This is a genomic window from Arthrobacter sp. efr-133-R2A-120 (genome assembly GCF_030209835.1).
Lineage (GTDB): Bacteria > Actinomycetota > Actinomycetes > Actinomycetales > Micrococcaceae > Arthrobacter.
Genome location: NZ_JARVRF010000013.1, coordinates 1 through 57,671, shown reverse-complemented (window position 1 = coordinate 57,671; position 57,671 = coordinate 1). Strand labels below are relative to the sequence as shown.

49 protein-coding genes (1 of these 49 running past the window's edge) are annotated in these 57,671 nt (G+C 63.8%); 24 read left to right on the top strand and 25 right to left on the bottom strand.

Annotated features, from left to right (window positions below):
- Nucleotides 1-480: the 5' portion of a magnesium transporter CorA family protein gene (locus QRN52_RS08535; protein ID WP_284752301.1), read on the bottom strand. The gene continues 492 nt to the left of window position 1, outside the view; only the first 480 of its 972 coding nucleotides appear in the window; the start codon lies at nucleotides 478-480; its stop codon lies off the left edge, out of view.
- Nucleotides 481-626: 146 nt separating this feature from the next.
- Between QRN52_RS08535 and QRN52_RS08530 the strand changes: the two genes are divergently transcribed.
- Nucleotides 627-803, top strand: coding sequence for a CsbD family protein (locus QRN52_RS08530; RefSeq protein WP_059389945.1), 177 nt, complete (start codon nucleotides 627-629; stop codon nucleotides 801-803).
- A gap of 176 nt (nucleotides 804-979) precedes the next feature.
- Entirely contained in the window at nucleotides 980-5,800 is a 4,821-nt protein-coding gene (locus tag QRN52_RS08525; RefSeq protein ID WP_284752300.1) for an NAD-glutamate dehydrogenase, read from the top strand.
- A 218-nt stretch (nucleotides 5,801-6,018) separates the two neighbouring features.
- On the opposite strand, the gene QRN52_RS08520 is transcribed toward QRN52_RS08525, so the two are convergent.
- Entirely contained in the window at nucleotides 6,019-6,399 is a 381-nt protein-coding gene (locus QRN52_RS08520; RefSeq protein ID WP_284752299.1) for a hypothetical protein, read from the bottom strand.
- Nucleotides 6,400-6,411: 12 nt separating this feature from the next.
- Here QRN52_RS08520 and QRN52_RS08515 point away from each other — a divergent pair, with 12 nt between their 5' ends.
- Nucleotides 6,412-8,580, top strand: a complete 2,169-nt coding sequence (locus QRN52_RS08515; protein WP_284752298.1) for a bifunctional polysaccharide deacetylase/glycosyltransferase family 2 protein — start codon at nucleotides 6,412-6,414, stop codon at nucleotides 8,578-8,580.
- A 28-nt stretch (nucleotides 8,581-8,608) separates the two neighbouring features.
- Here the strand turns inward: QRN52_RS08515 and QRN52_RS08510 are convergent, their stop codons facing one another.
- Nucleotides 8,609-10,201, bottom strand: coding sequence for an AMP-binding protein (locus QRN52_RS08510; RefSeq protein ID WP_284752297.1), 1,593 nt, complete (start codon nucleotides 10,199-10,201; stop codon nucleotides 8,609-8,611).
- A gap of 114 nt (nucleotides 10,202-10,315) precedes the next feature.
- A complete protein-coding gene (locus QRN52_RS08505; RefSeq protein ID WP_284752296.1) occupies nucleotides 10,316-11,332 on the bottom strand; it encodes a LacI family DNA-binding transcriptional regulator in 1,017 nt (338 codons plus the stop codon).
- A 199-nt stretch (nucleotides 11,333-11,531) separates the two neighbouring features.
- On the opposite strand from QRN52_RS08505, the gene QRN52_RS08500 reads away from it, so the two are divergent.
- Genes QRN52_RS08500 through QRN52_RS08465 form a run of 8 tightly spaced genes read left to right on the top strand, consistent with a single transcriptional unit; the run spans nucleotide 11,532 to nucleotide 20,438 of the window.
- A complete protein-coding gene (locus QRN52_RS08500; protein ID WP_284752295.1) occupies nucleotides 11,532-12,911 on the top strand; it encodes an FAD-binding protein in 1,380 nt (459 codons plus the stop codon).
- A complete protein-coding gene (locus QRN52_RS08495; protein ID WP_284752294.1) occupies nucleotides 12,908-13,912 on the top strand; it encodes a zinc-dependent alcohol dehydrogenase in 1,005 nt (334 codons plus the stop codon). Before QRN52_RS08500 ends, QRN52_RS08495 begins: the two co-directional genes overlap by 4 nt.
- Nucleotides 13,913-13,965: 53 nt before the next feature.
- Entirely contained in the window at nucleotides 13,966-15,333 is a 1,368-nt protein-coding gene (locus QRN52_RS08490; RefSeq protein ID WP_284752293.1) for an MFS transporter, read from the top strand.
- Between the two features lie 2 nt (nucleotides 15,334-15,335).
- Entirely contained in the window at nucleotides 15,336-16,466 is a 1,131-nt protein-coding gene (locus tag QRN52_RS08485) for a Gfo/Idh/MocA family protein (protein ID WP_284752292.1), read from the top strand.
- Complete coding sequence (locus tag QRN52_RS08480) at nucleotides 16,463-17,335, top strand: sugar phosphate isomerase/epimerase family protein (protein WP_284752291.1); 873 nt, start codon at nucleotides 16,463-16,465, stop codon at nucleotides 17,333-17,335. Before QRN52_RS08485 ends, QRN52_RS08480 begins: the two co-directional genes overlap by 4 nt.
- On the top strand, nucleotides 17,332-18,492 hold the full coding sequence (locus QRN52_RS08475) for a dihydrodipicolinate synthase family protein (protein WP_284752290.1): 1,161 nt from the start codon (nucleotides 17,332-17,334) through the stop codon (nucleotides 18,490-18,492). The genes QRN52_RS08480 and QRN52_RS08475 overlap by 4 nt, the downstream gene beginning before the upstream one ends.
- A gap of 3 nt (nucleotides 18,493-18,495) precedes the next feature.
- Entirely contained in the window at nucleotides 18,496-19,281 is a 786-nt protein-coding gene (locus tag QRN52_RS08470; RefSeq protein ID WP_284752289.1) for an SDR family NAD(P)-dependent oxidoreductase, read from the top strand.
- The gene (locus QRN52_RS08465) at nucleotides 19,278-20,438 is read left to right on the top strand and encodes a glycerate kinase (protein ID WP_284752288.1); all 1,161 of its coding nucleotides are present in this window, start codon (nucleotides 19,278-19,280) and stop codon (nucleotides 20,436-20,438) included. The genes QRN52_RS08470 and QRN52_RS08465 overlap by 4 nt, the downstream gene beginning before the upstream one ends.
- Here the strand turns inward: QRN52_RS08465 and QRN52_RS08460 are convergent.
- From QRN52_RS08460 to QRN52_RS08450, 3 genes are all read right to left on the bottom strand, one after another.
- A complete protein-coding gene (locus QRN52_RS08460; RefSeq protein ID WP_284752287.1) occupies nucleotides 20,435-20,794 on the bottom strand; it encodes a YegP family protein in 360 nt (119 codons plus the stop codon). The two genes, QRN52_RS08465 and QRN52_RS08460, sit on opposite strands and share 4 nt — an antisense overlap.
- Before the next feature lie 197 nt (nucleotides 20,795-20,991).
- Nucleotides 20,992-21,855, bottom strand: coding sequence for an HNH endonuclease (locus tag QRN52_RS08455; protein ID WP_284752286.1), 864 nt, complete (start codon nucleotides 21,853-21,855; stop codon nucleotides 20,992-20,994).
- 28 nt (nucleotides 21,856-21,883) lie between these two features.
- Nucleotides 21,884-22,348 carry a GatB/YqeY domain-containing protein gene (locus QRN52_RS08450; protein WP_284752285.1) on the bottom strand — a complete coding sequence of 155 codons (465 nt, stop codon included), beginning with the start codon at nucleotides 22,346-22,348 and terminating at the stop codon, nucleotides 21,884-21,886.
- 170 nt (nucleotides 22,349-22,518) lie between these two features.
- Here QRN52_RS08450 and QRN52_RS08445 point away from each other — a divergent pair, with 170 nt between their 5' ends.
- A complete protein-coding gene (locus QRN52_RS08445; RefSeq protein ID WP_284752284.1) occupies nucleotides 22,519-25,014 on the top strand; it encodes an ATP-dependent Clp protease ATP-binding subunit in 2,496 nt (831 codons plus the stop codon).
- 44 nt (nucleotides 25,015-25,058) lie between these two features.
- Here the strand turns inward: QRN52_RS08445 and QRN52_RS08440 are convergent, their stop codons facing one another.
- The 4 genes from QRN52_RS08440 to QRN52_RS08425 form a co-directional block, all read right to left on the bottom strand.
- Nucleotides 25,059-25,925 carry an SDR family oxidoreductase gene (locus QRN52_RS08440; RefSeq protein ID WP_284752283.1) on the bottom strand — a complete coding sequence of 289 codons (867 nt, stop codon included), beginning with the start codon at nucleotides 25,923-25,925 and terminating at the stop codon, nucleotides 25,059-25,061.
- 27 nt (nucleotides 25,926-25,952) lie between these two features.
- A complete protein-coding gene (locus tag QRN52_RS08435; RefSeq protein ID WP_284752282.1) occupies nucleotides 25,953-26,378 on the bottom strand; it encodes an SRPBCC family protein in 426 nt (141 codons plus the stop codon).
- Between the two features lie 144 nt (nucleotides 26,379-26,522).
- Nucleotides 26,523-28,637, bottom strand: coding sequence for an ABC transporter permease subunit (locus tag QRN52_RS08430; RefSeq protein WP_284752281.1), 2,115 nt, complete (start codon nucleotides 28,635-28,637; stop codon nucleotides 26,523-26,525).
- Between the two features lie 8 nt (nucleotides 28,638-28,645).
- On the bottom strand, nucleotides 28,646-29,869 hold the full coding sequence (locus QRN52_RS08425) for a sugar ABC transporter substrate-binding protein (RefSeq protein WP_284752280.1): 1,224 nt from the start codon (nucleotides 29,867-29,869) through the stop codon (nucleotides 28,646-28,648).
- 413 nt (nucleotides 29,870-30,282) lie between these two features.
- Here QRN52_RS08425 and QRN52_RS08420 point away from each other — a divergent pair, with 413 nt between their 5' ends.
- Nucleotides 30,283-30,645 carry an SPW repeat protein gene (locus tag QRN52_RS08420; RefSeq protein ID WP_059389950.1) on the top strand — a complete coding sequence of 121 codons (363 nt, stop codon included), beginning with the start codon at nucleotides 30,283-30,285 and terminating at the stop codon, nucleotides 30,643-30,645.
- Between the two features lie 123 nt (nucleotides 30,646-30,768).
- Here QRN52_RS08420 and QRN52_RS08415 read toward each other — a convergent pair whose 3' ends face one another.
- Together QRN52_RS08415 and QRN52_RS08410 are read right to left on the bottom strand one after the other, a co-directional pair.
- Complete coding sequence (locus QRN52_RS08415) at nucleotides 30,769-31,767, bottom strand: zinc-dependent alcohol dehydrogenase family protein (protein WP_284752279.1); 999 nt, start codon at nucleotides 31,765-31,767, stop codon at nucleotides 30,769-30,771.
- Between the two features lie 115 nt (nucleotides 31,768-31,882).
- Complete coding sequence (locus tag QRN52_RS08410) at nucleotides 31,883-32,938, bottom strand: zinc-dependent alcohol dehydrogenase family protein (RefSeq protein ID WP_284752278.1); 1,056 nt, start codon at nucleotides 32,936-32,938, stop codon at nucleotides 31,883-31,885.
- Between the two features lie 142 nt (nucleotides 32,939-33,080).
- On the opposite strand from QRN52_RS08410, the gene QRN52_RS08405 reads away from it, so the two are divergent.
- The 6 genes from QRN52_RS08405 to QRN52_RS08380 all read left to right on the top strand — a co-directional run bounded on the left by QRN52_RS08405 (nucleotide 33,081) and on the right by QRN52_RS08380 (nucleotide 39,598).
- Nucleotides 33,081-34,091, top strand: coding sequence for a LacI family DNA-binding transcriptional regulator (locus QRN52_RS08405; protein ID WP_284752277.1), 1,011 nt, complete (start codon nucleotides 33,081-33,083; stop codon nucleotides 34,089-34,091).
- Nucleotides 34,092-34,194: 103 nt separating this feature from the next.
- Nucleotides 34,195-35,925 (top strand): ribulokinase, encoded by a 1,731-nt coding sequence (gene araB, locus QRN52_RS08400; protein ID WP_284752276.1) that lies wholly within the window; start codon nucleotides 34,195-34,197, stop codon nucleotides 35,923-35,925.
- Nucleotides 35,922-36,629 carry an L-ribulose-5-phosphate 4-epimerase gene (locus QRN52_RS08395; protein WP_284752275.1) on the top strand — a complete coding sequence of 236 codons (708 nt, stop codon included), beginning with the start codon at nucleotides 35,922-35,924 and terminating at the stop codon, nucleotides 36,627-36,629. Before araB ends, QRN52_RS08395 begins: the two co-directional genes overlap by 4 nt.
- 36 nt (nucleotides 36,630-36,665) lie before the next feature.
- Nucleotides 36,666-38,186, top strand: coding sequence for an L-arabinose isomerase (araA, locus tag QRN52_RS08390; protein WP_284752274.1), 1,521 nt, complete (start codon nucleotides 36,666-36,668; stop codon nucleotides 38,184-38,186).
- On the top strand, nucleotides 38,183-39,085 hold the full coding sequence (locus QRN52_RS08385) for an aldose 1-epimerase family protein (protein WP_284752273.1): 903 nt from the start codon (nucleotides 38,183-38,185) through the stop codon (nucleotides 39,083-39,085). Before araA ends, QRN52_RS08385 begins: the two co-directional genes overlap by 4 nt.
- Before the next feature lie 294 nt (nucleotides 39,086-39,379).
- Complete coding sequence (locus QRN52_RS08380) at nucleotides 39,380-39,598, top strand: hypothetical protein (protein ID WP_284752272.1); 219 nt, start codon at nucleotides 39,380-39,382, stop codon at nucleotides 39,596-39,598.
- Nucleotides 39,599-39,684: 86 nt separating this feature from the next.
- Here the strand turns inward: QRN52_RS08380 and QRN52_RS08375 are convergent, their stop codons facing one another.
- The 6 genes from QRN52_RS08375 to QRN52_RS08350 form a co-directional block, all read right to left on the bottom strand.
- Complete coding sequence (locus tag QRN52_RS08375) at nucleotides 39,685-39,879, bottom strand: hypothetical protein (protein WP_284752271.1); 195 nt, start codon at nucleotides 39,877-39,879, stop codon at nucleotides 39,685-39,687.
- Between the two features lie 122 nt (nucleotides 39,880-40,001).
- Nucleotides 40,002-41,513 (bottom strand): arabinosylfuranosidase ArfA, encoded by a 1,512-nt coding sequence (gene arfA / locus QRN52_RS08370; RefSeq protein ID WP_284752270.1) that lies wholly within the window; start codon nucleotides 41,511-41,513, stop codon nucleotides 40,002-40,004.
- Between the two features lie 49 nt (nucleotides 41,514-41,562).
- Nucleotides 41,563-42,462, bottom strand: coding sequence for a carbohydrate ABC transporter permease (locus tag QRN52_RS08365; RefSeq protein ID WP_284752269.1), 900 nt, complete (start codon nucleotides 42,460-42,462; stop codon nucleotides 41,563-41,565).
- Complete coding sequence (locus QRN52_RS08360) at nucleotides 42,459-43,445, bottom strand: carbohydrate ABC transporter permease (RefSeq protein ID WP_284752268.1); 987 nt, start codon at nucleotides 43,443-43,445, stop codon at nucleotides 42,459-42,461. Before QRN52_RS08360 ends, QRN52_RS08365 begins: the two co-directional genes overlap by 4 nt.
- Before the next feature lie 76 nt (nucleotides 43,446-43,521).
- On the bottom strand, nucleotides 43,522-44,874 hold the full coding sequence (locus QRN52_RS08355) for an ABC transporter substrate-binding protein (RefSeq protein ID WP_284752267.1): 1,353 nt from the start codon (nucleotides 44,872-44,874) through the stop codon (nucleotides 43,522-43,524).
- Between the two features lie 199 nt (nucleotides 44,875-45,073).
- Entirely contained in the window at nucleotides 45,074-46,105 is a 1,032-nt protein-coding gene (locus tag QRN52_RS08350; RefSeq protein ID WP_284752266.1) for a LacI family DNA-binding transcriptional regulator, read from the bottom strand.
- 181 nt (nucleotides 46,106-46,286) lie between these two features.
- On the opposite strand from QRN52_RS08350, the gene QRN52_RS08345 reads away from it, so the two are divergent.
- Nucleotides 46,287-46,667, top strand: a complete 381-nt coding sequence (locus tag QRN52_RS08345) for a low affinity iron permease family protein (RefSeq protein ID WP_284752265.1) — start codon at nucleotides 46,287-46,289, stop codon at nucleotides 46,665-46,667.
- Between the two features lie 30 nt (nucleotides 46,668-46,697).
- Here QRN52_RS08345 and QRN52_RS08340 read toward each other — a convergent pair whose 3' ends face one another.
- Nucleotides 46,698-46,922 (bottom strand): hypothetical protein, encoded by a 225-nt coding sequence (locus QRN52_RS08340; RefSeq protein WP_284752264.1) that lies wholly within the window; start codon nucleotides 46,920-46,922, stop codon nucleotides 46,698-46,700.
- Between the two features lie 338 nt (nucleotides 46,923-47,260).
- Between QRN52_RS08340 and QRN52_RS08335 the strand changes: the two genes are divergently transcribed.
- Both QRN52_RS08335 and QRN52_RS08330 read left to right on the top strand, forming a co-directional pair.
- Nucleotides 47,261-47,683, top strand: coding sequence for an META domain-containing protein (locus QRN52_RS08335; protein ID WP_284752263.1), 423 nt, complete (start codon nucleotides 47,261-47,263; stop codon nucleotides 47,681-47,683).
- Between the two features lie 56 nt (nucleotides 47,684-47,739).
- Nucleotides 47,740-48,921, top strand: coding sequence for a low temperature requirement protein A (locus QRN52_RS08330; RefSeq protein ID WP_284752262.1), 1,182 nt, complete (start codon nucleotides 47,740-47,742; stop codon nucleotides 48,919-48,921).
- 53 nt (nucleotides 48,922-48,974) lie between these two features.
- Here QRN52_RS08330 and QRN52_RS08325 read toward each other — a convergent pair whose 3' ends face one another.
- Genes QRN52_RS08325 through QRN52_RS08310 form a run of 4 tightly spaced genes read right to left on the bottom strand, consistent with a single transcriptional unit; the run spans nucleotide 48,975 to nucleotide 54,419 of the window.
- Nucleotides 48,975-50,384, bottom strand: a complete 1,410-nt coding sequence (locus QRN52_RS08325) for an aldehyde dehydrogenase family protein (RefSeq protein ID WP_284752369.1) — start codon at nucleotides 50,382-50,384, stop codon at nucleotides 48,975-48,977.
- Nucleotides 50,385-50,436: 52 nt separating this feature from the next.
- The gene (locus QRN52_RS08320) at nucleotides 50,437-50,964 is read right to left on the bottom strand and encodes a hypothetical protein (RefSeq protein WP_284752261.1); all 528 of its coding nucleotides are present in this window, start codon (nucleotides 50,962-50,964) and stop codon (nucleotides 50,437-50,439) included.
- A 27-nt stretch (nucleotides 50,965-50,991) separates the two neighbouring features.
- Complete coding sequence (locus QRN52_RS08315; protein WP_284752260.1) at nucleotides 50,992-52,506, bottom strand: APC family permease; 1,515 nt, start codon at nucleotides 52,504-52,506, stop codon at nucleotides 50,992-50,994.
- Nucleotides 52,503-54,419 carry a primary-amine oxidase gene (locus tag QRN52_RS08310; RefSeq protein WP_284752368.1) on the bottom strand — a complete coding sequence of 639 codons (1,917 nt, stop codon included), beginning with the start codon at nucleotides 54,417-54,419 and terminating at the stop codon, nucleotides 52,503-52,505. Before QRN52_RS08310 ends, QRN52_RS08315 begins: the two co-directional genes overlap by 4 nt.
- A gap of 134 nt (nucleotides 54,420-54,553) precedes the next feature.
- On the opposite strand from QRN52_RS08310, the gene QRN52_RS08305 reads away from it, so the two are divergent.
- A complete protein-coding gene (locus tag QRN52_RS08305; protein ID WP_284752259.1) occupies nucleotides 54,554-55,189 on the top strand; it encodes a TetR/AcrR family transcriptional regulator in 636 nt (211 codons plus the stop codon).
- Here the strand turns inward: QRN52_RS08305 and QRN52_RS08300 are convergent.
- Nucleotides 55,186-56,202 carry a LacI family DNA-binding transcriptional regulator gene (locus tag QRN52_RS08300; RefSeq protein WP_284752258.1) on the bottom strand — a complete coding sequence of 339 codons (1,017 nt, stop codon included), beginning with the start codon at nucleotides 56,200-56,202 and terminating at the stop codon, nucleotides 55,186-55,188. The genes QRN52_RS08305 and QRN52_RS08300 overlap by 4 nt on opposite strands.
- A gap of 212 nt (nucleotides 56,203-56,414) precedes the next feature.
- On the opposite strand from QRN52_RS08300, the gene rhaI reads away from it, so the two are divergent.
- A complete protein-coding gene (gene rhaI / locus QRN52_RS08295) occupies nucleotides 56,415-57,581 on the top strand; it encodes an L-rhamnose isomerase (RefSeq protein WP_284752257.1) in 1,167 nt (388 codons plus the stop codon).
- The last annotated feature ends 90 nt before the right edge of the window (nucleotides 57,582-57,671 follow it).

The following is a 57,671-nucleotide window of genomic DNA, read 5'->3' as shown; positions in this document are numbered from 1 at the left end:
GCCATCGAGTTCCTGGACGGCGTCGAAGTGCCCGTCGACGATCATGTCCAGCAGGCCCCAGAAGAGGAAAGGCACGCCGTGTTGGGCGAGGTCGGTTTCCGCGTCCCAGTGCGCCGTCAGCTTGTCGGTGTCGAACCCGGTCCCGTGCACTGTCACGAGGGCGTTGTGGGTCACGAACGCCGAGATTTCGACGACGGCCAGTTCGCCGGTGCCTGGCCGCAACGCCGCTTGGTAGGCCGAGAGGAACAGATGGTTCGGGTACCGGTCCAGTTTGGGCCGCTGGAAGTCGTGGACGGCGTCCTCGACGGCGAGGCGGTGGAGCCCGTACACGGTTTCGACGCCGAGCAGGTCATCCGCCGTCGGGTCCGTGTAGTCGATCCACAGCACCACGTCATCCTGGCGGGCCAGGGCTTCGATTTCGTGGGCCCGGACATCGTCGCGTTCGAGTTTGCCTTCGCGGTATAGCCGTATGAACACCATCCGCCCCATGGTACGGGACCCTAATCCGTGCTTCCTGAGTGGCAAGGCTTCCCTGCCGGGACGTGTCTTTGCCGCGCTTCCGTCCCTACAATTTAAGTGCGGCCGCGCGGTGTCCTGCCGCGGGCCGCCGACTAAGGAGAGCCATCATGGGTTGGGGTGAGAGGATCCATCACGCTGCCGGGAAATTCCACGGCAAGGCCACGGAAGCGGCCGGCGAGGCCACCGGCAATGACCGGCTGAAGGCTGAGGGCAAGTCCCGTCAGGTCAGGGCCGATCTGAAGCTGGCAGGCGAAAAGATCAAAGGCGCCTTCAGGAAGCACTAGTCCTCCGACGCCGACAGCAGGGCGCGGGCCGTGCGGCCCGCGCCCGCGTCATGTCCCGATACTTTGTTCGAGCATCTGGACGGGGTCATTACGGCCAGCCATGATGAAGGGAGGCGCGGAGGGCTGGATCGTCAACCCCAGTTTGCGAGTGGCACCCGCAGTGGAGGCGCGGTGACATGACACGCGAATCGGTGCCGGCGGAGCAGGCGAAGTCAGTAGCTTCCCTTGAGCCCAGCGAAGCTTTCGTGGCCGAATACTTTGCCCAGGTGCCCCCGGAGGATCTGCGAAGCTACAGTCCCGAGACACTCCGTGCGCGGGCCGCGCACCATCTGAAAGTGGCGTCGTCGCGCGCGCCCGGGCGGGCCGCCGTCGGGATCCTGACGGAATTGGATGCCAGCGTCGTCGCGGTGGTGACAGAGGACATCCCGTACCTGGTCCACTCCGTCACGGCGGAGCTTACGCGCGACGACACGTCGATCAACCTCCTTGTTCATCCAGGCTTTCGGGTGCTTCGCGACCCGGTGTCCCACGAGCTATTGGACGTCCGCCTAGGAACGTCCGAGGGCGCGACCCCTCCGGAGGCCGGGGAACCCGAGCTCTGGATTGCCGCGGAGATCGGCAGGCTGGCCGATGCTGCGGCCGTGAGTCAACTGACGGAAAACCTGCAGAGGGTGCTGGACGATGTCCGGGTTGCCGCCGATGACGCGGCCGCCCTCCGTGGCAAGGTTGCCGAAGCGGTTGCCTCCGTGGACGGATTCCCGCGCGGTATGGTGCCGCCACCGGAACAGCTCAAAGAACTGCTCCTCTGGCTCGACGACGGAAACTTCCTGTTTCTCGGGTACACCGAAGATGAACTCACGACGGCGGGCGGCCAGGAACTGCTTTCGGAGCGGCAAGGTTCCGCGCTGGGTCTGCTGCGGCGGCCACGGGGGGACGCCTCCGGAAGCGCTGGGGCACGCGCACCCGGTATCCCAGGGTCCCGGGCCCTCGCCCTTTCCACCTCGGAGGTGCGATCCACCGTCCTGAGGCGCTCGTACCTGGACGAAGTTCGTCTGCAAATGTTCGATGCGGCCGGCCGGGCCACCGGCGAACGACGCTTCTTGGGGTTGTTCACGCCCGGCGCCACGCACCAATCGGTCCGCCGGATTCCGGTAATCCGCGAGAAAGTCCAGGCAGTCAGCGAAAGACTGGGGTTTACGCCCCGATCGCTCCAAACCAGGGACCTGATGGCTATCCTGGAGACTTTTCCGCGGGACGAACTGTTCCATGTTGAAGCGGATGAGCTCGCGCGCCTGGCGGGCGAAATTCTTCGTGCCGAGGTGCTGCAGCGGATCCGTGTGTTCCTTCGACCTGACAGCCATGGACGGTTCGTGTCCGCGCTCGTCTTCTTCCCGCGCCACCGTTACAGCACCGCTGTCCGGCTGTTGATGGAGGAAGAACTCAGGCGGGCGTTCAAGGCGGACGCAGTCGATTTCGAGGTCCGTCTGAGCGAGTCGCCCATGGCCCGGGTGTTCTTCCGGATCCATGTAGGTGCCACGCCCGACGCCGCCGCGTCCAGGGCCGCCGTCGTCGACCCTTCCCAACTCGAGCGGCGCCTGATAGCCGCTACCCGCTCATGGTCGGACGGGCTCGAGGACGCGGTCCGGGACCGCTTCCCGGCGGCGGAGGCCGCAAGGCTCGCCGGGCTCTGGTCTGATGCCTTTCCCCCGGGTTATCGCGCGGTCTACGAGGCGGAGGCCGCGCTCGGGGACATCGTCAACTTCGAGACCTTCGACCTGGACGGAGCAGGGGGCAGGCCATACGGGGATCCGCTGCTCACGGTATACGCCAGGAAGGGTGCGCCGGGCACGCTCGTCGAGGACGCCCGGATCCGCCTCTACCTGACAAGGCCCAGGAGCCTGACGCAGATCCTGCCCTTCTTGCACAACTTCGGGCTCGAAGTGCTGGACCAGCGGCCTTTCGAGCTTCGGCGGGGTGGCCAGGAGCTGTTTCTTTACGACCTCGGCGTGAAGTTTCCTGGCGGCGTCGACCCCGAGGGAACCAGCGGACTGCTCGCGGATGCCTTCACGGCCGCCATGCGGGGGGACATCGAATCCGACCGGATCGACGCACTCGTCATCCGGGAACGGCTTGCGTGGCGGCAGGCCGCAATCCTGAGAAGTTACGCGAAATACCTCCAGCAGCTGGGGACCACCAACTCGTACGGATTCATCGCGGACACGCTGATCAGCAACGTCCGGGCAACACGCGCGCTCCTGGCACTGTTCCAAGCGAAGTTCGATCCGGGACTGGACGAGTCCGACCGCGGCAGGAACATTGCTGATGCCAAAAAGGAGTTGCTGGCCGCGATCGACGACGTCCCGGTCCTCGACGCTGACCGTCTGCTGCGCACGTTCATGAACCTCGTCGAAGCCACAACGCGGACCAACTACTTCCTGGACAAGGCCCACTTGAGCTTCAAACTCAATCCCGCCGCGATTGCCGGTGCCCCGTTTCCGCGGCCGAAGTACGAGATCTGGGTGTACTCGCCGCGGGTGGAAGGCGTTCACCTGCGCTTCGGAACCCTGGCACGCGGGGGTTTGCGGTGGTCTGACCGAAGCGAGGATTTCCGGACCGAGGTCCTGGGACTGGTCAAGGCACAAAACGTGAAGAACTCCGTCATTGTGCCCACAGGAGCAAAAGGAGGTTTCTATCCCAAGCGGCTACCCGACCCGGCACTGGACCGGGAGGCATGGCTCGCTGAGGGCCTGGAGTGCTACCGGATCTTCGTCAAGGGCATGCTGGACATCGCTGACAATCTGCTCGCCTCATCCAAGGGAGAGTCGGTGGTGCCCCCGGCCGGCGTGGTGCGCCATGACGGCGATGACTATTACTTGGTGGTTGCAGCTGACAAGGGAACAGCGTCATTTTCAGACGCAGCCAATTCCGTGGCCCGGGAATACGGCTTTTGGCTCGGCGACGCGTTCGCGTCCGGGGGATCCGTGGGATATGACCACAAGCAGATGGGCATCACGGCCCGCGGTGCATGGGAATCCGCGAAACACCATTTCAGCGAGCTCGGCATGGATTCACAGAGCGAAGACTTCACTGTGGCCGGCATCGGAGACATGAGCGGGGACGTGTTCGGAAACGCGATGCTGCTCTCGCCGCACATCCGTCTGGTGGCGGCTTTCGACCATCGGGACATCTTCCTTGATCCGAGTCCTGACGCGGCAACGTCCTTCGAAGAACGCAGGCGTCTCTTCGGTCTTCCCCGTTCGTCCTGGGCCGACTACGATCCTTCGCTGATCAGCGAAGGCGGGGGTGTCCATTCCCGCCGGGCCAAAGCCATCGGGATCACGGAGCAGGTCCGGACTGCCCTCGGCCTGGAGCCGGGGACGGCTTCGCTGCCTCCCCACGCGCTGATGCAGGCCATTCTCCGGGCGCCCGTGGACCTGCTCTACAACGGGGGAATCGGAACATACGTCAAAGCCTCCACCGAGGACCACACCGACGTCGGCGACAAAGCCAACGACGCCATCAGGGTCAACGGCAACGAGCTGAGGACCCGGATCGTGGCCGAGGGCGGGAACCTGGGGTTCACGCAGCGCGGCCGGATTGAGGCGGCACTCGCCGGTGTCCTCCTCAACACCGATGCGATAGACAATTCGGCCGGCGTGGACTGTTCGGACCACGAGGTCAACATCAAGATCTTCGTTGACCGGATGATTGCGGCAGGGAAAATGGGGTCTGGGGAACGTGCGGGCTTCCTGCATTCCCTGACCGATGAAGTGAGCCGCCTGGTCCTGGCAAACAACACGGACCAGAACGTCCTCCTTTTCAACGACCGGCACTTGGCGCCGGAGCTGAGTCCTGGTTTTGAACGGATCATGGACTGGCTGGAGGACGCGGCGGACTTGGACCGCGGCCTGGAGGCTCTGCCGGGCACGGAACAACTCCAGGACAGGCTGCGGGCAGGCACTGGACTGACCTCGCCGGAGCTGTCGGTGCTAGCCGCCTACGCGAAGATTGAGCTGGCGAGGGAGCTGACCGCCAGCGACCTCGCCGACGATCCCTGGTTCAAGCGGGTCCTCCGTGGCTACTTTCCACGCCAGTTGTCCGAGCGCTTTGATGCTGAACTGGACTCCCACCCGCTGCGTCGGCAGATCATCTGCACGGTGGTGGCCAACGACATGATCAATCTTGGAGGGATCACGTTCGCCTTCCGAGCCATCGAGGAGACTACGGCAACTGCGGCGGCCGTGGCCAGGGCTTTCGTGGTGGTCCGCGAGGCTTATGAGCTGCAGCGGTTCGTGGACAGGATCGCAAGCCTGCCTCCCGGGTTTCCCAGCGAACACGCCGCTGTGGCCCTTCCACTGCGCAGGCTCCTCGACCGGGCAACCCGGTGGTACGTGACACACGATCATCGGGACCAAGCCATCGCGGAAGCCCTGAGGAGGATCGGGCCGACCCTGGACCTGCTACGGACCCGGACCACGGAATTTCTGCGCGGCTCGGACCTTGACCGCGCCGAGCAACGGCTGGCGCATTGGAACGACGTCGGGATGCCGGGTGATCTGGGGCGGCGCGCCTCCGATTTGCTCGAGAGCTTCTCCCTCCTGGACATCTCGCTGGTGGCGGAGCAAGTGGATGAACCCCTCACCACCGTCGCCGACATGTACCACACGGTCATTCATTGGATCGGTGTGGGAACGCTGTTGCTGCGCATCACTGACCTGCCGCGGCAAAGCCGGTGGGAAGCCCTGGCTCGTGCAGCCCTGCGCGACGACGCCTATTCCGCCGTCGTCGACATCACCATTTCCGTCATGCGGACGACCCGGGCGAGCGGGGCCTCCGGCGCCTCTGCCGTGGACCGCATCGTGGAGTGGGAGAGTGGACGCCAGGAGCAGCTGGGAAGGATCAAGGACACCTTTGTGGAGGTCACCAAACCCGGGCAAGTAGACCTCGCGTCGATCTCCGTGGCCCTGAAACTCCTGCGAACGCTGGCGAAGCGCTAGCCGTTTTGAACCTTGAACCCGGGGGATCGTCGCACAAGACGCTTTTTGGGCTACGGGATGCGAATCCTCTAAGGTTGGTGCCCGATGGCAGCTTTTAATGAAACGTCCGATCAGCCTGGATCCGCGTCGCCGCGTGGGCCTGTCTTCGTCGACGCCTCAGGCCGGCGCCTGCGGAGGCTCAAGCTTATTGGGCTCGGAGCCCTTGTGCTCGCAGGAGGCTATGTCGTCCTCCTGCTGGTTGCGTTCATGGGAGGGCCCAATGTTGCGGCGCCGTTCCTGCCCCTGCCGGCCGCAGTGAAGCCCTTGGCGCCACCGGCCACTCCGGCAGCCCGTGGTCTTCCGTCATCCCCATCGACTCCGCCTTCCAACGCGGACGGGCTCCCGACCGGCGGGGGCCGATTGCCTGCGCCTTCGACGCCGGCCGCTTTCGGTGTTCCGGTGACTTCTCCTTCGCCCGCTGCTGTGGCACGACCGATCAACGGTGCGGCCGCGCAACATGCTGCCTCGTTTGCGCCGGTTGCGTCCTCTGCGCCGGGCTCGTCGCCGACGGGTCCGGGCAAGAGCGGGACAGCTCCGGGCCAGGCTACGCGACCGTCCACGCCGACGCACCCGTGAGTGCGCGCCGCCTGAGCAAGCGCACTGCTCCGGTCAGTGTCAGGGCGCACTGGTTCATCCTTCTGGCCGTCCTGTTGGCACTGGGTGTCGCACTCGTCGTGCAGGGGTACATGCATCACCTCGCCGGGATCGCCGATGACTCGGTGCCCGGGGGTGGCTCCGCGAGTACCGTCCCGGACGCGGTCTCGCACGGTGGGCCGGTGGTTGATTCCCGTGGCGGCTCCGTTCGTACCGTCGGTCCGCCGGACCGCACGCTCGCGCTGACGTTCGACGACGGTCCGGACCCGGTCTGGACTCCCCGGATCCTTGACGTCCTCCGCAAGCACCATGTCCATGCCACGTTTTTCGTGGTGGGTTCAGCTGCCATCGACAATCCCGACCTCGTACGCCGCATCCTTGCAGACGGCAACGAGATCGGGGTGCACACGTTGACACATGCGGACTTTGGGAGCGCCCCGGCTTGGCGCCAGCAGCTTGAGGTCCAGGGCGACCAGCAAGTGATTGCCGGCATCACGGGCCGTGCCTCGACGCTCCTGCGTCCGCCGTACAGCTCCGAGAACGACGCCGTCCGGGACGGGACGTGGGCGGCGATGCGCACCGCTGCGGACCGGGGTTATCTCACGGTGCTCTCCACCCAGGACAGTGAGGACTGGCAGCGGCCCGGAGTCGCCGCCATCGAGAAGAACCTCACCCCTTCAGGCCCGCAGGGCCAGGTGCTCCTCATGCACGACGGCGGCGGAGACAGGGAGCAGACGGTCACGGCGCTCGACTCCGTCCTCACCAAGGTCGCGGATCAAGGCTTCCGGGTCACGACGGCGGGCGACGCCGTCGGGATCGCAAGCATGCGCGATGCCTCGGTGGGAGAGCAGATCAGCGGAAACGCGTTGGTGTGGGGAATACGGCTCAGCGATTTCTTCATCGCCGCCATCTCCTGGGCGCTCGTTGCGGCCGGAGTCGTGACAGTGGTCCGGGCCGTGCTCGTGGTGGTGTGCGGAGCGCGCCACCGGAAAGCGGCGCGCCGGTCCCTTGCGACCGGCCGCAGCCGACGCCGGGTGGACGTGCCGGTCCGGCCCGAGGTCACGGAGCCGGTCAGCGTCATCGTCCCCGCGTACAACGAGGCCGCCGGCATCGAAGCCGCAGTCCGGTCTATCGCCGAATCAAGCCATCCGGTGGAGATCATTGTGGTTGACGACGGGTCGACCGATGACACCGCGGACATCGTCGAAAAGCTCGGCTTGCCGGGTGTTACGTTGATCCGGAAAGCGAACGGCGGCAAACCCTCCGCGTTGAATGCCGGGCTTGCAGCTGCCGGCCACGATCTCGTGGTGATGGTCGACGGTGATACCGTCTTCGAACCGGAAACGGTTCACGCCCTCATTCAGCCCTTCGCCGACCCTCGAGTGGGCGCAATTTCAGGGAACACCAAGGTTGCCAACCGTGGAGGGATCCTCGGAGCCTGGCAGCACATCGAATACGTCGTCGGCTTCAACCTGGACCGCAGGTTGTTCGACATCGCCGAGTGCATGCCGACCGTTCCCGGGGCTATTGGTGCCTTCCGCCGCGATGCCCTGTTCCGGGTTGGCGGAGTCAGCGACGACACGCTTGCTGAAGACACGGACCTGACCATGGCACTGTGCCGCGATGGCTGGCGGGTCGTGTACCAGGACGATGCGAGGGCCTGGACCGAAGCTCCCGCGAGCCTTGGCGCGCTTTGGAAACAGCGATACCGCTGGTGCTATGGCACGCTTCAGGCCATGTGGAAGCACCGGGGCGCGGTGGTGCAGGGCGGGCAGGCTGGAAAGCTCGGCCGGCGCGGGCTCGGCTATCTGCTCGTCCTCCAGGTGCTGCTGCCGCTGTTCGCTCCAGTAGTGGACGTCTTCGCCATCTACGGCCTGGTCTTCCTTGATCCGGTCCGGATCGCCGCGCTCTGGCTTGTCTTCCTCCTGGTGCAATTCCTCATGGCGGCCTATGCGTTCCGGCTCGACAATGAGTCGCTTCGTCCACTGTGGACCCTTCCGCTTCAGCAGTTCGTCTATCGGCAACTCATGTATCTCGTCGTCATCCAGTCGGTAGTCACGGCCTTGGCCGGCGTGCACCTGCGGTGGCACCGAATGGAGAGGTATGGAAGCCTGCGTGTGCCACCGGCTTCGCAGGGCCAAGCATAGCCACAGAGAGTGCCGGCGCGGGCTGTCCCTAACCCTTAGCGCGCAGCTCCCGCCGAAGGATCTTCCCCGACGCCGACTTGGGAATCGCCTCGACGAACTCCACCGATCGCACCCGTTTGAACGGCGCCACACGCCCGGCGACGAACTCCATGACATCGCCGTCCCCGAGCTCGGCCCCTGCCTGCCGGACGACGAATGCCTTTGGCACCTCTTCGCCGTCGTCCGCGTGGATGCCGATGACGGCGGCGTCCGCAATCCGTGGGTGGGTAAGCAGGAGCGCTTCAAGCTCGGCAGGCGCGATCTGGTAGCCCTTGTACTTGATCAGCTCCTTGAGTCGATCGACGATCGTCACGACGCCGTCGGCCGTGACGGTCGCGATATCGCCGGTGCGGAGGAAGCCATCCGGATCGATCGTCGCCGCTGTAGCGTCGGGCCGGTTCAGGTAGCCGAGCATGACCTGCGGGCCGCGGACTAGCAGCTGTCCGCGGGCGCTCGGTCCTTCGGCCGGGACTTCGATTTCTTCGTCCGTGGCGGGGTCGAGGAGCTTGCACTCCGTGTTCGGCACGGTGTAGCCCACTGAGTCGAGCGGGACATGCTCGGCGCCGTCGCGCGGGATGGCGTGGGATACGGGGCTCAGCTCGGTCATTCCATAGCCCTGGAGCATCGTGCACCCGAGGCGGTTCGCAACAGCGTGCCCCAGTTCGCCGTCAAGGGGCGCTGCTCCCGAAAGCACGGCGCGGACGGACGAGAGGTCGTATTGGTCCACCAGCGGATGCTTCGCCAGTGCGACGGCGATGGGCGGAGCGATGAAGAGGTACGTGCAGCGATGGTCCTGCGTGATGCGGAGGAACTCGGCGAGGTCGAACTTCGGCATCGTGACGAGCCGGGCCCGCTCTCCGAGGGCGAGATTGAGCAGCACGGTCAGGCCGTAGATGTGGAAGAAGGGCAAGACGGCAAGCAGCACGTCGTCGGGAGTCACCCGGAAGAAGGCACTGGATTGCGCGACGTTCGCCACGAGGTTGTACTGGCTCAACAGGACGCCCTTCGGTGTGCCGCTCGTGCCCGAGGAGTAGGGCACGACGGCGGCGGCGTGCGGATCGACGCTCAGCGTCGGCGCGGGAAGGCCGGCGTCGATGATGTCCGCGAGCGAGGGATGGCCCGCGGCCGAGGCGAGGTCGCCGCCGTCGAGCACCACGAGGCGCTCCGCCGGAATGCCGGCGGCCTGGGCGGCGGCCTCCGCGCGCTCCAGGAAGGGCGAGACGGTGAAGAGCCAGGAGGCGCCGGCGTCGCTGAGCTGGCTGCCGACTTCATCGGCGGTATACAGCGCGTTGATCGTGGTGACGACGGCGCCCGCGCGGAGGACCCCGTGGAAGACGACCGCGAACGCCGGCACGTTGGGGCAGAAGAGGCCCACGGTGATCCCTGGGCCGGCCCCGTGGCTCGCGAGCCAGCCTGCGGTGGCGTCGATTCGGCTGACGAGTTGCCGGTAGCTCATTTCCACGCCGGACGTGCCGTCCACGAGTGCGGTCCGGTCAAGGTCCTCGCCGCCCAGCCCACCGAATAGATACTCATAGATCGTGACTTCGGGGATCTCGACATCAGCGTACGGGCTGGTGAACATTGCGGCTCCTTCAGCGCACGACGGCGGGAGTCGCCGTCGTGCGTCCATTACACCCGGCGGCGCGAGGCCGGGACAAGGGGCGCCGCGGCGGGATGCCCTTCAGCGGACGCCCGTTTAGTCGGATTGTCCGCGCGGGGCAGAGGTGGATCCGATATGCAGCTCAAAGCTCGGGGGAGCCGGCACGTCTGATGAGCCACCTGCCGTGGCGATGTAACGGGCGGCAAGTCCGCCGAGCTCCACCAGGGGGAGCGTCATTGTCGTGAGGCCGAAGACTGCACCACCACGCGTACCACCTATGCCGGCGACGGACACGTCTTCGGGGATCTTGTACCCTGCGGTCCAAAGATGCGCGAGAACGCCGACGGCCACTTCATCGTTGGTGCAGACGATCGCGTCCGGAAGTTGAGTCGATGCGGTCAGTTCCTCGGCGGCGCGCTTTCCCGATTCCTGGCTCATGCCGGTCAAGCCGAGGACTTGTGCGGGGGCCTGCGCTTCGAACATTGCATCGCGGTAGCCGACAATTCGCTGCTCGGCCGCGGAGAGTCCGGGAATTCCTCCGATGAAGGCAATTTTTCGGTGCCCAAGCGAAAGCATGTACTGGGTAAGTTCGTACGCCGTCGCGGCGTTGTCGATGACGATCTTCGTGGAATCAAACCCCCGGGGAGCGAGCGCCACTACCCGCGTACCGGCCCTTACGGCGAGGTTGACTTCGCGGGCGAGTTGCGCGGTTCCGGGTGAGCCCTCGATGTCGCTGCCGCAAAACACGATCCCGGAGACTTGATGTTCACGCAGGACGCGGAATTTTGTCCGCTCCTGCTCCGGGTCGCGGTTGGCATTGGCCAAAATAGTGACATATCCGAACTTGGCCGCTTCGATCTCGATCCCGCGGGTCATCTCTGCGAAGTATGGATCGAGGATGTCGCTGGCAATGACGCCGATGATTTTGCTGCGCTGTTGCTTCAGCGCCTGGGCCGTGGCGCTCGGCGTGTAGCCCAGAGTGTCCGCTGCAGCCCGCACACTGGCCCGCACATCCTGGGACACCGGGTGCTTCTCCGCCGAGCCGTTGAGCACGCGTGAAGCGGTGGCTACCGAGACGGACGCCAGTTCGGCTATCTCTCGCAACGTGGCCATGTCCAGACTCCTTTGATGTGATCGACGCTCCAGCCTAACCGCAACCGAAGCTGACGATTCCCAATGTCTTCCGGCGCCCGTCTTGACAGGAGGTCCGGGTGGAACTAGCGTAACGGAAAACGTTATCCATTGCTAGAGCAAGAATCTTGCCGCCAACGGTAAACGTTATCCGCAGTAGACAAACTCAAAGGAGAGACAAATGACAGACATTACGGAGCCTTTTGACCTGATCGTCGTCGGTGCGGGGGCGGCAGGTTTGGCAACCGCAAACCGGGCAGTGGACCTTGGGGGACGCGTTCTCCTGCTTGAGAAGGGCGCGGCTGCGGGAGGGTCTGCCGCGCTTTCAGCGGGCATTCTCTGGACGGCACCGAATGTTGATGTCCTTCGCCGCATCCAGCCCGACGGCGATCCGGTCCTGGGGCCATTGGTGGTGGAAGGTTACGAGCAGGCCGTGAAGGATGTGCGTGCCGCCGGTGTCAGCGTCAGCGAAGAATGGCGCGATCACCTCGAATGGGGTCGCGCCTGCAAGGTTGACATCCTTGACCTGTTCGCCAAGTGGACCGCGAAAATCAATGCCAGCGGCGGCGGTCTTCTCACCGGAGTCAGCGACGTCGAACTCATCATCGACGGCGGCAAGGTTGCAGGCGTGACGTTCACCCACGAGGGAGAAGAAAAGAGCGCACTTGGTGCGGCAACAGTACTTGCAACAGGTGGGTTCCAGGGTGACCCCGAGCTCAAGCAGAAGTTCATTGGCAACGGTGCCGACGACATAGCTGTTCGCAGCAACCCGCACTCAGTCGGTGATGGATTTCGCCTCGGAACCGCGGCCGGGGGAGCGGCGAGCCGCCATCTGTCCGGCTTCTACGGCCACACCCTGCCGAGTCCGCTGCCGGTCTCGCCAGAGGTGTTCCTCCGCCTTACCTTGTATTTCTCCGCCTACGGCGTTTTGGTCAACAGGCGCGGCCTGCGATTCACCGATGAGTCGCTCGGCGACGAAGTCTCCAACCAATTCCTTGTCCGGGAGCCGGGGCAGCGCGGCGTCCTGATCTGGGATGACCAGGTCCAGCAGAATCGCGCTCTCGCTGTCCCGTATCCCAGCGGCATGGCGCTTGACCGTCATGGCGAAGCGAAGAAGCTCGGCGCCCGGACCGCGGAAACGGACACCCTGGAGGAACTCGTCGAGGTCGTTGCCAGTTGGGGTGTCGACCGCGCCGCCCTGGCCGCCACCTTGGAAAGCTACCAGCGAGCCTCCGACGGCGAGTCCGTGGCGCTCGACGCCCCGCTGCCTGCGAACCCGAGTGCGCTCAAGAAGGGTCCCTTCAGGGCAATCGAGGTGCAGCCATGCATCACGATTCCGTTCGGCGGACTGCGTGTGGACGGTGATAGCCGGGTCCTGGACCGGGACAACCTTCCCATCCCCGGACTGTTCGCTGCCGGGGCCGACGCCGGGGGAGCCCAGGACCTCCGGTACGTCGGTGGCATCGTCTTCGGATTCGTTTTCGGCCGACGCGCCGCAGACGCCGCCGTTGCCCACATTGTGCGCGGTCACGGGGCCGACGAACTGGTTTCTGCGCCATGAGCGCCCCGACGTTGGCCCGCCGGGTTGCCTGGACGGGCGCGGAACGGCTCGTCGTTGAGCCACGGCCCGCGCCGACTCCGCCGGGTCCGGACGAGATAGTGATTCGCGTCGAGAGCGTTGGTGTGTGCGGCACGGACGCTGCGATATGGCGCGGGCATAACAACCGCGTCCGGATCGGAACCACACTCGGGCACGAATTCGGGGGCACCGTTGTGGAGGTCGGCCCGAACGTGACGATCCGGACCGTCGGCCAGCAAGTGGCAGTCGATCCCAACCGCGTCTGTGGCGAATGCCGGGAATGCGCAACAGGTTCGCGTGGACTGTGCCGCCGGCGCGAACTCATGGGCCTCGACGTCGACGGCGGTCTGCAAAGCTACGTGACGGTTGACGCCGTCAACACCGTCGCTGTCCCGGGGGCCGCAGATCCACGGGCCCTCGCGCTTATTGAGCCCATCGCCGTCGGAGTGCGCGCTTGCGCCCGCGCGAATGTCTCACCCGGCGCGCGCCTGGTGATCGTCGGCGGCGGGGCGATCGGCATGGCGTCCGCACTCCAGGCCCGCAGCCTTGGCGCGAAAAGCGTCACCGTCATCGAACCCGACGCCGTTCGCCGCGCGACGATCACGGATCACGGGGTCATCGCCATTGCCCCGGGGGAAGGAGCCGCGGAGCGCTGGGATGTCGCCATTGACACCGTGGGAAGCGGCACCAGCGTCAGCGCCGTGATGGAGCTGCTGGAACCGGGCTCGACGATCTGCGTGGCGGGACTCGCCAAAGGAGGGGCCCTTCCACCAACGGAAGACCTCGTCCGGCGGGAACTCACCCTCACCGGAACCTTCTGCTACACCTCGGAAGACCTCTCGACGGCGGCTGCCTTGGTCGCCCGCCATGGCCTGGCAGCAATCCCCAACGACATTGTCCAGGGCCTCAACGACGCCCCGGCAGCGATCGAAGCATTTGCACAAGGCCGCCTCGGCCGTGGCAAGACCCTCATCATCCCCTAGCCGGAGTCCCCAAGGGGTATCAGGCAACTGAATCTGCAATGAAGGAGAAGTCAGTGAACACATCCCTACACACCACGGCGGTCCACCCGCCGCGGGTCAAGAACAGCCCCACGCGCGCTGCCATCGCAAGCATGGCCGGCGGCACGCTGGAATATTACGACAACTACATTTACGCCTTGGCTGCCGCCCTCGTCTTCGGCAAAGTCTTCTTCCCGGAAGCGGGCGGCGTTGCGACTCTGGCAGCCCTGGCCACTTTCGCCGTTTCCTACGTGGCCCGGCCGATCGGCGCGATTCTGCTGGGACACTTCGGGGACCGGATCGGACGCAAGAAGGTCCTCGTCTTCATTCTCATCCTCATGGGAACATGCACGTTCCTCGTTGGTTGCCTACCCGGATACTCCCAGATCGGAGTTTGGGCGGCAGTCCTCCTGGTGACTCTTCGCATCCTCCAAGGCATTTCCGTCGGCGGCGAGACTGCCGCGGCCACAGTACTCACCATCGAGGTATCGCCGGAAGGGCGCCGGGGCTTCTTCACGAGTTGGGCCCCCAACGGGATCGTCGGAGGCTTCGTCCTGGCCACCCTCATCTTCGTACCGATCTCCGCACTGCCCAAAGACCAGCTGCTCAGTTGGGGCTGGCGCATTCCGTTCCTCCTCAGCGCCCTCGTCACAGTCGCCGGTCTCATCATCCGTGCGAAGCTCACCGAGCCGGAAGCATTCCTTGAAGCCAAGGAGGAGCACGCCTTGGTGAAGGTACCGGTGGTCGAAGTGTTCCACTCGCATTGGGGTGCCATCGTCCGGGTCACCTTCTGCTCGCTTGCGTTCGCGATTGACACCGTCATCAAGGTCTTTGCGCTCTCATTGGCGACGTCTGTCTATGCTGTCCCGAGCAGCACCATGCTGTGGGTCCTCATCGTCAGCCACGTGTGCGCCCTCGTGACCCAGCCTTTGTTCGCTGCCCTCTCTGACCGGATCGGGCGGAAACCGGTATTCATAGCAGGCAACATCGGATCCGCGGCCATGATCTTCGCGTACTTCGCCTCCATCCAATCCGGCAACGTGCCACTGCTCTTCGTGGCGGGATTCCTTTCGGTTTCCTTCGCCTACGCGGCCATCAACGCCACCTACCCGTCGTTCTTCGCGGAAATGTTCAACCTGAAGGTCCGCCAGACCGGCATGGCCCTCGGCTTGCAGATCGGCCTCATCGCAGCCGGGTTCGCGCCGACCATTTACACCGCGCTGACGGCCGGCCACCCGCGCGACTGGATGCCGGTCGCCACGATCTCCGCCGTCATCGCCCTCATGGCCGCAGCCAGCGCCCTCACCGCAAAGGAAACCTTCAAAGTGCCCCTGGAACAACTGGGAGCCCCGATTTCCACCGCCCGCGTGCGTCCTTCCACGCCGAATCCCTCAGGAGAGTAGCAATGAACCACCCCTTCCGCGTAGGAATCGTCGGCTGCGGCAACATCGCCGACAACCACTTCCAGTCCTACTCCGCGTTGCCCGACGTCGAAATCGTCGGAGTCTGCGATGTCGCCGTCGAACGCGCACAAATGTTCGCGGCCGAACGTGGCATCGCGCACGCTGTCCCCTCGGTGAGGGAACTCATAGCGCTGGGAATCGACGCCCTCAGCGTCTGCACACCGCACCCGACGCACGAGGCCGTCGTGGCCGAAGCCGCGTCCGCAGGAGTGCACGTTCTGTGCGAAAAGCCAATTGCCACCGACACCGGCGCCGCTGAACGAATGGTCAGCGCCGCCGAAGAGGGCGGCATCACCCTGGGGGTGGTGTTCCAGCGCCGCTTTTGGCCCGGCGCCCGGGCCCTCCGGACAGCCATCGACGACGGTCGCCTCGGCACACCGATGCTTGGACACGGCCAAGTACTCCTGCACCGCGGCATCGACTACTACGACGCGGCCGCTTGGCGCGGCACCTGGGCTGCAGACGGCGGCGGAGTGCTCATGACCCAGGCAATCCACAACATCGACCTCCTTCAGTGGTTCATGGGGGACCCCGTGGAGGTCAGCGCCAAGGCCGGTTCCTTCGTCCTCGGCGACACCATCGAAGTCGAAGACACCGCGGCTGCGCTCATCACCTTTGCCTCCGGAGCCATAGCGACACTCAGCGCTACGGTCGCCGCCAGCCCGAACCTTGGCACGCGCATCGTCGTCACTGGAAGCAACGGTGCGACGGTGCAGGTCACGGAATACCCGGAAGGCTCCGACGCGGTGAACGACCTGTGGGCAATACCCGGCGAGGAACGGGCCGGGACGGTATTCCCGGATGGTTTGAGCGGCGATATCCCTGTGGCGGAAGTCAACGCACGGCTCCTGCCCTTGCACAGAGTCCAAGTGGCCGACTTCGTCGATGCCATTCGCTCCGGACGGCAACCAGCCGTCACCGGACGTGAAGCCATGAAGTCGCTCCAAATCGTCGCCGCCGTCTATGAATCGGCTCGTACAGGGCTACCGGTTCAAATCCGCTCCGCGTCTGTGGAATCGCGCCACTTCACCCATCTGTCGCACTCATTGGCCGAAGCGGGGAAATCCCGATGATGCACGTCCGCAGCGAAACGGTGGAACTTAGCCTGAACCAGGCCACCACCCGCCCCTATCCATTGACTGAGACAGCCGAAGCGGCAATGCAAGCGGGCATCCGGCACATCGGTTTGTGGATCGAACCGGTGGAGGAGATCGGAATCGCCCGCGCCCGGCGGGTGCTCGCCGACACAGGTTTGTCGGTCAGCTCCGTTTGCAGGGCTGGATTCCTCGCGGACAAAGAAGGCGCCGATCTACGGGCGGCGCTCGAAGGAGTCAAGCGGGCCTTGGAGCTGTCCCGCGAGGTCGGCAGTCCAATGCTGACGCTTATCGCCGGCGGTCTCCCGGCACACGACCGCAGCATTCAGCACGCTGAAGTCCGGCTCCGGGCCGCCATCGAAGAAGTGGAGCCGTACGCCCGCGACGCCGGCGTGAGACTCGCGCTCGAACCTCTGCATCCACTGTTCGTCGGCACGCGGAGCATTGTGACAACCATCGCCCAGGCGCTGCGGGTCACCGCCGACTTTCCCGCCGACACTGTCGGGCTACTCATAGATGCCTATGCCACGTCCTGGGACAGCCGCTTCCATGACGATGTGCTGGCCGCGGGTCCGCGGATCGCGGGCTACCAAGTCAGCGACTTCGCACTGCCCCTTCCTGTCCCGGAGAACATGAACGGCCGCCTCTTTCCAGGGGACGGCGAAATCGATCTAGCAGCCCTCACCGCTTCGATCCGCCACGCCGGCTACAGCGGACCCATCGAAGTCGAAATTTTCAACGAAGACATCTGGAAGCTACCCCTCGAGACGATCATCAAGCGCACCGTCTCCAGCTTCAACCGCTATGTCGGCGAACCCCTCAACGAATCGGAGCGTCAACCAGCATGAAGACCCTGACCACCATTCAGCTACCCGCCGCCTCCGGCCGGCATCGGACCCTGGAACTAGCCCAGCCGGCCACGCTGGAAACACTGACTGCGCCGCCCACATCACGTGTTGCTTACGCGGCCGGGCACGTCGTCGCCGACCCGCTACGGTCCGGCGCGGGATCTCCGGCCGCCATCGACTGGGATGCCACTCTCCAGCTCCGGCATTCCCTCTGGAACCTTGGACTTGGTGTCGCGGAGAGCATGGATACCGCCCAGCGCGGAATGGGGCTCGGACCGGCAATAGCGCTCGAACTCGCACGGCGCACACTTGCCGAAGCCAAAAGCGTTGGCGGCTCGGTCGTCGTCGGAATCGCCACCGACCAACTGGACGCCGCACCTCATTCACTCGAAGAAATCACCGACGCCTACATCGAGCAGCTGGGCGAAATCGAGGCAGTCGGGGGCAGTGTCGTCATGATGGCAAGCCGTCATCTGGCCCGCACCGCGAGCGGGGCCGACGACTACTTCAACGTCTACGGCAAGGTACTGGATGCGGCCACGCGGCCCGTGATCCTGCACTGGCTGGGCTCGATGTTCGACCCCTCGCTGGAGGGCTACTGGGGCGCCCCTACCATCGCCGATGCCTCGGAAACAGTCTTGGCGCTCATCCGTGCGAAAAGGGAAAAGGTCGCAGGGACCAAGATCTCGCTGCTCGACAAGGACCATGAGATCAGCTTCCGTCGGCGGCTTCCCGCCGGCGTCCGCCTGTTCACCGGCGATGACTTCAACTACGCCGATCTCATCGCCGGGGACGAACAAGGCCACAGCGACGCGCTCCTGGGCGCCTTCGCCGCAGTGCCCCGGTTCGCGTCTGCGGCTTTCGCCAAACTCGACAAAGGAGACGTCGTGGGATTCCGCGACATCCTGGAACCCACGGTCCCTCTCAGCCGGCTCATTTTCGAAACCCCGACACAGTACTACAAAGTGGGCGTCGTCTGGCTCAGTTACCTCACCGGATGGCAAAGCCACTTCAGGATGGTCGCCGGGCTCGAATCCGGCCGCTCGATCCTCCACCTCGCGGACCTCTTCGATGCGGCCAACGGCATCGGCCTGTTCCCTGAGCCCGACCTTTCGGCAGCACGGGCGACGGCGTACTTCCGAGCACAAGGACTGTAGCCAATGGCCCAATACAGCAACCCCGCCCGCGCCGTGGCTGATGCGTCCGCTCAGATGCCCGCCGCAACTCCTTCATTCTCCGATCTCCGCTGCCTGATCGTAGGCGCCGCGTCCGGAATCGGCCATGCAACCGCGGAACTGCTCAGTACGAAAGTTGGCAGAGTCATCGGCGCCGACCTCCCGACCTCCCAATGGCCGGCAGCTCGAACGCCATACTCTCAGCTTCCCATCGATGTTTCCGAACCCCAATCAGTTGAAGAGGCTGTCGAGCAAGCTATCTCCTTGGCCGGAGGCCTGGATGTAGTCATCAACACCGCAGGAATCCTCGGGAAAGTTCAACCCTCCGTCGAAGAAACCCTCGAAGAGTTCGACAGGCTTCTCCGCGTGAACCTTGTTGGTGCGTTCGCACTATCAAAAGCCGTGCTTCCAGGTATGGCGGCGAACGGATTCGGCCGGCTCATCCACTTTTCGTCCACTGCGGGAAAGGAGGGCGTGGCCGGGATGACCGGCTATTCCGCCAGCAAGGCAGGAATCACAGGTCTGGTGAAGGCCTTGGCACGGGAATATGCGACGACCGGAGTCATCGTCAACGCAATCGCACCGGGCAAAATCGACACCCCCTTGGTGAGCGGGCACCCGCCTACGCGGCAAGACCTCGAACGGATCCCCATGCATCGGCTGGGCACAGCGGAGGAGGCCGCCGCGCTGATCGAGTACATCATCTCGCCCAACGCTTCGTACACGACCGGCTTCGTTTATGACCTATCCGGCGGAAGGGCCACCTATTGACCACCGCACACGATGCGCGGCTTTCTTCCCGGCCGCTGCGAATTCTCGTCGCTCCCGACAAATTCAAGGGGTCCCTCACCGCCGGGCAAGCCGCCGATGCTATTGCCGCAGGCGTGCTTGATGCCGCTCCTGACAGTGAGATCACCCTCCTTCCTGTCGCGGACGGCGGTGAGGGGACGATCGATGCACTTGTTGCTGCAGGGGCAGACCTCCACCATCTCACCGTCAGCGGCCCGCTTGGCGAACCAGTGGAAGCGGCCTGGGCCTCTCTCAAGGACACGGCGGTCATCGAGATGGCCCAGGCCGCCGGACTGCAGCTCATTCCACAACCATCTGCAGCAACAGCCGAAGATGCCTCAACGTATGGCGTCGGTCAATTGATTCTCGACGCCCTCGACTCCGGATTCCGCAAGATCATCGTCGCTGCCGGGGGCGTTGCCAGCACCGATGCGGGCGTGGGGGCGCTTTCGGCTCTTGGCCTGACGGTTCTCGATCCAAGCGGGACCGTGATCACACACAGCAGTGACGCCGTGTGCGGGACCGCTATTGACGGATCCACTCTCGACCCACGACTGGCTGGCGCCGAAGTGGTCATCGCCACAGATGTCTGCGTCCCCCTTGTCGGCGAACGAGGGGCGGCACACCTTTTCGGTCCCCAGAAGGGCGCGGACCCGGTGACCATTGAACGCCTCGAACGCCGCCTTGAGAGATGGAATGGCCTCTTCTTCGGCGCGTTCGGCGTTGACGCCTCAGCCACGCCAGGTGTGGGTGCCGCGGGCGGATTCGCAGTCGGCTTCCTTGCAGCGGGTGTTGGCCGGATCGCGCCGGGCATCGAGCTCATCGGGGAACTCATCGGCCTCGATACCGCCATGAGCGGTTCCGATCTGGTGATCGTTGGAGAAGGTTCACTCGACGATCAATCCTTGGAAGGAAAAGCGCCAATTGCGGTAGCCCGGGCCGCAATGCGTCGGGGCATTCCCGTCCTTGCCCTCAGTGGCATCATTCAGGCCGAAACAAGATCACGCCTCCACCTCAACGGGATCTGTGCGGCTGAATGCATCAGGGATCTAACCGAGGACAGGGACGACGCAATCAGGAACGCACGGCCACTGCTGCGTGTCCTCGCGGCGCGGGCAATGGCTTCACGCCTCGTCTAAACCGGTGCAGGATGGTCGACCAGGGCGGGGGTGTGCCAGGGGCGGCCGGTTCTTTCGCGTGGTGGAAGCGGACTATGGTGCCGCGGCGGGACGGGAAGCTGCGGCATTGGGGCAGGACTGGTTTGGCGTACGGCGGGAACCGGTGGCGTGGGTGATGTTCCGCGAACGGGGACTTCGGGGCATAGATCGGTGATCAGGCCCATTCCTGCATATTCGCGTACGTCACTGATGCCGCTCACCGCGGCGCGCTTGTCGGGAAAGGACTTGGAGACGGCTACCACCGTTCCGTCCGGCGCTTTGAGCCTGAATCTGAAGCTCGTGTCCTCGTCGATGAAGAGTTCAAACATCCCGGCCATGCGTATCCTCCTGAACAGCGGGCGGCACGTGACGCCCGGTAGGTCTCGCCGGGTCCTGGGCGCGGCGTTGCGCCCAGTGGTTTTAGTCCGGCAAATGGATCATCTGACTCACAGTGCGTGGTGCTCGCCACACGGTGTAGTTAACCAAAATACGGGGAAGAGCCTTGGCTGGCTAGTGCACCAGGGCGGAACCACGTTTACCGCTGCTCAAGGATCCGGTGCGCGGCGTCCTGGGCGGCCAATGATCTGTCGTCAACAACCTGGCCGGGCAAGTGTCCGGCGGCGGCGACCGCCCGCCGCAACTCGGCCACGGTGCGAGGGGTGCCCACGCCCCGGTGCGCCATGGCGTGGCAGTTGGCACACAGCGGCACGAGGTCCGCTATGGGGTCCAGCCGGTAGCCGCTGCCAAGCTGTGAAACGGGAACCACGTGGTGGACATGGATGAAGTCTTTGCCGATGTCCCCGTAGCTTACTTCGAAGGAGAAGGTGCACACGGCACAAGACGTTCCATGGAAAGCCAGGCAGATCCGACGGGCCTCGGGGTCCCGTTCGTAGCGGTTCGTTTCAATCCTGCTGACTGCTCCTTCCGGGTAGGTCCCTGGGACGATCTGGCCCGGCTCGGAGGCCGCCGGTCCGTGCTCCCGCCACACGCGTTGAAGGCCCGGTCCTGACTCTGTCGGAATGAATCGTCCGGAACCGCGGAAGGTGTCCCAGGCCACGTCCGGCACCTCGCCGCAGAGGACGCTCGACGGTATCTGGCCGCCGAGGGGGAGTAGGGCATCGAAGGCCACGCTTACGTACCACGCAGTACTCTTCGGCCCGGAGCGTTGTGGCGCCTCATAGCTTTCGGACATGACGACGCCGTGTCCTATCAGCCCGCGTCCGTGTGGACCCTCGCCTTGCAGGAGAAGCCATGCTTGGTTGCCTGGCTGGATCTTCCGGTGCTGCCCGACGTTCCACGCCTCCAGGAATTGGCCTGTTTCGGCGACCTGCTCGAGCACAGCCTCGTAGTTCCAGTCGTTCCAACGCCGTGGATTCCATCCCAGGATGATGGCTGCCATGGCTGCTCCTCCCTGCGTGCCGGTGAATCTATGCGAGTCGGGTCCGGACGATCTCGCTGACGGCCTTACCGTCGAAACGGCCGGCAACCTTTGCTGTGACGGGTTTCATCACGGCGCCCATCTGCCTGAGCGTGAGTTCCTGTCCATTGGCCTTCAATTCGGCGATTGCCTCGTCAACGATGTCCTCGACTTCGGCGGGCGTCAACATTCTGGGCAGGTACGCCTCGATGACTTCGGCTTCGGCGACTTCCGCCGCGGCGCGCTCGGCCTCGCCGGCCTCCATGTAAATGCGGGCCGTGTCCCTGCGCTTAGCGGCTTCCTTCTGCAGCAGGGCGGTCACCTGGGTGTCGTCCAGCTCAACGGGTGCCTTGCCGGACTTCTCACGCGTCTCGATTTCGCCCAGGACGTTGCGGACCGTCGTGAGTGCGGTCTTGTTGCGGTCCTTCATGTGGACTACGACGTCGGCATGCAGGCGTTGCTTCAGGGTGCTCATGGTATTCCCTCTACTTAGTGGTTGCTTTCATTCTTCACGGTCTGGACCGTCTGTGCAGAAGATCCATGCAGCCCGCCGGCCCGGTATCTAAAATTCTGCCTCCGGCGATCCCCCAAGAAGGCCCTCGGCGACGTAGCATCAAGGTAGGCGGCTGCCAGGAGTGTGGCGAAATGTTTGAGAGATTTACGGACCGTGCCCGTCGCGTTGTTGTGCTTGCCCAAGAAGAGGCACGCATGCTCAACCATAACTACATCGGTACCGAGCACATCCTTTTGGGTCTGATCCAGGAGGGTGAGGGGGTTGCCGCCAAGGCGTTGGAGTCGATGAACATCTCGCTCGATGGCGTCCGCGAGCAGGTGCAGGAGATCATCGGCCAGGGCCGGCAAGCCCCATCCGGCCATATCCCGTTCACCCCGCGCGCCAAGAAGGTGCTTGAACTCGCACTCCGGGAAGCCCTGCAGCTCGGCCACAACTACATTGGCACGGAGCACATCCTGCTCGGCCTCATCCGCGAGGGTGAGGGCGTTGCCGCGCAGGTCCTTGTCAAGCTTGGCGCCGACCTCGGCCGCGTCCGCCAGCAGGTCATCCATTTGCTTTCCGGCTACGAGGGGAAAGACCCCACTGGGACGGTTGCCGGACCGAGCCAGGCCGAGGTGGCTCCTGCCGGTTCGGTGGTGCTGGACCAGTTCGGCCGCAACCTGACCCAGGCCGCGCGGGAAAACAAGCTCGATCCTGTGATCGGCCGCGAGCTGGAGATGGAACGCGTCATGCAGGTCCTCTCCCGCCGCACCAAGAACAACCCTGTGCTGATCGGCGAGCCCGGCGTCGGAAAGACCGCCGTCGTCGAAGGCCTTGCCCAGGCGATTGTCCGCGGGAACGTGCCGGAGAGCCTGAAGGACAAGCAGCTCTACACGCTCGATTTGGGGTCCGTGGTTGCCGGTTCCCGTTACCGTGGTGATTTTGAAGAGCGCCTGAAGAAGGTCCTCAAGGAAATCAGGACACGCGGGGACATCATCCTCTTCATCGACGAGATCCACACGCTCGTGGGCGCCGGTGCCGCAGAGGGTGCCATCGATGCTGCGTCCATCCTCAAGCCGTTGCTGGCGCGCGGTGAGCTCCAGACCATTGGGGCCACCACTTTGGATGAGTACCGCAAGCACATCGAGAAGGATGCCGCGTTGGAGCGCCGCTTCCAGCCGATCCAGGTCCAGGAACCCTCCGTGGCCCACACCGTCGAGATCCTCAAGGGCCTGCGGGACCGTTATGAGGCGCACCACCGGGTGACCATCACCGACGGCGCGCTGGCGGCCGCGGCGAGCCTCTCCGAACGTTACGTTTCGGACCGCTTCCTGCCGGACAAGGCGATTGACCTGATCGACGAGGCGGGTGCACGGCTTCGCATCCGCCGCATGACCCGTCCGCCGGAGCTGAAAGCGATGGATGCACGCATTGCCGAGGTGAAGATGGAGAAGGAATCGGCGATCGACGCCCAGGACTTCGAGGGCGCCGCGTCGCTGCGCATGAAGGAGCAGAAACTCGTCGCCGAACGCAGGGAAAAGGAGCTGAAATGGAAGTCCGGCGGCACGGAAGGCAATTCCGAGGTGGACGAGGAGCTGATCGCCGAGGTTCTCGCGAACTCCACCGGCATCCCGGTCTTCAAACTCACCGAGGAAGAATCCAGCCGCCTCCTCAAGATGGAGGAGGAACTCCACAAGCGCGTCATTGGGCAGAATGAGGCGATTAACTCGGTGTCACGTGCCATCCGCCGCACACGTGCTGGCCTGAAGGACCCAAGGCGTCCGGGTGGCTCGTTCATCTTCGCCGGCCCTACCGGCGTCGGCAAGACCGAGCTCGCCAAGGCGCTGGCCGAGTTCCTCTTCGCTGATGAAGAGGCCCTCATCACGCTGGACATGTCCGAGTACTCGGAAAAGCATTCCGTTTCGCGTCTCTTCGGTGCCCCTCCGGGCTACGTCGGCTACGACGAGGGCGGGCAGCTGACCGAGAAGGTCCGCCGTCGTCCGTTCTCCGTGGTTCTGTTCGACGAAGTGGAGAAGGCGCACTCCGACTTGTTCAACTCGCTGCTGCAGATCCTCGAGGACGGCCGCCTGACGGATAGCCATGGCCGGGTGGTGGACTTCAAGAACACGGTGATCATCATGACCACCAACCTGGGCACCCGCGATATCTCCAAGAGCGTGGCCACTGGCTTCCAGTCCGGCACGGACACCACCACCGGCTACAACCGGATGCGTGCCCGTGTCACAGAGGAGCTCAAGCAGCAATTCCGCCCCGAGTTCCTCAACCGCGTTGACGACGTCATTGTCTTCCCGCAGCTCACGCAAGAAGAGATCATCGAGATCGTGGACCTGATGATCGGTCGCTTGGAACAGCATCTGGCCGACAAGGACATGGGCATCGAGCTTACCGACGCCGCCAAGGTCCTTTTGGCCACCCGCGGCTACAACCCGGCCATGGGCGCCCGGCCGCTGCGCCGCACCATCCAGCGCGAGATCGAGGACCAGCTCTCCGAGAAGATCCTCTTCGGCGAGCTGCACCCGGGCGACATCGTGGTGGTCGATGTGGACGGCGAGGGCGACGACGCCAAGTTCACCTTCGCGGGCAACGCCAAGCCCCGCATTCCCGACGCGCTGCCCGCCGTAGGCTAAGGCGAGTAGACAGGCTGCCCCGTCAGGCCGCCGTCGGACCTGTCTCAGTCAAGCCTGTGTCCGAGGCTGGTGAGCAGGCGTGCGACGGCGTCCTCGGCGGTTGGCGGCGGCCCGAAGACCTCGCGTTGCCGTGAGGTGTCGGCGACATAGCGTCCGGTCCGGAACCACTCCATCATCGCCTCAAAGTCCGCCCCCATCTGGTTGATCGGGTTGAGGACGAGCTCGATCTGCCGGCCGAGCATTCGGGCAGAAATATCGGCGATGTCCTGCATGGTTACCGGCCGGTCCCAACCGATGTCGATGCGCTGCCCCTCGACGCCGCTCGCGTCGACTGCCGCCGCAAGGTATCCGGCGAGGTCACTGGCAAGAATGTACGTCAGGGGAACGCTTGACGACCCGAACCATATGAGCCGCCCCTCGCTGAAAGGGTCGCCGAAGCGGGCGATCTGCTCGAGGAATGCGCCCGGACGCAGAGCCACGAACGGGACCCCGAGTTCTTCCAGGCGATCCTCGGTCAGTTTCTTGTGCCAGAAGTGCGGAACATTCGGAGTCTGATCGCACGTGAGGATGCTGGTGAGAACGAATCGGCGAATACCGGTGCGGCTGGCCGCATCGACGAGGTTGATGTTGCCCACCGTGTCGGTGAGAGGGGTGTCGCCTTCCCGGTGATGGGTGTATCCCGCCGCTGAGGTGATCACAGCGTCGACGCCGTCCATGGCTCTCGCAAGCGATTCCGGGTCCATCATGTCGCCACGTGCGATCGTCGCCCCTGCTTCTTCCAGGCGGCCAGCATCCGAACCGGGCCGCACCAAGGCGCGGACCTGTTTTCCGCCTGCCAGCAGCCTGGACACTACCTGGCTGCCGAGCATCCCGGTTCCGCCGACCACAAGCACTGGTCCAGACTCAGTCATCTACTTCTCCACCTCGCGGCGCCACCCTCAGGTTTCGTTTCCACGCGACTCTATGAACTCCTTGAATTTCTTCAGGTCCGCCTTCACCTGCATCGCGTCAACTTGAAGCGCGGCTCCGGCCTTCTCCATGACGGTTTCGGGCGCCCATTCGAAATGTACCTTCACGTGCGTGTGGTCGGCGTCCAGCGGCGAAAACCTGATGATGCCGGCGTGCGACTTGCCGTCAATACTGCGCCAAGCAATCCGATCATCGGGTTCCTGGTCGACTATTTCCGTATCGAATTCCCGTTCCACACCCCCTACCTTGGTGACCCAATGGTTGGTGGTGTCGCTCAGCTGGGTTACGGATTCCACACCGGGCATGAACCGGGGAAACGACTCAAACTGCGTCCACTGCTTGTAAGCCGTATGGACGGGAACGGCCACGTCAATCGCTTCTTCAACCTTTTGCATCTTTCCTCCTCGCTCGGACTTGCGTGAGCCGGCCGCAGGGATGGCCAATGGGGCCGTCCCTCCGGAAAGCCAGCCACTCTTGAACGTTAAGCCAGCTGATTATCCGCGTCTAGACCTGCCACAACCGCGGGCATAGTTGCCTCCTTAGGTCCGGGAGCGCCCGCGGCGTGCGACGGCGTCGATCGTCACGGCCGCGACGAGAACCAGCGCCGTGACAACGTACTTGGCCGGTGCGCTGTAGCCCTGCAGGCCCATGCCGTTATCGATCGTAGCGATCACCAGCCCGCCCAGGACCCCGTGCAGCACCTTGCCGCGCCCGCCGAAGAGGCTGGTCCCGCCGATTACCGCGGCCGCCACGGCGTAAAGCACCAGCGTGCCGCCGTCGTACGACGTCGAGACGGAACGGAGCCGTGACGCGTAGACGATTCCGCCGATTCCTGCGGTGAAGGAAGCGAGAATGAAGGCGAGAGTGCGGATGCGCGCAAGGTTTACGCCTCCCCGCCGTGCGGCCTCGGCGTTGCCGCCAATGGCGTAGACATAGCGGCCGAACCGGGTACGCCCGAGCAGCAACGTCCAGACGGCGAGGACTCCGAGCACCACGAGAAGCACCCACGGCACGCCGCTGATTTCGACCAGGGTTCCCCGGTCCGTATTGCAGAGCCAGACGATGGCCACACCGGCGGCGAGCACCGCCGCGATCTTCAGCGCGCTCACGCTGGCGGGCGGCGCGACGAGTCCGGTATTGCGCCGGCGGGCGTCCCGCAGCCACGTCCATGTGCTGAACGCTCCGACGACGACGAGCATGAGGATCCAGCTGGTGACGGGGCTGAGGTTGCCGCTCGCGATGTTGTTGATGACGGTGTCGTTGATAGGCACCACGCCGCCGCTGCCGAGGATGATGAGCATCACGCCAAGCCAGCCGAGCTGGCCGCCAAGAGTTACGACGAACGACGGCAGTCCGAGCCGGGTGATGATCGTCCCGTGGAGCAGTCCGATCCCGGCACAGCTCAGCAGGCCGACGGCGATCGCCGTCCACCATGGCCAACCGGTCGACTCCTGGACGAGTTCGGCCATGATGACGCCGCCCACCCCGCCGACGTAGCCGATGGACAGATCGATCTCGCCGAGCAGGAGCACGAAGACCTGTCCCATCGCCAAGAGCATGAAAACCGAACCCTGGATAAGCAGGTTCACCATGTTGCCGGGAGTCAGGAAGTTCGGGTTCAGCGATTGGAACAGTACCGAGATCAGCAACAGGCCCGCGAGAACCGGCAGCACTCCGCTCTCGCCGCCCCGGACCCGCGCGAACGCCGCGCGGAAATATTCGGGGAGCGAAGTCGCGGTGATGTCCGGGTTCAACGCCAATGCGGCCTTCCGCTTGGCGGCTGCCGTGGTCGGTTCGTCCTGGAGCACGGCTGCCGCGGAGGGGAGGGGCCCTTTGCCGGCGGTGAGCGGGCGCTTCGACGGCGGCGGTGCGAGTTCCGGCTTTGCCCGATCGGAGAACCCTGTGGTCATCAGGTCGACCACTATCTGCCGGTCCATTTCCGTGACGGGTCTGATTGCCACGAGCTGCCCGAGCCTGAGCACGGCGATGCGGTCTGCGACCTCGAACACGTCGTTCATGTTGTGCGAGACGACGATGACGGCAACGCCACGGTCGGCGAGCTGGCGGATCAGATGAAGGACGACCTCCGTCTGGGCGACGCCGAGGGCCGCGGTGGGCTCGTCCATGATGACGAGCTTCGAGTTCCACAGCACCGACTTCGCGATCGCCACGGACTGGCGTTGCCCGCCGGACAGTGAGGCGACGGGCTGCCGGATGGAACGCACGGTGGTCACGGCCAGGCTCGCGAGCGTCTCCCGGGCCGCGATCTCCATGCTCTCCTCGTCGAGGAGAAAACGGCGCAGGCGTTCGCGGCCGAGGAACAGGTTCTGCACGATGTCGAGGTTGTCGCACAGTGCCAGGTCCTGGTAGACGGTCTCGATGCCGAGCGCCGCGGCTTCGTGCGGCGAGTTCAACCGTACGGGCTGGTTTTCCCAAAACAGCTGCCCGTCGTCGGGGGTGTGAATGCCGGCGACGCATTTGATCAATACCGATTTGCCCGCGCCGTTGTCGCCGGCAAGCGCAGTCACCTTGCCGATCGGCACCTCAAGGGTGATGTCGACCAGTGCCTGCACCGGCCCGAAGTTCTTGTCGATGCCCTCCAGCCGAAGCAGGGGCCCGACGTCGGCGGGGTCCGGGGTTGCCAACTCACTCATCGTTCGGACTACTGGATACCTGCCGCGGTGCACGCGTCCTTCACCTGTGAGATACACAGCGAAGAGCTCGTCACTGCACCGTCCTTGACGACCGTGTCCGCCATGTTCTTCGTGGTCACCCACAGCGGGGTCAGCAGGACCGATGCGACGTCGGCCTTCGCGGTGTCGTCTGTGGTCTTGCCGTTTACCAACGTTGACGGAACGGTCACGCCCGCCCGCAGGTAGAGAGCTGCCGCGGCGGCCGCCTGGGCCTCAAAGTAGATCGGCTTGTACACCGTTCCGCACTGGTACCCCTTCAGGATGTTCTGCAGGCCGGACAAGGACGCATCCTGGCCCGTCGTCGGGAAGGTCTTGGCGGGAATTTGCTTGCTCTGCAGGTAGGCGATCACGGCGTTGGCGTTGTCGTCGTTAGGCGTGACCACTGCGTTGATGTTCGGGTGGGCGGTGTACTGCTGGGCGAACGTCGTCTGCGCTACCGACGGCGTCCAGGTGCCCGCCGGCTCTCCTACGTTGACGTATTCGCCATTGTCGAAGTGCGGCTTGAGTACGCCGTTGTAGCCTTCTGCGAACAGTTTCGCGTTGTTGTCGGTTGGGTCACCATCCATGACCAGGATGTTTGGTTTGGTGACTTTCCAGTCTGCGATGCACGTGACCTCGCCTTGGCCGATCAACTGACCAACCTTGACGTTGTCGAAGCTGACATAGGTGCGATCCTTTGCCCCGCCTTTGACGAGCCGGTCATAGTCGATCACTTTGACGCCGCGCGCGCTGGCGGCCGCCTCGATGGCTGCGCCCGAACCGGAGTCGAGGGCGTCGACAAGCAGCACGGATGCGCCGGCCGTGATATCAGCCTCGGCCTGCGTCTGCATCGTGCTTGCGCTGCCCTGCGCATTGTCGATCTTGAACTTGGAGGAATCGAGTCCAGCGGCTTCGAATGCCTTCTTGAGGTACGGGGCATCGAACGTGACGTATCGCGCCGAAGTGGTGGTGTCCGGCAGCAGCACGCCCACCATGCCCTTTCCTTGTGAAGCGAGTGACGTGAGCTGTTTCATCGCCGAGAAATCCGCCGTGAACGCATCCGCAGATATCTGCGGTACCGCTCCTCCGGAACTCGTGGCGCTCGACGGCGACGACGATGTGCCCGTGCTCGAGCATGCGGCGAGTGCCGTGATAGCGAGGGTTGCAATGAAGGCGGTTCCGGCGCCTCGTGCCGGGACCTTCATGTTTAACATTTCTTTCCTTCTGTTGGTTGCGACTGCAGGCGACCTGGCGGGGTCGGGCCGGAACCTGGGCGTTGGCGGCGGACGCAGGTCCACGCCGGAGGCCACGGCGGTTCGCACCAACGGACGTCGATGAGTCAGCACTGGGCTGACTGCGACGTTACGACCAGCGACTCGATATCACGGGGTCCTCTCCGGACGGACGTCCCGGCGACGCCGGGCATGTTCGTCGATGTTGCTCTATGACTACGTTGTAGACCGGAAGTCTGCTCTTAGCAAGGCTTCATACGCGGCAGGATTCGACGACGGCGGTCCATTACCGCACGCGTCTGTCGGGAAGTAGCTGCGTGCGGATTTTGTTACACCAATACCGGAGTACTTGCTCGGTGCCCCGGAATGCAGTCCACATCACAGAGGTGGGTTCAATGAAGAAATGGACGCGATGGCAGGATTGGGTCACGGTTGTCGCCGGTCTCTATGCTGCTTTATCGGTCATCTGGACCACGGCCGCCGGCTCCTCGGCTGCCTTGATGGTCGTATTCGGCGCTTTGCTGATCGTTAGTGGTGTCATCAATCTGGCCATGCCCGGAACGCCGGTCATGGAGTGGGTGCAGGCGGCCTTCGGTGCCTTGTTGTTCCTTTCTCCGTGGCTAGGCTCGTACTCCATGCAAGCCGGAGTCGCCTGGACATCGTGGATCGCTGGCCTGGTGGCACTCGTCGTCACCGCGATGGCGATCAAGCCCAGCACCGAGGAACATCGGCATCACATGGTCAGCCCTTCGCACTGAAGTGTTGAACGCGATGTGTTGAAACGCTGAACAGCGGAATACCGACCGGCGGGCCGTCATCGGACCCGCCGATCGCCGTTTTTTGCTCCGGCCTGCCCGTCTGTGATGGGGGACATGCGCAATTCAGACCTTCAGGACGGCAGCTCCGGTAACACGGCTACCGGCCAAATCCCGGAGCGCCCGATCGGCCTGAGCCAACGGATACACCGTCGTGGTGGGAGCCAGCGGAATTTCCGCGGCCAGGGACCAGAACTCTTCGCCGTCTGCCCGGGTGTTGGCGGTGACACTGCGGAGCTGCCGCTCATAGAAGAGATCGGCAGAATAGTTCAAGGGCGGTATGTCACTCAGGTGGATTCCGGCAATGGCGAGGGTACCGCCCCGGTCCAATGCCTTGAGGGCGACAGGGACGAGGTCCCCGACCGGGGCAAAAAGTATCGCCGAGTCGAGGGGGCTGGGCGGGGAATCATACGCGTCTCCGACAAACACGGCGCCCAGCTCGCGCGCCAGTGCACGGGCCGACTCCGAACGGGTCATCACGTAGACCTGCGCTCCTTGGTGGCGCGCCATCTGCGCCGTGAGATGGGCGGATCCTCCGAAACCATAGATGCCCAGCCGGCCACCCTCCGGAACAGCGGCCCGTTTGAGCGCCCGGTACCCGATGATGCCGGAGCACAACAGAGGGGCCGCCTGTTCGTCCGAAAACCGGGGCGGGATGGCATAGGCAAAATCCTCGGATACCGTGAGTTGTTCGGCATAGCCACCGTCCCTGTCCCAACCCGTGAAGACGGGGGAGAGGCAAAGGTTCTCGTCGCCGCGGCGGCAGAACCCGCAGCTCCCGCAGGTTCCACCCAGCCATGCCACTCCGACCCTGTCACCGCGCCGGAACCGCACGCACCCTTCGCCCGCCTCGCTGACTACTCCTACTGCCTCGTGGCCGGGGACTACATTCGGCCTCCGAGGGGTGAGGTCGCCTTCGGCCAAATGCAGATCCGTGCGGCATACACCGCAGGTCCCGACTCTGACCAGGAGCTCACGCACTCCTGGTTGAGGATCGGGGCGTTCGCCCCAAACAAGTGGCCCGGATTCAATCGGAGCTGGTTCCCGGACCCACCACGCACGCACGACTGTTCACTCCTTTGGGTTCAGGCCAGCCTTCCTATATGGATTCTCTCGCCGTTCCCGCGTGCACGCCACGGTCCACCTATCCCGCAAGAAGCCACGGGTTCCGACCACGGCCTCAGGGAGTGAGCAGGACCTTGATGGAGCGCCGTTCGTCCATGGCGCGGTAGGCCGCGGGGGCTTCCTCGAGCGGCATCACGGTGTCGAAGACCCGGCCCGGATTGATCTTGCCGTCGAGCACGTCCGCGAGCAGTTCGGGGATGTACGTGCGCGCAGGCGCCATTCCGCCGGCAATCGAGATGTTCGTGTCGAACAAGTAGCGCAACGGGGCTTCGGCTCCGCCTGTCGGGACACCGACAAAGCCGAGGGCGCCGCCCGGGCGGACACTGTGTAGTGCCTGTTCCATGGATTCCTTGGTCCCGACGCACTCCAGCACGGAGTCGGCCAAAACGCCGCCCAGCAACTCGCGGACCTTGGCTACGCCGTCCTCGCCGCGTTCTGCGACGATGTCCGTTGCGCCGAACTCGAGGGCAATCGCCTGGCGGTCGGCGTGCCGGGACATCGCGATGATTCGTTCGGCTCCGAGCCGCTTTGCTGCGAGCACGCCGCAGAGCCCTACTGCGCCGTCGCCTACGACGACGACCGTCCTGCCGGGGCCGACCTTCGCCGCGAGGGCGGCGTGGTGGCCGGTGGCCATCACATCGGAGAGCGTCAGCAAGCTCGCGCGGAGGGCGTCGTCGGGCTCCGTGACGCCGGGAACTTTGACGAGCGTAGACTCGGCGAGGGGTACCCGGACGGCCTGGCCCTGGCCGCCGTCGATCGCGTGACCGCTGTCATCCTTGCCGCCCCAGCCTGCCAAGTGGTCGCAGGCCACTGTGACGCCAGCGAGGCACTGCGGGCAGTTGCCGCAGCTGACCACGAACGGAGCGATCACGAAATCGCCGGGCGCCAGGGTGGTGACGGCGTTGCCGACGCTCTCCACGGTACCGATGAATTCATGTCCGATGGCCGAAGGCTTGTGGGTGGGCTTGACACCGCGGTACGGCCACAGGTCCGATCCGCAGACGCAGGAGGCCGTGACTTTGACAACGACGTCGGTGGGCAGCTGGACCGTGGGGTAGTTACGGTCTTCAACACGGATGTCGCCTGGACCGTGGATGATGGTGGCGCGCATGGGGCTCCTCAAATGGTGGTTGTTGGGCTTGGATCGAGTCTATCCCCGGCACGCCTGTGGTCCTGTACTGACCGGTAGCCTAGGCTGCGAGTCACAGCGGCCCCGTTCGCCGCATGGCCTCCACGTCGAGCACAATAGCCCCATGACAAATACCAGCGGGCGCTTGCCACGGCTTGAAGACGTAGCGGAACTGGCGGGAGTCTCGCACCAGACCGTCTCCCGGGTGATCAACGATCACCCCAACGTCAGTAAAGGCACCCGGGAGCGCGTCGAGGCGGCGATCGCCGAGCTGGGCTACCGGCGCAACACGGCCGCGCGGAGCCTCGTGACCCGCCGTTCCCAGACCATCGGCGTCCTGGCGAGCGAGCTGGCACAATACGGCCCGGCGAACACCTTGCTCGGCGTGGAACAAGCGGCGAGGGATGCCGGCTATTTCGTCAGCATCGCAGCCTTGAGGACGGTCAATCGCGAGTCGATCCTTGATGCGGTCCGGCATTTCCTGGATCAGTCCGTGGACGGGATCGTGGTGATCGTGCCGCATTCGGAAACCCTGCTCGCGTTGGCGGAAGTGAACCCCGGGGTTCCCGTGGTGGCCGTGGGGTCGCTGGGCGGCGCCTCCGTCGGCGGTGCCATGGTGGACCAAAGGCGGGGCGCGGAATTGGCCGTCAGGCATCTGGTGGATCAAGGGCATCGCCGGATCGGGCACGTGGCCGGCCCTCAGGACTGGATCGACGGCGTGGCCCGCTCCGAAGGGTGGAGCGAGGCCTTGCAGGCCGCGGGCCTTGAGGACGACCTGCTGGTGGTGGGGGACTGGAGTGCCGGCAGCGGCTATGACATCGGCAAGAAGCTTGCCGACGAAAGGACTGCCACCGCGCTTTTCGTGGGAAATGACCAGATGGCATTGGGCCTGCTGCGTGCGTTCAACGAGGCCGGTGTCCGGGTGCCCGAGGATGTTTCGGTGGTGGGTTTCGATGACCAGCCCGAATCGGGCTATTTCACGCCACCGTTGACCACGGTGCGCCAGGACTTCGAGGAACTCGGGCGGCGCTGCATGGATCTCATGCTGAGCGGCATCGAGAACGGGGAAAGCGTCGGCACCACCGTGGTGGAGCCCGAGTTGGTGGTGCGGCAAAGTACGTCGGCTCCCGCCTGATCGCTTTCTGTTCATGTGGGCTGGACGGCTTGACGGATACATTGTTAGCGCTCACAATTGATTCTGTCCGCAAGGCTGCGGACTGGTTATTGGAGGACTTTTCATGGACGTCGCAGCGGACGGCAACGAACATTACGTCATCGGCGTGGACTACGGCACGCTTTCGGGCAGGGCCGTGGTGGTGCGGGTCAGGGACGGCAAAGAACTGGGAAGCGGCGTGTTTGAGTACCCGCATGCCGTCATCACGGAGGCCTTGCCGGCCGATCTGGCGGGCGCGCCTGCTGGACCAGCTGTCCGCCTTCCGGGCGAATGGGCGCTGCAGGTGCCGCAAGACTACCGCGACGTGTTGCGTCACGCGGTTCCGGCCGCGGTGCGCGAAGCGGGGATCGATCCTGCCGCCGTCGTCGGGATTGCCACGGACTTCACGGCCTGCACGATGGTGCCGGTGAAGGCCGACAGCACTCCGCTGAACGAGCTACCCGGCTTCGCCAACCGGCCGCATGCGTATGTGAAGTTGTGGCGCCACCACGCGGCCCAGGGCCAGGCGGACCGCATCAATGCGCTGGCCGCCGAGCGGGGCGAATCGTGGTTGCCGCGCTACGGCGGGCTCATTTCATCTGAGTGGGAGTTCGCCAAAGGCCTCCAACTCCTGGAGGAGGACCCGGAAGCGTATGCGGCGATCGACCACTGGGTGGAAGCCGCTGACTGGATCGTCTGGCAGCTGTGCGGAAACTATGTGCGGAATGCGTGCACCGCGGGGTACAAGGGCATCTACCAGGACGGCGCCTACCCGTCCGGGGAATTCCTCGGGGCCCTGAATCCGGCGTTCACGGACTTCGTGTCCAGCAAGCTCGAACACACCATCGGCCGCCTGGGTGATGCGGCCGGTTACCTGACGGCCGAAGCCGCCGCCTGGACCGGCCTGCGCGAGGGCATCGCCGTCGCGGTCGGGAATGTGGACGCCCACGTCACCGCGCCTGCGGCGCGGGCCGTGCAGCCGGGACAGCTCGTCGCGATCATGGGCACCTCCACGTGCCACGTCATGAACGCCGACGTCCTTCGCGAGGTGCCGGGCATGTGCGGAGTGGTCGACGGCGGGATCGTGGACGGTCTTTGGGGTTACGAAGCCGGCCAGTCCGGGGTGGGCGACATCTTCGGCTGGTTCACTAAGTACGGAGTCCCGCCCGAATACCATGCAGCCGCCGAAGCAGCAGGGCTGGGCATCCACGAATACCTCACCGAACTCGCCTCCACCCAGGAGATCGGTGAACACGGACTCATCGCCCTGGACTGGCACTCGGGGAACCGGTCCGTCCTGGTGGACCACGAACTGTCCGGAGTGATCGTGGGCCAGACCCTCGCAACGCGCCCGGAGGACATCTACCGGGCCCTGCTGGAGGCCACGGCCTTCGGCACCCGCACCATCGTGGACGCCTTCCGCGACTCCGGAGTGCCGGTGAAGGAGTTCATCGTTGCCGGAGGGCTCCTGAAGAACAAGCTCCTGATGCAGATCTACGCCGACATCACGGGGCTGCCGCTTTCCACGATCGGCTCCACCCAGGGTCCCGCGTTGGGTTCGGCGATCCACGCGGCCGTCGCCGCGGGGGAGTACCCGGACATCCGGGAGGCCGCGGCCGCCATGGGATCCGAGCCGGGCGCCGTCTACACGCCGATCCCTGAAAACGTAGCCGCCTACGAGGAGCTGTTCCGCGAATACCGGACCCTGCACGACTACTTCGGCAGGGGAGCCAACGAGGTCATGCACCGGCTCAAGAAGATCCAGCGGAACAGCGCGTCGCTGCTTGCCGCAATCCCCGCGGGGGCCTCGGCATGAGCGCCCTGCTGGAGACAATTGCACGGATCCGGGCCGAGGTGTGCGCGCTGCACGCCGAACTCACCCGCTACGAGCTGGTGGTCTGGACCGCAGGCAATGTCTCGGCCCGCGTCCCCGAGCATGACTTGATGGTTATCAAACCATCAGGGGTGTCCTACGATGCGCTGACCCCGGAGCTCATGGTGGTCACGGACCTGCACGGCACACCAGTTTGCGGTATCAACACCAAGAGCGGCGGCACTGTCGCGTGGGGCAACCCAGACCTCTCGCCGTCGTCGGACACCGCCGCGCACGCCTACGTGTACCGGAACATGCCCGACGTCGGCGGAGTCGTCCACACGCATTCCACCTACGCGACGGCCTGGGCCGCGCGCGGGGAACCGATCCCGTGCGTGCTGACCATGATGGGCGACGAATTCGGCGGCACCATCCCGGTGGGCCCGTTCGCGCTCATCGGGGACGACTCGATCGGCCGCGGCATCGTGGACACGCTCCGCGCCTCCCATTCACCAGCCGTCCTGATGCAGAACCACGGCCCGTTCACCATCGGCAAGGACGCCCGCTCCGCCGTCAAGGCCGCCGTGTTGTGCGAGGAAGTGGCCCGCACGGTCCACATTTCCCGGCAGCTCGGCGAGCCGCTGCCCATCGACGCCGGCCAGATCGAGTCCCTCTACAGCCGCTACCAGAACGTCTACGGCCGCTAACGCGCCCGGCGCCCCCAAACTTTCAAGGAGAAACCCATGCCCATAGCCCACAACACCTCCCTCGAACACTACGAAGTCTGGTTCCTCACCGGCAGCCAGCACCTCTATGGCGAGGACGTCCTCAAGCAGGTCGCTGCGCAGTCCCAGGAGATCGCCGCCGCCCTGAACGCGTCTTCCGCTGTTCCGGTCAAGCTGGTCTGGAAGCCCGTGCTGACGGACGCGGACGCGATCCGCCGCACCGCGCTGGAGGCGAACGCGGATGACGCCGTGATCGGCGTGACGGCCTGGATGCACACCTTCAGCCCGGCCAAAATGTGGATCCAGGGCCTGGACCTGCTCCGCAAGCCCCTCCTGCACCTGCACACCCAGGCCAACGTCGAGTTGCCGTGGGCGGACATCGACTTCGATTTCATGAACCTGAACCAGGCAGCCCACGGCGACCGTGAATTCGGATACATCCAATCCCGCCTCGGCGTGCCGCGGAAGACCGTCGTCGGGCACGTCTCCAACCCCGAAGTCACCCGCCAGGTGGGCGCCTGGCAGCGCGCCGCCGCCGGCTGGGCCGCCGTGCGCACCCTGAAACTGACGCGTTTCGGGGACAACATGCGCAACGTCGCCGTCACAGAAGGGGATAAGACCGAAGCCGAGCTGCGCTTCGGCGTCTCGGTCAACACCTGGTCCGTGAACGAACTCGCTGACGCCGTGGACGGCGCGCCGGAGTCCGATGTCGACGCCCTCGTCGCCGAGTACGAGCGCCTCTACGAGGTCGCCCCCGAACTGCGCGCCGGCGCGGCCCGGCATGAGGCGCTGCGCTACAGCGCCCGCATCGAACTCGGCCTGCGCAGCATGCTGGAGGCAAACGGCTCGGCCGCGTTCACGACGTCGTTCGAAGACCTGGGCGCGCTGCGGCAGCTTCCCGGGATGGCCGTGCAGCGGCTGATGGCCGACGGCTACGGTTTCGGCGCCGAAGGCGACTGGAAGACCGCGATCCTGGTCCGGGCCGCGAAGGTCATGGGCGCCGGGCTGCCCGGCGGCGCCTCGCTCATGGAGGACTACACGTACCACCTGACCCCGGGGCAGGAGAAGATCCTCGGCGCGCACATGCTCGAAGTCTGCCCCTCCCTGACCGCGGCCAAGCCGCGCGTGGAGATCCACCCGCTGGGCATCGGCGGCAAGGAAGACCCCGTCCGCATGGTCTTCGACACCGACGCCGGCCCCGGAGTCGTCGTCGCACTCTCGGACATGCGCGACCGCTTCCGCCTCGTCGCGAACGCCGTCGACGTGCTCGACCTCCCCGAACCGCTGCCCAACCTCCCCGTCGCCCGGGCGTTGTGGTCACCCAAGCCCGACTTCGCCACCTCCGCCGCCGCGTGGCTCACCGCGGGCGCCGCGCACCACACCGTCCTCTCCACCCAGGTGGGCATGGACGTGTTCGAAGACTTCGCCGAGATCGCCCGGACCGAACTGCTCACCATCGACGAAGGCACCACCCTCAAGGCGTTCAAGAAGGAACTCGCCTGGAACGCCGCCTACTACAAACTCGCCGGCGGACTGTGAACGGCCAGGAATTCCGGCTGGCCGCCGGGGACTACACCGCCTCAATCGTCCAGCGAAGCGGTGCCCTGCGGCAGCTGACTTTCCGGGGGCGGGACCTGGTGGTCCCGTTCCCTTCCGGCGAACCGATCCCGGACTACCGGGGAATCATTGCCGCGCCCTGGCCCAACCGGATCGCGGATGGAAGCTACCGCCACGACAGCGCCGTCCTGCATCTTCCGCTCAACGAGCCCGCGAGGCGGACCGCACTGCACGGACTCGTCTTCGACCAGCTCTGGACACTTCACTCCGGCAGCGCCGATACACTCAGCCTGGGCTACGAACTTGCGGCCAGCGCCGGGTACCCATTCCGGCTCTCGCTGCAAGTGGACTATCGGCTGGATGGCGACGGACTGCACACCACGGTGACGGCCCGAAACCTCGGTGAACGGACAGCGCCTTACGGTGTGTGCCCGCACCCCTATTTGCTGGCAGGACCCGCCCCGCTGGACGACTGGACTCTCGAACTTCCCGCCGAATCCTTCATGGAGGTCACCGCGGACAGGCTGCTACCCCTGGGCACACGCGCCGTGGCCGGCCACGAATTCGACTTCCGCACACCGCGCACCATCGGCGCGACGGAAATCGATCACGCCTTTACGGACATCGCGTTCGACGACGACGGGACCGCCCGCATGGTAGTCCGCGACCCCTCTGGAACGGGTGTCGGCATGTCGTGGGACCGGAACAGCCCCTGGCTACAGGTCCACACCGCGGACAAGCCCACCCCCTTGCCTAACCGGCTCGGGCTCGCCGTGGAACCCATGACCTGCCCACCGGATGCCTTCAACAGCGGCCAGGACCTGGCCCGGCTGGAAGCAGGCTCGGTGCACGAGGCACACTGGACCATATTCGCTGCGTGACCACAGGAGCGCTCGAGTCGACCAAGGCCCGATGGTCACTGGCATAACCCAGCCGAGTCAGCATCGTCGAAAGAACTGAGCACATATAGAAAGGCCCTCCAATGTTCAACGCCACCGAATGCATCGAAATCCAAGTGAAGAGCCGGCACGCCCTCGACGGTCGGCTCTAGGCCGCGGTGAAGGACCTTCAGGAAACCGCCATGCGATCAAGGACCTGCGGGATACTCATCACGCGTCATCAGCCTGGTCACTATACGGCCGAACTCTCCGGCCAGGTTCCTTTCGGAATCACCCGTGAACTTTGTCGCTGAACACATGCTTGGGGAAATCAACGACTGGCCACCGCTGGTGGGGCACACCATCGAACTGTTCCGAGACGGCACGCGTGTCCGCATCGCTGAAGTGGAAGATGCCACGGCAGATTCTTCGGTTATGTGGCTGCGCTTCGACGGGATCCACGGCAGGCAACTCATCACCCGTGGCGACGGTTACGATGTCCGCGTCATCGACTGAGTAGATCTCGGGGGCCGCTTACGGTTCGCGCGACACAGGAGAAGCCCGGGCTATCGGCGATGGCCGTTAGCCCGGGCTTCTTCGATTTATTCGTGGAATTTCTCCCGCGCCTCCCGCTGTTGCCGCTCAAGCTTGGCTTCCGCTTCGGTCCTTCGCTGGCCTACGATGCGCATCTGGTGAGTGGTCGGGTGTTCGTATTCCTCCACGAACGTGCCCTTTTCCCTGAGAAGGTTTTGGCCGGCAGCCGGGGATACGAGCTTTCGGTCTTCGTTTTCGCTCATATCAAAATCGTCCCACCGGGCGGGACCAGGCAAAAGAGGTTCGGTCGGCGGTGATGCAAATAGGCGCGACATCCCGGTCTTCGGACCGGGATGTCGCGTGGCTTCTGTCCAATTGAACAAAGTCAGCCGAGGTGCAGCGCCGTCCAAGAGACGGGAGGCAGGGTGATTTCGACGACGCCGTTGCGCACCACGGCAGTCTTGTTCGGGTGCAGTCCTACGCGGTTCGGATCGTCGAGCGTGTTCTTGGCGTATACATCCGCGTCCGAGAGCGTCTGCGCGTCCACAACGATCGCGCTGTCGAGGGCCACAAGATCTATGGTTACGGTTGCCTCCTCGCTCCGTGATCGGTTGACCAGGAAGACCGACGTCGTAGCCGCGTCCGCGTCGTAGGTCGCGACGGCGTCGATGAGCGGGACGGTACCGTAGGCGTCCGTGCTGTACGTATCCGCTTCCAGCCTCACATCCAAGGCGACTCCCTTGGCCAGTTTGGATGTCAACGCGAACGGGAAAAATGTGGTCTGTTTCCACGCCGGGCCGCCGGGTTCGGTCATGATGGGAGCGATCACGTTGACAAGCTGCGCCAGGGAAGCGGCCGTGACACGATCGGCGTGCTTGAGCAGTGAAATCAGCAGGTTGCCGAAGACGACGGCGTCGGCCACGGAATACGTGTCCTCAAGCAGCCGTGGCGCCTTGGGCCAGTTGTCCATCCCTTCGATTTTGTCCACGTTATGGAACCGTTCGAGATACCACACATTCCATTCGTCGAAGGAAATGTTGATGGTCTTAGTGCTTCCATTGACAGCCTTGACGTGGTCCGCCGTCGCCACCACGGATTCAATGAAGTGGTCCATGTCGGTCGCGGAGGCAAGGAACGAATCCAGGTCTCCGTTCTTCTCTTCGTAGTAGGCGTGGCAGGAAATGTAATCGACGTCGTCGTAGGAGTGGGTCAGTACTATGCGCTCCCACTCTCCGAAGGTGGGCATGTGGGCGCTGGATGAGCCACAGACCACGAGTTCAACGGAAGGGTCCAGCTGGCGCATTGCCTTCGCGGTCTGCGATGCGATTTTGCCGTAGTCGTCAGCGGAGCGATGGCCCAACTGCCACGGGCCGTCCATTTCGTTGCCGAGGCACCACATTTTGATGCCGAAAGGCTCCGCCCGGCCATGGGCGGCCCGGCGGTCTGACAGCTCCGTCCCGGAGCGGATGTTGGAGTACTCCAACAGGTCCAAGGCTTCCAGCGTGCCGCGGGTGCCGAGGTTGACGGCCAGCATGAGTTCGCTGCCCACCTTCTCCAGCCACGTGCTGAACTCGTGCATGCCGATCTCGTTGGTTTCGGTGGAGTGCCAAGCGAGGTCGAGGCGGCGAGGACGCTGTTCCTTGGGTCCAACGCTGTCCTCCCAGCGGAACCCGGAGACGAAGTTGCCGCCCGGGTAGCGGATGGTGGAGACACCGAGTTCTTTGACGAGCTCGATCACATCGGTGCGGAAGCCGTCGGCGTCGGCGCTGGGGTGTCCGGGTTCGTAGATGCCGTCGTAGACACAGCGTCCAAGGTGTTCAACAAACGAACCGAAGAGGCGGGGATTGACGGTGCCCACTGCGAATTGTGGGTCGATGGTAAGGCGTGCGGAAACCATGGTCTGCTTTCAGTGAGAGGAGCGGGGAGAGAAAGGGTGCTTTGAGGGCCTATTTGAGGCTGCCGAGTGACAGGCCGCCCTGCCAGTACTTCTGCAGGGTGAGGAATGCCACCACGAGGGGAATGATGGAAATGAACGAACCGACCACGATCAGGCTCCAGAGTGAGTGGCCACCCCCGTTGTTGGACGAAGCCAGCTGCTCCCAGAGCCCGATGCCCACGGTGAGCGGATAGAGCCTCTCAGTGGACAACATGGCCAAGGGCAGGAAGTAGTTGTTCCACGTCCCCACGACGGAAAGCAGCAGGACAGTCACCAGCGCCGGCCGAAGCAGGGGCAAGGAGACTTGGAAAAACGTGCGCAATTCACCGGCTCCGTCCACTCTGGCCGCGTCGAGCAACTCATCAGGCACCGCTTCTGCGGTGTATACCCGCATCAGGTAGACACCGAAGGGGCTAAGCAGCGACGGCAGGATGACCGCCCACACGGTATCGGTCAGTTTGAGGTTGGACATCAGGATGAATGTAGGGATGACCAGCGCCGTCATGGGGACCATCACGGCACCGATCAGTAATGCGAACGTAAGGTTCCGTCCCCGGAACTTGTACTTGGCGAAGCCGTAACCGGCCAGGACCGAGATTGCGGTCGCTCCCAAGCCGCCGCTGACAGCGTAGAGCAGCGAATTGCCCAGCCACTGTACGTATTCCCCGCCGTTGTAGGCGAAAAGGTCCTGGATGTTCGCGATGAGGTTGAAATTCTTGTCGAACCACATAGCGCCGGAAGAGCCGGCGAAAAGTCCTTGGGCGTCTTTCGTGCTGGCGACGAACAGCCACCAAATGGGAGCCAGGAAATACAGGACCAGGACGCCCAGAAAGACATGAGCCACCACGTTGCGGCGACGGGGCCGCGACAGCCGGGTTGCGGCCGGGAGATTTGTTGTTAGTGCGCTCATGAGAGGTTGCTCCCTTTCTTACGGGTAGCGAACATGAAGATATACACCGCGATGAAGACGACGATGCCGAGGGAGAAGGATATGGCCGAGGCGTAGTTGAACTGGGCGTATCCGAAGGCCAAATTGAACGCGTAGATGTTCGGGGTGAAATCCGGAGTGATGCTGCCATTGGCTACCGGCCCGAGGATTTGCGGCTCGGAGAAGAACTGCAGCGTCCCGATCAGCGCAAAGATAAGAATGAGCACCAGTGCCGAAGAAACCAGGGGTATTTTGATGCGAAAAGCAACTTGCCTTTCGGAGGCGCCGTCAATCTTGGCGGCCTCGTAGAGCGTCGGATCAATTCCCTGCAATGCCGCGTAAATGATGATCATGTAATAGCCGGCCCACTGCCACGTCACAACGTTGAGCAAGCCATAGAAGACGTTGTCCTGACTGAGCAGGAAGGGCGCCGACGCGTGAAACAGGGAGAACAACTGCTCCAGGGGGCCGAATGTCGGACTGTAGAGAAACCCCCACATCAGGGCGCCGATCACCGCGGGCACTGCGTACGGCAGGAAGATCATGAGCCGGGAGAACCTGGCGAGCCGTGTGGTGAGGTGGTCGAGCACGAGGGCGGCCGCCAGGGAGACGGCCATCTGGACCGGAATGAGTACCAAGGAGAAGCGCACCACGAACCAGACGCCCTTGAGGAACTGCGGATCCGAGAAAGCGTGGAGATAGTTCTCCAAACCGCTGAACCGCGTACCTGTCGCCAGGCCCTTGGTGAACAGGCTGAGGTAGAGGGCGTAAGCAAGCGGAGCCAGAAGGAACGCCACGAAAACTACGCCGAACGGTGCGATGAAGAGCCACCCGGTCCTGGCCCGCCGTGCATTCATTCTGTCGCTGCGGGAGCGGATTCTGCGTTCGGGCGGAGGCGGGGGATTCACCTTGTCCGGCGTGGAAGTGTGTGGCAACGACGTCACCGTTGACCCGTGAACTGCCATGAGCTGTCCTGCAACTTTCTATTGATCGATTCCGTCCCGTTCCGCCCGCCCGGGGCCGGCGGAACGGGAGGGCCTGTCAGTTGACCGTGAACCCTTGGCTCTTCGCGTAGTTCACCATGATGCCCTGCAGCTCGGTGGCTGCTTCGTCCCCGCTGACTTTGCCGGCGTTGATCTTGACCGTCTCGGCCTGCAGCTGCGCGTAGTAGTAGACGCTGAACGGGCTGTAATTGAAGCCCTTGTAGGCATTTTCGGCCGGGATGTAGATGTCCTTGTTTGCGGTCTGTCCGCCAAAGAAGTCCACGGCGTTGTTGGTGAATGCGTCCGACTTCAGCACATTCTGGTTGAGCGGGAAGATTGTCTGGGTCTTCCAGCCATCCGTCAGAGAGGCGTCGTCGGCGTAGAGGCCCTTGGCGACTTCGGCGGCGAGCTTCTGGTCACCGGCCTGTGAGGTGACGGCAAAGGTGGATCCTCCCCAGTTAACGGAGACAGGGTTGCTTGGATCCCATTGGGGGAGCGGCGCCGCAGCGAATGTTCCCTTCTCGTTGCCCTTGCCCACCCCTGACCCGGTGAGGTAGCCGGGAGCCCATGCAGCGGAGATGTACGTGGCGTACTTGCCGCCGATCATTCCTGAGATGTAGTCGGTGGTGAACTGGTCCTGGGTGGCAACCAGGCCCTTCTTCACGAGCCCTGCCCAGTAGTTCAGGACGTCCTTGGCCGGCTGGCTGTCGAGGTGGATGGAGATATTCTTCTGGTCTGCCAGGTCATAAGTGAAGGGAACGGCGCCCTTTTGGGCCATGAGGGCGGTCAGGGCGGCAGGGACATTGCTGCCAAGATCCCCGAATGCGGGGCCGCCGGCGTCTTTGACCTTCTGCGCGGCCGTTTCGTACTCGGCCCACGTCGTCGGCGGCTTGATACCGTACTTGTCCAGCACGTCCTTGCGGTAGATCATGGCCATGGGCCCGCCGTCGACCGGAATCGCGTAGACCGAATGGCCCTGCGAGACGTCTTTCCAGGAACCGGCACTGAAGTTTTTCTTGACGTCTCCGGCGCCATACTTGCTCAGGTCGACAAGTGCGTTCTGCAGTTCAAAACCCGTCAGCTGGTCAGCCTCGAGCATGATCACGTCAGGGGCTCCCTTGCCTGCCTGGATAGCTGTTTGGAACTTCGCGTACTCCGGACCACCCTGGCCGGCCACGGTCCAGCAGACCTGGACATCGGTGTGGGAGTTGTTGAAGTTGTCGACGACCGTGGCCATGTTGGGATACCACGCCCACACGGAGACCTTCGGAGCGTCGGCATGGACAATCTTGTTGGTGCAATTGGTGGTGTTGGAGCCCGCACTGGCGGCATCCGCGCCACCACTGCACCCTGCCAGTGTGGCGGCCAGGGCAGCGGCTGACACTGCTGCCGCGATTGCTTTCTTGTTCACGTAGTTTCCCTTCGGTCGTGCATGGACGTCGTCGTCGGAGGTAGAGCAGGCGAGGGTAGGGCGTCCTCCAGCCAACGGATGCTGGCGGGATCTGGACGGGCTCGGTAGGGACAAGAAGAGATTCCCAAGCTTTTACATCGATGTAAGTAATCGTTGTAAATCCATGATGATGTGACCGGACTTACATGTCAAGAAGAAATTAGGCGGAGTCTTCGGCAGGCTGGATCGCTGTGGACTCCCGGCTGACGACCTTGAAACCTGCTTCAAACTCGCGGGCGGGCGTTGCTTCGGCCGCGCCGTCGATCCGCTCAAGGAGCATCGCGACGGCGGTCTCGGCGATCTCCTGCCGGCCGGGATCTATGGTCGACAACGTCGGTAGTGAATACCGGGTCTCGTCGATGTCGTCAAAGCCGATGATTGCCACATCCTCGGGGATTCTCAGTCCGGCGTCCTGCATGACACGCATGGCGCCCAGGGCGAGGGAGTCGTTGAATGCCACGACGCCGTCGAAGTCCAGCCCGGACGCCAGGACCTCCCGCATGGCCTGGGCGCCGTCGGACCGGTGCCACGACTGGACGTCGATTGCCAGTTCGTCGCGGTAATCCAGCCCGGCCTTCTGCAGGGCGCGGCGGTACCCTTCCAAGCGGAGCCCGGCTGAGCCGATGACTTCATTTCGGTGGGCACCAAAGGCGAGTAGTTTCGTTCGTCCGCGTTGCAGGAGGTGTTCCGTGGCTGCTTGAGAAGCCTCGATGTTTTGCATGGTGACGTGGTCCGTGGGGCCGTGAAAGATCCGCTCACCCAGGAGGACCATGGGAGTCGGGATGTCGATGAGGCCCGCGTCCTCCTGGCTCAGGCCGAGCACGCTGTACAAGACGCCATCGACCATCCTCATCCGTGGGCCATGCAGGATCTCCAACTCGCGTGCCCGTGAGCCTCCGCTTTGCTCGATGATCACGACTTTCCCGCGCTTTGAGGCGGCCGTCATGACGGCGTCGGCAAGTTCAGCAAAGTATGCGTTCTTCAAATCCGGGATGATGAGGCTGATGACGTCCGTACGGCCCGACCGCAACCCACGGGCCGAGAGATTGGGTTGGTAGCCAAGTTTCTCGATGGCTACCAAAACCCGCTCGCGCGTCTCGGCTTTGATGTTTGGATGGTCATTGATGACGTTGGATACCGTCTTGATTGACACATCGGCCGCTTGGGCCACATCCCGCATGGTAATTGCCACTTTTCCTTCTTCCGCGCGCAAGCCGGTACCCGTCTTAACCTGCAGATTACAACGTTGGAAAGATTTTGGGCCGAAATGTCATCACTCGCGTGGCCGAGGCGTGGTCAAGCTTGGCCGAAGGGGGCGGGGCAAAAGGCGCGAACTAGTAGTTGCAGTCCCGGTAATGGGAGATGATGTCTGCATGAGTGGCAAAACTGGAGACTCCCGTCAGGACTTTTTTACCCGGTTCACCACGAGGGTGGCTAAAGTTCTTGGCCACGCCTGGGTATTCAGCGCGGCGGTAATCATTCTCATCGTTTGGGCCTTCACTGGACCACTGCTGGGATTTTCGGATACCTGGCAATTGGTCATCAATACCGGCACCACTATCGTGACGTTTCTGATGGTCTTCATCATCCAGAACACCCAAAACAGAGACAGTGCCGCCCTTCACGTGAAGCTTGACGCTGTGATGCGTGAACTCCAGATCACCAACTCCAAGCTCTATGAAGCTGAAGACGAAGGCGAGAAGGAGCTCGAGGAGCAGCGTCGACGCATCGAGCAGCAGGCCGAGTCCGACTGATCTACCTAAGTCTTGAGGTGGGGGCGGGTCCTACATTAGCCACTGGACTGAGACGTTCATGGCGAGTAGGGCATTCGTCAGCGGCGCAAGTATTGAATCGTCGGCCTCCATACGGTGCAGCGTCTCGAGGAATTCGTCCACCTGAGTGTTCGTGAACCCGCCCGCCCGGAGTTGCTGGACGGCAAGATCAGTATTTTGTTTCCGGGTGTTGCTGAATCGCGGATTTACCTCTGGCTGTACCGGTTCCGAATCCATTGCTTTTGCTTGCCCCCAACTTTTCCATGTCCGTGGGACGCTCCTCGCAAAGCGTATTCCTGCATTCCACATGCTACTATCCCGGGCTGCGTGGGGCGCACTGCCGGTACTGCATGACCAATGAAAGCTCCCTCGGAACTGGAGCAACGGCGCGACCTTAGCCCCAGCACGGGCATAGACTCCTTCAACAGCGGGCACCGAGCAGCGTTCGTCTACCAGGGGGCACAATGCAGTGCAGAGGTGGTTTGCAAGGAAAGCTGATTCTTCTGCTTCTTATCGGAACGACGCTGACTTCGTGTGCGTCACAACAAGCCGGGGAGCCGCGAACCACCGCACCCATGCCTCCCCAGACGGGCCCCACGTCCCTTGTGACAACCCCTGCGCCGCCGCGGGAGATGTGCGCAGCATTCCTGCCGTCGGCTCCGTGTACCGAGTACGTCAGTACAGCCGGAACATCAGACGGCGTTGACCTGCCCTGGGCGGCATCAGGGCGACTCACGGTGCAATTGAGTTCCGTGAATGGTTCCCTCTACATCGCTGCGAAAACTCCCTGCTCGCCGATCAGCGGAGCGGCCACAATTACGGGGGACACATTGGTGGTCGGCACGCTCGGGATCGGCGCCATGGGGTGCGCCGCCGACGCCGCCACTCGGCAACAGTGGTTTGTGGATTTCCTGAAGCGACCCATTGAAATGTCATTTAGCCAGGGCACGCTCACCTGGAAGAGCGGCTCCGACATGCTCACTTTCAAGGGAAAGTAGCCAACCCAAATCGCTCCCCTGGGGAAGGGAAGTCCGGCAGCCAATAGCATGGGTCAATGATGGATAAGTCGCCGGTTCCCGGCGGGTTGAAACACGAGGTGGCCCGTGACCCTGGCCGCGTCCACTGGATGGAGTTGTTCTTCGACCTCGTCTTTGTGGCCTTCGTTGGGCAGCTTGCCCGCGGGATCCATGGCGATCCTGGATGGGCCGAATTCGGCACCTACGTCCTGCTTTTCTTTCCGGCGTGGTGGGCTTGGGTGAACATTGTTTCCGTGGTCAACCTCCTGCCTGGTTTGTCGTCCAGGGCGCTGGGTGTCGCGATGCTCGCGGCCATGGCGGCGGCGAGCGTCATGGCCGCGGCCGCGCCCGGCGCCTTTGGCGAACGGGCTTGGGCCTTTTCGTTGGCCAATGCCGCCATTCGCGTTGTCCTGCTGGTCTTGTGGCTGTACCAACACCGCGAAAATTCGTCAGAGACTCCGTGGCGGATCTGGATCTACAACGGCGGCACGGCCTTCCTCTGGCTCATCTCGGCCTTCTTGCCTCTCCAGACCGCTGTCATTCTGTGGGCTGCCGCGATCGTCGTCGAGGTTGGCATGGTGGCGATTGGCGCCCGCCTTTGGCCCAACCGGGGCATCGGTGGCATCAACATCGAGCACGCTTCCGAGCGGCTTGGATTGTTCGTCATCATTGTCCTCGGCGAATCCATATTCACGATCGTCACTGAGGTGTCCGACGATTGGGGCCCGGGCGCGGGACTCGTCGGCGCGCTCGGATTCCTCGTTGTTGCCTTCCTCGGCTGGGCGTTCTTCCAATACGGCACCGGGACCATCACCGCGGGGCTCGAGCGGCTGCAGGCCCGGTCCGACTTCGCCGGGATCCTTCAGACCACCTTGTTTATGCCGTTTCTCCTGGTGCTGGGAGTCACTGCGATCGCCGGGGCGATCGCGACGGCCATTCCAGCGCCTTATGAGCACTTGCCGTTCGGTTCCGGGATTTCGCTCGGCGGAGGCCTGGCCCTCTTCTATGGATGTAATGCGATCGTGTCGCTTCGCTACGGTCAGCCTCTACGCGCAGTGCTGCCATGGGCAGTTCCTACTGTGGTGATCGCTTTCTTGCTCGCACCGGTCAGCGCTGTGGTTCCCGCCGCCGTCGTCTTGGCCCTTGCTGTGATTGTCGTGCTCCTTGTCACGGCCTACGTCGAGATTCAAAGGCGACGGAGGCACGCCCCAACTGACTGACAGTTGTTGTCGTTCTGGAGCCTCAAAACGACAACAACTGCGGGCTGGTTGGGTCAGCCGTTGATGATCTGGGGTACGCCGAGGGCTTTGAGGCCTTCGACGCCGAATTCGAGGCCGTAGCCGGATTGTTTGGCCCCGCCGAAGGGGATGCGGGGGTCGACGTTGCCGTGTTTGTTGATCCAGACGGTTCCGGCATCGAGGCGGGCGGCGACGTCGCGGGCGGCGACTGGGTTCGTGGACCAGACGGAGGCGCCGAGTCCGACGTCGAGCGCGTTCGCCTTGGCGACGGCCTCGTCCACGCTGCTGTAGCGGATGATGGGCAGGGCGGGGCCGAACTGCTCTTCGGCGACGAGCGGGTTGTCGTTGTCGATGTCGGCCACGAGGGTGGTGGGATAGAAGTTGCCGGGCAGGCCCGGGTCCGGATTGCCGCCGAGCAGGATGCGGGCGCCGGAATCGCGGGCGGCCTCGACGAGGCGGGCTACGATGTCGAACTGCTGCCGGTTCTGCAAAGGTCCGAGGACGTTCGCTTCATCAAGGCCAACCCCCATGGGCATGTTGGCGGCGACCTTGGTGAGTTCGGTGCACACTTCCTCGTAGAGGGAGTCGTGGACGTAGAGGCGCTTCAACGCCGCACAGGTCTGGCCTGTGTTGATGAAGGCGCCCCAGAAGAGGCCTTCGGCGATCGCTTTGGGGTCGGCGTCGGGCAGGACGATGCCGGCGTCGTTGCCGCCCAGTTCCAGCGTGAGGCGTTTCACCGTGTCGGCGCTGGAGCGGATGATGGCTTTGCCGGTAGCGGTGGAGCCGGTGAACATGACCTTGCCGATGGAGGGGTGTTCGGCGAGCCGGGCGCCGACGTCGCGGCCGCCGGAGACCACGGTGAGGAGGCCCTCGGGAAGCTCTTCGTTGATCACGGCGGCCAGTGCGAGCACGGACAGGGGCGTGTATTCGGAGGGCTTGACGACGACGGCGTTGCCCATGCGCAGGGCGGGGGCGATCTGCCAGATGGTGATCATCATGGGCCAGTTCCAGGGGCCGATGGCGCCGACGACGCCGATGGGCCGGTAGTGCAGTTCGGCGCGGATTTCGCCGTCGTCGACGATGGTTTCGGGGTCGAGCGGGGTCGCGGCGGTGGCGCGCAGCCACGCGGCGCAGGCGCCGACTTCGAAGCGGGCGTTGGGGCCGTTGAGCGGTTTGCCTTGTTCGCGGGAGAGCAGGCGGGCGAGTTCTTCGGCGGAGCGTTCGACGGCGTCGGCGGCCCTGAGGAGCGCGGCGGACCGGGCGTCGTGGCCCAGAGCGGCCCACACGGGTTGGGCCGCCCGGGCTGCGGTGATGGCGGCCTCGAGGTCACCGACGGTGTGGACCGGGGCCTCGCCGACGGCGGTGTCCGTGGCTGGGTCCAGGATGGTGCGGGTTTCGCCGGTGGTCGGGGTGATTGAAGCCAGGAGGGCGTCGTAGCTTTCCAAGGGTTTACTCCACTCTGAGTTGGTAATGGTTTCGATGGACAACGTTGTAGGGTCAGACGGCCATCAGGATCATGGCGCCCAAGGCGCCCGCCGAAGAGATGGCCTCAAGCGATGCAGACCGGTGACGACGGTGTCCTCGGCCGTTTCGCCCAACCGTTCGGGCCGCCAGGGCGATTGAGTAGGCGATGACCGCTGCCGCGAGGGCAACTGCCAGGACCGGGTTCGCTCCACCAAGTCCTGAATGCGCATGTGTTTGGTGTGCTGAACTGGATGGGGCTGTGGGAAGGGTTGTGACCAAGATGGCGAACATGGCCACCATGGACAGGGAACGGTGTATTTCCATGCCGCCGCGGCGATCCTTGGGCAGGAGCACCAACGGAAGAGGGGACGTGAGGAGCAGCAACAGGCCCCACACGACGCCCGGAACGATTCCTGGCCCGACGGTCGTGTCCGCCATCGCAACGAGCATGAGTGCCATCGGTCCCCACTGGCTGAGGTTCCTGACCAGTCCTTCGCGCATCGGGCTCCAGATTCCGAGGGCGCAGCAGGCAAGCATGACTATCGAAAGGGTTGTGTGCATGTTGTTCACAAGTCGTCAGTCCCGGCGCTACAAGTCTTCTTCGTCCCCGAGGTGGACGACCGCCGGCCCCTCTTCGCCGTGCCCGATCCGCCGATACACGGCGGGGCTGCTCCGGCGGAGGCGGAACGCCCACGCGACCCCCACCAGCCCGGGCACTATGATCGTGGCCGGCAGGATGAACGTCAGCGCATTGGTCTCGTTTTGGCCGAGCAGTACGTTGAAGTTGACCACGATCAGAACGAAGATCGCCGCCAGGAGCAGGAACCCCAGGGCAGGGGCGATCACGCGGGTCCAGATTCCAGCGTCATGCCTGTTCTTGCGGAAGAATCCAATGACAGCCAGCGAGACGATCGTCATCAAGAGGACAAGTCCCATGGCGCCGTCGTTCGTCAGCCACGTGAACATGGTCAGGACAGGGTAGAGATCACCCAACGATGATCCGGTCCCCGCGATGGCGAACGCCACCGTGACCACGACGGCGATGACCGTCTGGACGATCGACCCGGCGTAGGGGGCGCCACTGTGCCGCCGTACTGCACCCAGCTTCCGGGGGAGGACTTGTTCCCGGCCAAGGGAGAAGAAGTAGCGCGCTGCGGCGTTGTGGAAGCTGACGAGGGCCGCGAAGAGGCTGGTGACGAAGAGCAGGCGGGCCACGTCGGCGAGAAGCACCCCGGCATGGTCACTGAGGAAGCCGAACATCAGGTCGGGTCCTTGTTTGGCGGAAGCGTCGACAACCGCGGACGGTCCGGTTCCGACCGCCATGGCCCAAGAGGAAACAGCGTAGAAAAGGGCGATGATGGCCACGGCAGTGTATGTGGCCCGGGCGACCGTGTGCTTGGGGTCCTTGCTTTCCTCACCGTAGATCGCTGCCGACTCGAATCCCATGAACGCCGCGATGCCGAAGGAGAGGACCGCTCCTACGCCCGGCACAAAGAGGCTCTGCGGGCTGAGCGGCGCTCCGCTGACTCCCTCGGGTGCCACAACGAAGGAGACGACGTCGTAGACGATCACCACAAGGAACTCCAGGCCGACGAGCACCCCGAGGACCTTCGCTGACAGGTCCACCCTGTTCACGCCGAGGAATGCGACGACGGCGATGCAGACCAGCACCGGAATCCACCAAGGGACAGTGATGCCGAAGCGTTCGTTGATTAGGCTTGAGACGGTGAAGCCGAAGAGCCCGTAGATTCCGACTTGCATCAGGTTGTAAGCCATCAGGGCCACCATGGAAACCCCGACGCCGACCGGCCGCGAGATGCCTTGCGCCACGTAGGAATAGAAAGCGCCGGCGTTGACGACGTACCGGCTCATTGCCGCGTACCCGACGGCGAACACGGCGAGGGTTCCGCCGAGCAGCAGGAAGGACAGCGGAACGCCGGTTACCCCCGTGACGGCAAACGTCGTCGTGACGCCGCCGGCGAGGACGGTGAGCGGAGCCGAGGCGGCGATGATCATGAATGTCACCGCGGGTACGCCGAGACGGCGTCGATGGTGATGCGGGTGTCCCACTTCAGTGGTCTCTTTCCCGGTTGTTAAACTCATTTCTGGGCCTCCATGTGGCAGTGGCCGCCTTCGGCGGGCTTCGACGCAGGGACGTCGAGGACGGGGCTCCGGTCGAAGAAGCCCTCGGGGCGGAGTTTGAATCCCACCGTGTCGACAGGCATGATCGGCCAGTCCTCGGGGCGGGGGAAGTGGGTCAGCCCGAAGGTGTGCCACACGACAATGTCTTGTCCATCGATGTCCCTGTCTTGGGCAATGTAGGACGGCAATCCGGCTCCTCCGGAATGCTGGTTGACGAAGTCGCCGCTGGGGTAGCGCTCATTCTCGTCGTAGCGCGTCACCCACAGATCCTTCGTAGCGAACGCTGCGCGCTGGGCGATGGATGATTGGGGGTCCGCCAGGAGCATGGGATGCCCTTGTCCGTGGAGCTTGTACCCCACAGGATCGCCCAGGCGGTTGAGTGATTCGGGATTGGAGATGATCCAGGCCCGTCCGGCCGCCATGTCGGACTCCCGCACGGCCTCCGCTTCGCTCTTGAGCACAGTCCGACGGCGGGCGAAGGCGTTGCCGCGCTCGTTGCCTTCTCCCATGGGTACCCGGACGGCGTCCTCTTCCTCGACCCTGTTGCTCAGGCCGTCGATGGCGAAGTCCAGGCGGGCACTGAAAAGGTGCTGGTGGAACGGAGCCCCAAGGCCCGGAGCGAGCTCCGAGGCGTAAGGGTAGCCTTTTCCGGGGTGGGCACTGGTGAAGACGACGCCGGTGGCCTTGGCTTCGAACTCAATGGTGCCATCGAGGTAGAGGTACCAGTAGAAGCCGTAGTCGTAGTTGCCGATGGTCGTGAAGAAACTGATGACGAGCCGGCGGTTCCGGCGAGTGTAGTTCACGCCGCTCCAGAGGTCGCTGTGCTTGGCGAGGATGCTCCAGTCCTCCTCGTGCATGCAGATGCCGTTGCGGATTTCCCGTGGCCGGCCGAACGCGTCGCTCACTACCGGGCTGAGGTAGGTGATTTCGCCGAGGCAATCGCAGCCGAGCTCGAGCGAGTTGGCGTATTGGCCCACGAGGTATTCGCCGGTATCGAAGTAGTTCTGCCAGGAGCGCACAGGGGAAGGGTCGCCGTAAGGCACCACCATTTCGGCGATGGAAGCACGCTTGAGGATGCTGCGACGGCGATCGACGTCGTCGAACGCCACATTGTGCAGAACAACGCCTTCCCGGACATCGAAGCCGATGTCCAGGCTCCACTTCTCCCACTCGACGTGGTTTCCATTGCGGACGGTGAAGCTCGGACCCTCCGGCTGGGTGATGTGGATCGGCTTCTGGGTGGTGCGCATCGCTCCGGTCAGCTCCGGGTCCGTAAAGTTGCCGTGTTCTTGCGGCACCGGGACGGCCCCGAAATCCAAGACCTGGTCCACCGTCTTGCTGACGACGTCAACGTAGGCAACCAGCCCATCCACGGGGTGGGCCCAGGCGCTGTCCCCGGGGAACTCCTGGACGAAAGCCAAACCGCGCAGAATCCGGCGACCCTTCTCCTCCGGGTACTCGAAGACCCCGGCTGACAGGGGAGCGACCCTGACTTTGCTGACGTCGAGGTTCCGGTCAGCCAAGGCCTTGAGCCACCGTTCGTCCTGCGCGAGGATCTCTTCGACCACCTCGAACTCTTCTTCGATGACGGGAAGCTCGCCCGTCACCGAGGTGTCGAGTTCAACCTTCGAGACGACTTCCTGGTGTGTCACAGAGACCACGACGTCCTGTGCCGCACCGGTTGAAACATTGTGCAGGAACGCCCTGAACCTGCGGTCCACAGCCTCCGCATTCCGTGGTGGCTCAAGGAGGCCAAGGTAGGCGATCCGGATGGATCCGTTGAAGAGTCCGGCGTCAGCCAAAATGCCCCTGACGGCCGTGATGTCTTCGGCACTGGTCAATGCAAACGGAGACAGTCCGGCAAACGCAGCCATTTCGGCGATTTCGGGAGAGGAAGTTGTGCTCATGGAAGGCCTTTGTGTGTGGCGATTTATTTTCTATGTGTGTAGAGAATAGCATCGTGTAATCTGAGTCACAACGGTTGTAGAAAAAAAGATTTGGGGAAAGCGTGCCGAAGATCGTAGACCACGACAAGCGCCGGGTGGAGCTTGTCGAAGCCACGTGGCGGATCATCGCCAGCAGGGGGATAGAGGGCGCCACGATGCGCGAGATAGCAACGGAGGCAGGCTTTGCCAACGGTGCCCTCAAGCCGTACTTCCCTACGAAAGACGATCTCTTGACGTTTGCTTTCGGCCACGTCTTCAACCAGACGAACACCCGCATGAGCGATTCCGCGGCCGGCCAGCGGGGCCTGTCTGCATTGCGCAGCTATTGCCACGAAATTTTGCCGCTCGACGCCGAGAGGCTCAACGAGGCGCGAATCGCGATCGCCTTCTGGCAGCGCGCACTGACAGACCCGGCGAAGGCCGCCTTGCATGATTCCTCGATGGAGCAATGGCGTGAGGCACTATTCGACAAGCTCGGTGAAGCCAGGGAACTTGGCGAACTGAAGGAGGGGCTGAACGACGACGACATCGTTGGCGGGATCATGACGTTCGCGCTCGGTGCACAGATCACAGCCACGCTGACGCCGGAACACCACTCAGCGGATCAGCTACGGTCCCAACTGGAGACTTATATATCGCTCATTTCATCCGAAAAAGGCGATCTCGTGCCGACGGCCGGATCGAAAGGATCCGCCTAGCGGCGCAGGGTGCTCTGCCTCGCCACGAGTTCCGGTGTGAACACCACTTGGCTGTGGACGTGACCGGGTTCGTCGTCGATTTCGTCGAAGAGGAGCTGTGCGGCACGCTCGCCGATCAGCTGCCTCGGCTGACTGATGGAGGTGAGCGGGATGCTCGACTGCGAGGCAAAATCGATGTCGTCAAACCCAACGATGGCGACGTCCTCGGGCACGCGGAGCCCGTTCGCGGCGAAGGATTGCAAGAGACCAAGAGCCAATTGATCGTTGGCGGCAAACACGGCGTCCGGGCGCTTGTCGGACTGGAGATTGGACATTAGGTCTCCAATCCGGCGCCCGCGTTCAAATTTCAGATCCGGCGTTTCGAAGAGCTGAAGCGGGACCCCAGCACGTGCTGCCGCATCGGCGGCTCCCCGATAGCGGTCCTCGACCTGCTGCAGCGTGAAAGGGCCGCCGACGAATGCAGGGCGTACCGAACCGACGCTGACGAGATGATCCAGGGCCGTGGCGCCGCCGGCAACGTCGTCCACTGATACCGAGCAGAACTGATCCGTGCTTGCGAGCCTGTCGACGAGTACTGAGGGGATGCCCCGATCGCGCATTCTTTCGAGCCGCTGAAGAACTTGTCCGAACGGAGTGATCAAAACGCCTTGGACGCGTTGCTGCTCGAACAGGTCCAGATATGCCTGCTCTCGGCCGGCGTCTTCGGCACTGTTGGCCAGGATCAGGGAGTGCTTGTGGTCTTCGGCGACGTTTTCAGCGCCCAAAGCGACATCGGTGAAGAAGGGGTTGCGCACGTCCAGCACAAGCATGCCGAGGCTCCTGGTGGATCCTGAACGCAGCGAGCGGGCTGATTCGTTGCGCACGAACCCCAGTTCCTCGATGGCAGCCAGAACGCGGGTTCTCTTGTCGAAGGACACCTGGTCCGGCCGGTTGAGGACATTCGAAACCGTACCGACCGAAACTCTCGCAAGGGCAGCGACGTCTGTCAGCTTTGCTCCCGGGCCGCTTGGCACGCTCAACCTCCCAATTGATGAATCGAATCAAATCGCTTCATCAATATTACGTGGTTCGACTGGCAATCTCCGGGATTGACTGTTGACACGCCATGGAAGCAGGCCCTAACGTGTGAATAGGTTCTTGAATGAATCGATTCAAGACGGTTTCGATTCAAGGAAGAAAAGCATTGCTGTTCGAAGACGACGCACAGGCAACAGAAGGAACAATCATGAACACCACGGAAACGGCCCTGGGCCGCCTCGGGGAACTGGCCATCGAGGTCCCGTCCTGGGCCTACGGCAATTCGGGCACACGGTTCAAGGTGTTCGGTACGCCCGGCACCCCGCGGACCATCCAGGAGAAGCTGGCTGACGCCGCGAAAGTCCACGAACTGACGGGCCTTGCACCGACTGTTGCACTGCACATCCCGTGGGACAAGGTGGACGATTACTCCGCCCTCCGCGAGTACGCGGCGGACCTTGGCATCGGACTGGGGACCATCAACTCGAACACGTTCCAGGACGACGAATACAAGTACGGCTCCCTGACGTCCTCCGATTCGGCGGTGCGTCGCCGGGCGATCGATCACCACCTGGAGTGCATCGAGATCATGCATGCCACGGGCTCCCGGGACCTGAAGGTCTGGCTGGCTGACGGCACCAACTATCCGGGCCAGGATGACATGCGCGGCCGCCAGGACCGCCTCGCGGAATCCCTCCAGGAGATCTACGCGGGCCTTGGGGATAGCCAGCGCCTGGTGCTGGAGTACAAGTTCTTCGAGCCGGCTTTCTATCACACCGACGTTCCGGACTGGGGCACGTCCTATGCACAGACGCTGGCTTTGGGGGAGAAGGCCTTCGTGTGCCTGGACACCGGCCACCATGCCCCGGGAACCAACATCGAGTTCATCGTGATGCAGCTGTTGCGCCTGGGCAAGCTGGGCTCCTTCGACTTCAACTCGCGCTTCTATGCCGACGACGACCTGATCGTCGGGGCCGCGGATCCCTTCCAGTTGTTCCGCATCATGCACGAAGTCATCCGCGGCGGGGGCTTCGGAAAGGATTCGGGCGTGGCCTTGATGCTGGACCAGTGCCACAACCTGGAGGAGAAGATCCCGGGCCAGATCCGCTCCGTGCTCAATGTCCAGGAAATGACGGCCCGTGCCCTGCTTATCGACACGGACGCGCTCACCGAAGCGCAGCGCGAGGGGGATGTCCTGGCCGCGAACGGCATTTTCAACGATGCCTTCTACACGGATGTCCGGCCGGTCCTGGCCGAGTGGCGTGAATCGCGTGGCCTGCCCGCGGACCCGATGACCGCGTTCAAGGCCAGTGGCTACCAGAAGAAGATCAACGAGGACCGCGTGGGCGGCCAGCAAGCCGGATGGGGCGCATAGAAAATGACCAACAAGACTGTTGAAGAGCTGATCGGCCGTTCCAACCGCCTGGGCGCGGACAAGCGGAACACCAACTTCGCCGGTGGGAAC

Coding starts and splice junctions, on each gene's coding strand:
- QRN52_RS08435 (WP_284752282.1), bottom strand. CDS start 26,378: ATGCAAAAGGTTGAAGAAGCGATTGACGTGGCCGTTCCCGTCCATACG.
- rhaI (WP_284752257.1), top strand. CDS start 56,415: ATGAACACCACGGAAACGGCCCTGGGCCGCCTCGGGGAACTGGCCATC.
- QRN52_RS08425 (WP_284752280.1), bottom strand. CDS start 29,869: ATGTTAAACATGAAGGTCCCGGCACGAGGCGCCGGAACCGCCTTCATT.
- QRN52_RS08530 (WP_059389945.1), top strand. CDS start 627: ATGGGTTGGGGTGAGAGGATCCATCACGCTGCCGGGAAATTCCACGGC.
- QRN52_RS08360 (WP_284752268.1), bottom strand. CDS start 43,445: ATGGCAGTTCACGGGTCAACGGTGACGTCGTTGCCACACACTTCCACG.
- QRN52_RS08495 (WP_284752294.1), top strand. CDS start 12,908: ATGAGCGCCCCGACGTTGGCCCGCCGGGTTGCCTGGACGGGCGCGGAA.
- arfA (WP_284752270.1), bottom strand. CDS start 41,513: ATGGTTTCCGCACGCCTTACCATCGACCCACAATTCGCAGTGGGCACC.
- QRN52_RS08455 (WP_284752286.1), bottom strand. CDS start 21,855: ATGGCAGCCATCATCCTGGGATGGAATCCACGGCGTTGGAACGACTGG.
- QRN52_RS08320 (WP_284752261.1), bottom strand. CDS start 50,964: ATGCACACAACCCTTTCGATAGTCATGCTTGCCTGCTGCGCCCTCGGA.
- QRN52_RS08470 (WP_284752289.1), top strand. CDS start 18,496: ATGGCCCAATACAGCAACCCCGCCCGCGCCGTGGCTGATGCGTCCGCT.
- araB (WP_284752276.1), top strand. CDS start 34,195: ATGGACGTCGCAGCGGACGGCAACGAACATTACGTCATCGGCGTGGAC.
- QRN52_RS08330 (WP_284752262.1), top strand. CDS start 47,740: ATGATGGATAAGTCGCCGGTTCCCGGCGGGTTGAAACACGAGGTGGCC.
- QRN52_RS08445 (WP_284752284.1), top strand. CDS start 22,519: ATGTTTGAGAGATTTACGGACCGTGCCCGTCGCGTTGTTGTGCTTGCC.
- QRN52_RS08510 (WP_284752297.1), bottom strand. CDS start 10,201: ATGTTCACCAGCCCGTACGCTGATGTCGAGATCCCCGAAGTCACGATC.
- QRN52_RS08480 (WP_284752291.1), top strand. CDS start 16,463: ATGATGCACGTCCGCAGCGAAACGGTGGAACTTAGCCTGAACCAGGCC.
- araA (WP_284752274.1), top strand. CDS start 36,666: ATGCCCATAGCCCACAACACCTCCCTCGAACACTACGAAGTCTGGTTC.
- QRN52_RS08340 (WP_284752264.1), bottom strand. CDS start 46,922: ATGGATTCGGAACCGGTACAGCCAGAGGTAAATCCGCGATTCAGCAAC.
- QRN52_RS08395 (WP_284752275.1), top strand. CDS start 35,922: ATGAGCGCCCTGCTGGAGACAATTGCACGGATCCGGGCCGAGGTGTGC.
- QRN52_RS08460 (WP_284752287.1), bottom strand. CDS start 20,794: ATGGCCGGGATGTTTGAACTCTTCATCGACGAGGACACGAGCTTCAGA.
- QRN52_RS08335 (WP_284752263.1), top strand. CDS start 47,261: ATGCCTCCCCAGACGGGCCCCACGTCCCTTGTGACAACCCCTGCGCCG.
- QRN52_RS08365 (WP_284752269.1), bottom strand. CDS start 42,462: ATGAGCGCACTAACAACAAATCTCCCGGCCGCAACCCGGCTGTCGCGG.
- QRN52_RS08505 (WP_284752296.1), bottom strand. CDS start 11,332: ATGGCCACGTTGCGAGAGATAGCCGAACTGGCGTCCGTCTCGGTAGCC.
- QRN52_RS08525 (WP_284752300.1), top strand. CDS start 980: ATGACACGCGAATCGGTGCCGGCGGAGCAGGCGAAGTCAGTAGCTTCC.
- QRN52_RS08310 (WP_284752368.1), bottom strand. CDS start 54,419: ATGGCTGCGTTTGCCGGACTGTCTCCGTTTGCATTGACCAGTGCCGAA.
- QRN52_RS08430 (WP_284752281.1), bottom strand. CDS start 28,637: ATGAGTGAGTTGGCAACCCCGGACCCCGCCGACGTCGGGCCCCTGCTT.
- QRN52_RS08420 (WP_059389950.1), top strand. CDS start 30,283: ATGAAGAAATGGACGCGATGGCAGGATTGGGTCACGGTTGTCGCCGGT.
- QRN52_RS08345 (WP_284752265.1), top strand. CDS start 46,287: ATGAGTGGCAAAACTGGAGACTCCCGTCAGGACTTTTTTACCCGGTTC.
- QRN52_RS08375 (WP_284752271.1), bottom strand. CDS start 39,879: ATGAGCGAAAACGAAGACCGAAAGCTCGTATCCCCGGCTGCCGGCCAA.
- QRN52_RS08315 (WP_284752260.1), bottom strand. CDS start 52,506: ATGAGTTTAACAACCGGGAAAGAGACCACTGAAGTGGGACACCCGCAT.
- QRN52_RS08405 (WP_284752277.1), top strand. CDS start 33,081: ATGACAAATACCAGCGGGCGCTTGCCACGGCTTGAAGACGTAGCGGAA.
- QRN52_RS08500 (WP_284752295.1), top strand. CDS start 11,532: ATGACAGACATTACGGAGCCTTTTGACCTGATCGTCGTCGGTGCGGGG.
- QRN52_RS08440 (WP_284752283.1), bottom strand. CDS start 25,925: ATGACTGAGTCTGGACCAGTGCTTGTGGTCGGCGGAACCGGGATGCTC.
- QRN52_RS08450 (WP_284752285.1), bottom strand. CDS start 22,348: ATGAGCACCCTGAAGCAACGCCTGCATGCCGACGTCGTAGTCCACATG.
- QRN52_RS08485 (WP_284752292.1), top strand. CDS start 15,336: ATGAACCACCCCTTCCGCGTAGGAATCGTCGGCTGCGGCAACATCGCC.
- QRN52_RS08475 (WP_284752290.1), top strand. CDS start 17,332: ATGAAGACCCTGACCACCATTCAGCTACCCGCCGCCTCCGGCCGGCAT.
- QRN52_RS08410 (WP_284752278.1), bottom strand. CDS start 32,938: ATGCGCGCCACCATCATCCACGGTCCAGGCGACATCCGTGTTGAAGAC.